This is a genomic window from Caulobacter endophyticus (genome assembly GCF_029543245.1).
GTDB classification, from domain to species: Bacteria; Pseudomonadota; Alphaproteobacteria; order Caulobacterales; family Caulobacteraceae; genus Caulobacter; species Caulobacter endophyticus_A.
Window position 1 is genome coordinate 114,477 of the sequence record NZ_JARQWV010000008.1, and the last position, 57,188, is coordinate 171,664.

A 57,188-nucleotide genomic window follows, 5' to 3' on the forward strand; every position below is an offset into this window, starting at 1 on the left:
AACCGGCCTGGCGCGCGGCGTCAGCGGCGGCGGCGTCACCACGGCGTGGGTGACCATCGGCTCGGGCGCGGGCGGCGGCGCTGGCGCGGCCACCGGCTCGCGCGGCTCGGAGACGGCCACGAAGGTCGAGGTGCGGAACGGAGCGGCGAACAGCGGGTCGGACGAGAAGCGCGGCTGCAGGCGCGGCATCGCGCGGGGCGGTCCGGCCGTGGCGCCGCCGCCGCCGTCGGGGCGGCCGAACTGGCCCGGCGCGCCCTGGCCTGGAAAGCCTTGTGCGGACCGCGTCGGGCGCGCATCGCCGATCACGCCGCCCGGCGGGCGGTAATCGACCCGCGTCGCGCCCTGCGGTCCGCGTCCCGGACGCCACGTCCCGCCCGACATCGGCACGGTGGGGACGGCGTTGGCCGGAAAGCCCACCGAGCCGGGACCGACCGACGGTCGCATGCCGGGCATCGGCGGACGCTGGAAGCCGCCCGGTCCGGCGACGGGCTGGGCCTGGGCATAGGAGGTCAGCAGGAAGGTCAGCGGCGAGGGCGCGGCTTCGGCTCGTTGGCGCATGGCGCCGCCGCCCGCGCCGGCAAACGGTGGCGGGGCGTAGAACAGCAGGCGCACGTCGTCAGGGTCGGCGTTCAGAAGTCGCGCCAGGTCCGCGCTCGATCGCTCCGAGGCGACCCAGCCGGGGCTGTTCAGGCTGGGCGGCTCGTTCTCGACCGTGCGCACCAGCGGTCGACTGGAGCCGGTGTCGATGGCCGCGCCCTTCAGGCCCGCGGCGATGTCGGCCAGGCTGTGCTGCTCGGGCGGCTTGGGCGGCAGCAGCAGGGTCAGGGCCAGGGTGGCCAGCTGGGCGACCACCAGGCTGCCGACCAGCAGGCAGACGATGCGCAGGGCGATCGGCGCGTCGGGGCGGCGCAGCTGGGCGATCAGGCGCTTCACTCGATCACCACCTTGGCGTCCAGCACATAGCCGACGCCGCGATAGGTCTTGATCAGCTCCTGGTCGCTCTGGGCTTCGATCTTGCGGCGCAGGCGGCTGATGTGCAGGTCGACGCCGCGGCCGACGGTCTCGGCGGCCTCGCCGCGGATGACGGTCAGCAGGTCCTCGCGCGACACCACCGAGCGGGCGTTGTCGAGCAGCAGCGACAGGATCGCCAGCTCGCCTCGCGTCAGCAGCAGCAGCATGCCGCCCGGCGCCGTCAGCTGCCGGGCCGACAGGTCCAGGCGAAAGCCGGCGAAGGCGTAGGTGTTGCGCTTGGGGTTGCGGCCCTGCGGCCCCCCGGCGGCCCGGCGGCGCATCAGGGCCTTCACGCGGGCCAGCAGCTCGCGCGGCGGGATCGGCTTGACCACGTAGTCGTCGGCGCCGAGCTCGAGGCCCAGGATCCGGTCCACGGCCTCGCCCATGGCGCTGAGCATCAGGATCGCCGGACCGTCGGGGCGGGCCAGCTGGCGGCACAGCGACAGGCCGTCCTCGCCGGGCAGGTTGACGTCGAGCACCACCACATCGACGGCGTGGGTCTCGAGGATCTCGCGGGCGGCTTCGACGGCGCCGGCCTGGCGCACGGCATAGCCCTGGGCGCCGAGATAGGCGGCCATCTCGCGGCGCAGGACGTCGTCGTCCTCCACGAGCAGGACGGTCGCGGTCTCGGTAATCGAGGCGTCGGGGGTCATCGGCTCCCGGTTATGACATGGCGAGGGCGCCCGCGTCCCGGCCGCGGGAAGGGCGAGAGGGCGGCGGCGCGCGTCATGACGTCGCGGCGGCGCCTGGGGGGCCACTGGCGCGGGAGGCGGGCTCAAGGTTCCGCTCCATGGTTGCGGCGCGGACATGCCTCTTCGATTCGAACATCCGGCGAGGCTCGCCGAAAAGTACGGAATCGTTGCGGATCCAGGCCCATGGAACAGCTTTGCAGTCGTAACACGTCTGCAATTTGTCGCTATGTATCCGCCTTGTATCGTTGGGCGCTGCGGTCGATACGAGAGGCGCGGGCTTGCGGGGAGCTCCGCCCGCCCGCTACCACAGGACGTCGCGCGGACTGCCGGGCGCGAAGGGCCGAGCGGAGCGCATGAGCGACATCACCATCGTCGATATCGCCAAGCAGGCGGGCGTCTCGATCAAGACGGTGTCGCGCGTCATCAACCGCGAGGAGGGCGTCGGCCCGGCCACCCGAGCGCGGGTCGAGGACCTGATCGAAAAGCTCGGCTATCGCCCCAACGTCTCGGCCCGTTCGCTGTCGAGCCGCCGCAGCTATCTTATCGGCGTCGTGTTCATGCGGGTCGGCGCCTATCACTATGTCGGCGAGGTTCAGGTCGGGGCCATGCGGGCCTGCCGCCGGGCCGGCTATCACATGGTCATCGAGCAGGTCGACGATCCGGGGCAGGCGAGGGGGCCGGGCCTGGAGCAGGCCCTGAAGGCAGGCCGCTTCGACGGCCTCGTGCTGACCCCGCCCGTCTGCGACGATCCGGAGATCCTGGCGATCATCGAGGCCCAGGGGCTTTCCTATGTGCGCGTCGCGCCCGACCGCGACTTCGGCCGCTCGCCCTACGTCTTCATGGACGACCAGCAGGCCGCGCACGACATGACGGCCAGGCTCTGGGACCTCGGCCACCGCCGCATCGGCTTCATCGACGGGCCCGCTGACCACGGCTCGGCCCGGCGCCGTCGCGAAGGCTACATGACCGCCATGGCCGAACGCGGCGCGCGCGTACGGCCCGAGTGGATCGCGCCCGGCGACTTCATGCCTCTGTCGGGCCTGGAAGCCGGCGACCAGCTGCTGGGCTTGCCCGAACCGCCGACGGCGATCTTCGCCGCCAACGACTCCATGGCCATGGGCGTGCTGTCGGCGGCCTCCAAGCGCGGCCTGTCGGTGCCCGGCGACCTGTCGGTGGTCGGCTTCGACGACGGCCCGCTGGCGGAGTCGTCCTGGCCGGGCCTGACCACGGTGCACCAGCCGATCGCCGAGATGGCCGAGGCGGCGACCGAAATGCTGATCGAAGGATTCGGCGACCCTCGCTTCCGTAGCCGGACCGCCGCCCGGCAGCTCGACTACCACATCGTCGAGCGCGGATCCTCGACCTCGCGCTAGTGGTAACTCGCGGACGAGTTGAGGTCTTTCGTGCGCCATTACACGCCATTTTAGGCAGTATTGATCCCTAGTTTTCGCCCATACCGGCGGAAAAATCTAGACAGCGGTGTCTTCTGAAAACGGCATAGACAACGTTGTCGTATCGTGGTGTCAATCTACGACAACGTTGTCGTCATCGGGACATTCCGAGACGGAACGGAGCTCAAACCCCGGGACAAGGGGTGGAGGAAACATCGCCCGACGTCGGCTGCGACGGCGGGATCCTGGCTGGAGCGACGCGTCAGCGCCGCCTTCCGGTCCGCGCAGGAAAGGGGAACTACATGCGCACCGTGCTCTTTACGTCGGCCGCCCTGGCGGTCGTGTGCTTCAACGCGCCCGCAGCTTTCGCCCAGGACGCTCCGGTGGCGCTGGACGAGGTGGTCATCACCGCCCAGCGTCGCAGCGAGAACCTGCAGAAGACGCCGCTGACCGTATCGGCGGTGACCGGCGACAAGCTGGAATCCCAGGGGGTCAAGACCGTGGTCGACCTGGCCAGTCAGGTTCCGGCCCTGCAGATCACCTCCAGCGGCTCGGGCGCGGCCCAGGTCTTCCTGCGCGGCATCGGCAGCACCAACACCACCGAGGTCGGCGACCCGGCCGTCGCCTACCACATCGACGGCATCTACCAGGCCCGCTCCACCTCGGTCGGCGCGCTGTTCTACGACATCGACCGGGTGGAAGTGCTGCGCGGCCCGCAGGGCACGCTCTACGGCCGCAACGCCACGGCCGGCGCCATCAACGTCATCACCAAGAAGCCGGTGCTGGGCGAGTACGAGGGCGCGGGTTCGATCGAGGTCGGCAACTACAGCGCCGTCACCACCTCGGGCCTGATCAACGTGCCGATCGGCGACACCTTGGCCGTGCGCGCCTCGTTCCAGCAGAGCCGCCACGACGGCTACGTCAACGCCATCAACCAAGGGCCGGGCACGGGCGGCAACGACCGCTATGACCAGGACGACAAGTCGGCCCGCGTGCGCGTGCTGTGGAAGCCCAGCGACAACTTTTCGCTGATCCTCAACGCCGACTACCTGCACCAGGGCGGCGCCGGCGGCGGCGACGGCACCTACGGGACCACTCGTGTCACCGGCGATCCGTGGACCTGCAACTGCTCGACCAATCTCTATCGTAACAACCGCTTCTTCAGCACCGGCGCCGAGGCCAGCTGGGACCTGGGCTTCGCCAACCTGACCTATCTGGTCGGCTACAACTTCTCCAAGCTCGACCGCACCGGCGAGAACGCCAGCACCGGCGCGCCGAACTACTTCCTGGGCAAGGACTACACCTGGTCGCACGAACTGCGCCTGGGCGGGGATGCCGGCAAGCTGAAGTGGGTGGTCGGCCTCTACCGCTTCACCGAAGACAACAACGTCGACTTCCGCGTCTTCCTGGCCAACAACTCGTACCTGTCGTTCATCCAGCCGGAGATCACGGCCGAGAGCATCGCCGTCTTCGGCCAGACGACCTACGAGGTCACCGACCGGTTCCGCGTCACGGGCGGCCTGCGCTACACCGAGGACAAGAAGGGCCGGGTGGGCGGAACCTACCTGACCAACTCGGCGGGCGCGATCGTCTCGACCGTGGTGGCCAACGTCGCCGACGCCAAGTGGGACGCCACCAACTGGAAGCTGGGCGCCGACTTCGACCTGACCTCGACCTCGATGCTCTATGCCAACGTCGCCACCGGCTACAAGGCGGGCGGCTACTACGACGGCATCGCCGACAACGTCTACGCGCCGGAGAAGATCACCTCCTACGAGGCCGGCGTGAAGAACCGCTTCCTCGACAACCGCCTGCAGGTGAACGCCACGGCGTTCCTCTACGACTACCGCGACTTCCAGGTCAGCGCCCTGGGCACCATCGGCGGGCAGGACGCCACGGTCACCCTCAACGCCGACAAGGCCAAGATCTACGGCCTGGAGTTCGAGACCAACCTGGCGCTGACCGAGCATGACCGGATCGACGCCACCCTGGGCTGGCTGCACGCCGAATACACCGACTTCGTGCTGCCGCGCGGGGACTCGTTCTCGAACAACAACGCCAACGCCACGGTGGCGGCCTGCTACACGGCCAACTACGCGGCCGCGGCTCCGCGCTCGACCGACTTCTCGGGCTGTCGCATGGCCCGCACGCCCGAATGGACCTTCAACCTCGGCTACCAGCACATCTGGGAGCTCAGCTTCGGCGGCGCCCTGACGGGCCGGATCCAGACCCACTACGAGACCAGCAAGAACCTCGAGTACCACGGCTTCGCCGAGAACAAGGAAGGCGCCTTCACCAAGACGGACGTCAGCCTGACCTACGCCAGCCCCGACGATCGCTGGACCCTGCAAGGCTATGTCCGCAACCTCGAGGACGACGACGTGCGCACCGCCTCGGCGCCGAACTCGACCACGGGCCTGGCCACCAACGGCGCCGGCGAATTCTACGCCCCGCCGCGCACCTACGGTCTGCGCCTCGGCGTGACCTTCTAACCACCTCACTCCCCCTCGCGCCCGGCGGATCCTGCCCGTCGGGCGCATCTTTGTTTTTCGTGTAGCCAAGCGAGTTTAGCCGATGATCCTCACACGACGCCTTCTGCTCCTGGCTGCCTCCGCGACCGTGCTCGGCGGCGGCGTCCACGCCGCGCCCAAGCAGCCCGAGCTGGGCGTGCGCGACGGCAAGACGATCACTGTCGACGGGCTGAAGTTCCGCGACCTCGATCGCGACGGAAAGCTGTCGCCCTACGAGGATTGGCGCCTGTCGGCCGAGGTCCGCGCCGCCGACCTGACCGGTCGGATGACGCTGGACGAGAAGGCCGGCCAGATGATGCACGGCACCCTGCCGGCGACCGGCCCAATGGGCGTGGCCGGCATCGGCTCGGGCTACGACATGGCCAAGGCCACGCCCCTGGTCGTGGGCCGCCACGTCACCACCTTCATCACCCGCCTAGCCGGCGCGCCCAGTTTCCTGGCCCAGCAGAACAACGCCATCCAGGCGATCGCCGAGAAGGGCCGCCTGGGCGTGCCGGCGACGATCAGCACCGATCCGCGCCACCATTTCCAGTTCACGGCCGGCGCCAGCGTCGCGCCGGGCGGCTTCTCGCAATGGCCGGAGGCCCCGGGTCTGGCCGCCATCGGCGATACGGCGCTGGTGAAGCGCTTTGGCGACATCGCCCGCCAGGAGTACCGCGCCGTCGGCATCCACCAGGCGCTGTCGCCGATGGCCGACCTGTCGACCGAGCCACGCTGGTCGCGCACCAACGGGACCTTCGGCGAGGACGTCGATCTCGTCGGCAAGATGACCAAGGCCTATGTCCAGGGTTTCCAGGGCGGCGACACGGGCCTTGCGACCGGGGGCGTCTCGGCCGTAGTCAAGCACTGGGTCGGCTATGGCGCCTCGGCCAAGGGCTTCGACGGCCACAACAGCTACGGCCGCTATGCCGTTTTCCCCAAAGGACAATTCGACCTGCACGTGAAGCCGTTCGACGAGGCCTTTGCGGCTGGCGTCGTGGGCGTGATGCCGACCTACGCCATCCTCCAGGACGTGGCTCTGGACGGAAAGCCGCTGGAGCCCGTGGCCGCCGGCTTCTCCAAGCAGTTGCTGACCGACCTTCTGCGGAACAAGCACGGTTTCAAGGGCATCGTGCTGTCGGACTGGGCCATCACCAACGACTGCGGCGAGACCTGCCGCAACGGTTTCCCGGCCGGCGTGACGCCCAGCTTCGAGGGCTTCTCCACCGCCTGGGGCGTCGAGGACATCGCCAAGGTCGACCGCTACGCCAAGGGCGTGAACGCGGGGCTCGATCAGTTCGGCGGCGTCGAGGACACGGCTGAGCTCGTGCAGGCCGTCAAGGCGGGCAAGATCACGGAGGCCCGCATCGACGAGTCGGTGAAGCGCATTCTGCTGGTGAAGTTCGAGCAGGGTCTGTTCGAGAACCCCTATGTCGACCCCAAGGCCGCCGACGCCATCGCCGGCGCCAAGGCCTTCGTCGCCGAGGGCAGGGCGGCCCAGAGCGCGGCCCTGACGCTGCTGGAGAACAAGAACGGCCTGCTGCCGCTGAAGGCCGCCGGCCGCAAGGTCTGGCTCAAGGGCGTTTCGCCCGATGTCGCCAAGGCCTACGGCCTGACGCCGGTGACGGATCTGGCCCAGGCGGACCTTGCAATCATCCGCGTCGAGACCCCGTTCGAGACCCTGCATCCGAACTACACCTTCGGGGTGCGCCAGCACGAGGGCGACCTGTCGTTCAAGGACGGCGCGGCCGACTACGAGGCCATCAAGGCCGCCTCGGCCAAGGTCCCGACCATCGTCAGCGTCTATCTCGACCGGCCGGCGATCCTGACCAATGTCCGCGACAAGGCCGCCGCCCTGGTAGGCGACTTCGGCTCCAGCGACGAAGCCTTGCTTGATGCGTTGACCGGAAAGGCCAAGGCGCGGGGCAAGCTGCCGTTCGAGCTGCCCTCGTCGATGGCCGCGGTCGAAGCCCAGGCCGAAGACGCCCCGCACGACAGCGAAAAGCCGCTCTACCCGATCCACTACGGCCTGACCTACTAGGGGGACCGCCACCATGATCCGCATGACGACCGCCGCCAGCATTGCGGCCCTTTCCCTGGCCGCCGGCGCGGCTCACGCCCAGCAGCCGTGGATGAACACCAAGCTCTCGCCCGACGAGCGCGCGGCCCTGCTCGAGAAGGAGATGACCCTCGACGAGCGCATCGGCCTGGTCCACGGCCCGATGTCGATGCCGATCTTCGGCATCAAGAAGCCCGACGGCGCCATCGGTTCGGCCGGCTACATTCCCGGCATCCCGCGCCTGGGCGTGCCGGCCCTGGAAGAGAGCGACGCCAGCCTCGGCGTCACCAATCCGCTGGGCGTGCGGCCAGGTGACGGCGCCACGGCCCTGGCTTCGGGCCTGTCGCTGGCGGCGACCTTCAACACCAAGCTGGCCTATGAGGGCGGCGCGGTGGTCGGCCGCGAAGCCCGCGCCAAGGGCTTCAACGTCCAGCTGGCCGGCGGCGTGAACCTGGCCCGCGACCCGCGCAACGGCCGCAACTTCGAATATCTGGGCGAAGACCCCTGGCTGGCCGGCAACCTGGTCGCCGCCCAGATCAACGGTATCCAGGCCCAGGGCATCGTCTCGACGATCAAGCACTTCTCGCTGAACGGCCAGGAGACCAGCCGCCACTTCGCCAACTCGGTGATCGACGAGGCGGCTCATCGCGAAAGCGACCTGCTGGCCTTCCAGATCGCCATCGAGAAGAGCCAGCCGGGCTCGGTGATGTGCGCCTACAATCTCGTCAACGGCGACTACAGCTGCGGCAACCCGCACCTGCTGAACGACGTGCTGAAGGGCGACTGGGGCTATAAGGGCTGGGTGATGTCGGACTGGGGCGCGGTCCACGCCACCGACTACATCGTCAAGGGCCTGGACCAGCAGTCGGGCGAGCAACTGGACGCCAAGATCTGGTTCGGCGAGCCGCTGAAGGCCGCCGTCGAGAAGGGCGAGATCCCGGCAGCACGCCTGTCGGACGCCACGCGCCGCATCCTGCGCTCGATGTTCGCCGCCGGCCTGTTCGACAAGCCGGTCACCCCGGGCGGCGCCATTGACTATGACGCCAACGCCGAGATCTCGCGCGCGGCGGCCTCGGAAGGCATCGTGCTGCTGAAGAACCACGAAGGCCTGCTGCCGCTGGCCAAGACCGCCAAGACTATCGCCGTGATCGGCGGTCACGCCGACGCCGGCGTGCTGTCGGGCGGCGGCTCCTCGCAGGTGGTGCCTCCTGGCGGCGCCAAGCGCGTCGTCCCGCTGGGCGGCGAGGGCATGATGGGCGCCTTCCGCAGCCAGTACTTCAACGGCTCCTCGCCGCTGGCCGCCATCCGCAAGGCCGCGCCGGACGCCAAGGTCACCTTCGACGACGGCCGCTACATCGCCTCGGCCGTCGCTGCGGCTAAAGCCGCCGACGTGGTGGTGGTGATGGGCAACCAGTGGATGGGCGAGGGTGAGGACGCCTTCGACCTCTCCCTGCCCAATGGCCAGGACGAACTGATCGCCGCCGTGGTCGCCGCCAACCCCAACGCCATCGTCGTGCTGCAAACCGGCGGCCCGGTCTCGATGCCCTGGCTGAACGAGGCCGGCGCGGTGGTCGAGGCCTGGTACGGCGGCGCCAAGGGTGGCGAGGCCATCGCCGACGTGCTGTTCGGCGCGGTCAACCCGTCGGGCCGCCTGCCGGTGACCTTCCCGGCCTCGCTCAGCCAGTATCCGCGTGAGGCTCTGCCCGGTCGCGGCGTGCCGGAGAAGACCAAGTTCGACGTCAACTACACCGAGGGCGCCGACGTCGGTTACCGCCGCTTCGCCGCCACAGGCGACAAGCCCCTGTTCCCGTTCGGCTACGGCCTGTCCTACACCTCGTTCGCCTATTCGAACCTGAAGGTCGAGGGCGGCCAGAGCGTCACGGTCAGCTTCGACGTCGCCAACACCGGCAAGGTCGAGGGCAAGGACGCCCCGCAGGTCTATCTGACCGGCGCGGCCGGCAAGCCGTTGCAGCGCCTGATCGGCTTCGACAAGGTGTCGCTGAAGCCGGGCGAGACCCGCCGCGTGACCCTGACCGCCGATCCGCGCCTCCTGGCCAGCTTCGACGCCAAGGGCCGTCGCTGGGTCGTCACGGGCGGCGACTATCAGGTGGCGGTCGGCGCCTCGGCTGCGGACCTGACCCTGAAGGGCGGGACCAAGGTCAAGGCCCGGACGCTGAAGCCGTAAGGAGGGGCGTGGCGATGAGATCTCTGGTTTCGGGCCTCGCCCTCTCGCTGGCCATGGGCCTGCCGGCCCTGGCCGCCGGTCCGGTGGTCAAGACCACCGCCGGCCCGGTCGAGGGCGTCGAGAGCGGGACGGTGGCGGCGTTCAAGGGCGTGCCTTTCGCCGCTCCGCCCGTCGGCCCGCTGCGCTGGCGCGCGCCCCAGGCGCCCAAAGCCTGGACCGCCGTCCGCTCGGCCGCCGAATACGGTCCCGACTGCGCGCAGAACCCGTTCCCGGGCGACGCCGCGCCGCTGGGCGTCAAGCCGGCCGAGGACTGCCTCTATGTGAACGTCTGGACGCCCAAGGACGCCATCAAGACCAAGGCCAGAAAGCCGGTCATGGTCTGGATCTACGGCGGCGGTTTCGTCAACGGCGGCTCATCGCCCTCGGTCTATTCGGGCGACCGCTTCGCTCGCGACGGCGTCGTGCTGGTCAGCTTCAACTACCGGGTCGGACGCTTCGGCTTCTTCGCCCACCCGGCGCTGTCGGCCGAAAACGCCGATGGGGGCATGCTGGGCAACTACGCCTTCATGGACCAGATCGCGGCCCTGGAATGGGTGCAGGCCAATATCGAGGCCTTCGGCGGCGACCCGGGCAACGTGACGATCTTTGGGGAGTCGGCCGGCGGCATGTCGGTCAACGCCCTGCTGACCACGCCCCTGGCCAAGGGCCTGTTCCACAAGGCCATCATCCAGTCGGGCGGCGGCCGGCCGCGCCTTCTGCCGTCGCTGCCGATCAAGGCTGGCCCGGGCGAGCGCTCGGCCGAGAGCGTCGGCGTCGCCTTCGCCGCCAAGGCCGGCGTGACCGGGGAGGGTCCTGAGGCTCTGGCCGCCCTGCGCGCCCTGCCGGCCGAGGCGGTGGTCGACGGCCTGAACATGGCCACCTCCGGCGTTCCCACCTGGAACGGCGGGCCGATGTATGATGGCAAGATCGTCACCAAGCCGGTGCTCGACGCTTTCGCCGCCGGCGAGTGGACCAAGATGCCGGTGATGGTCGGGGCCACCGGCGCCGACGGCTTCTTCTTCGGCGGCACGCGCGACCAGGTCTTCGCGCCGTTCGGCGAGCGGCGGGTCGAGGCTGAAAAGCTCTACGACCCGACCGGCGACGGCGACATCAAGGTCTATGGCTGGAAGGCCGCCGGCGACCGGATGTTCATCGAGCCGGCGCGGGAAGTCGCCCGCACCCTGTCGGCGCAGGACGCCCCGGTGTGGTCGTTCCGCTTCTCCTACGTGGCCGAAAGCCAGCGCAAGGAATGGTGGAGCGCCCCGCACGCCACCGAGATCCCGTTCGTGTTCGACACCGTCGACGCTCGCTACGGCGCGGCCCTGACCCCGGCCGATGCGGCCGCCGCCAAGGCCGCCCACGCCTACTGGATCGCGTTTGCGACCAAGGGGGCGCCGGAACCGGCCGGCCTCCCGGCCTGGCCGAAGTACGACGCGGCCGGCGATGCGATCATCGACTTCACCAACGAAGGGGTGAAGGCGGGGCCTGATCCGCTGAAGGCGCGGTTGGATCTGGTGAAGGCCACCACCCCCAAGCCGGCGGGCCAGTGACATGGCTGTCCGCCTCGCCGACGCGGTGATCGACCGCGACACCTTCCAGGCCCTGCGCAGGGCTCTGCCGGCGGCCACCAAGGCCTGCCTGCAGGAGACCTTCGGCATCAGCGAGACCACCTGGGTCAAGCTGCGCGACGGTCGACCGGTGAAGCAGGCGACCCTGGAGCGGCTGCTGGAGCGGTATCGCCGGGTGTGCGGGGAAACGAGCCGGCGGGCGGCGTGAGTGCTTGGCCCTCGTCCTTCGACAAGCTCAGGATGAGGGCCATTGATGCGGCGGTTCAGTAGAAAACCTCACCCTGAGCTTGTCGAAGGGCGAGGTTTTCGCTTCCGCTGTCAGCCGCCGATCTTCGGCAACCCGTCCATGATCGCCGTGAGCGCCAGCACGGTCTGGCCCTCCATGGCGCTGTGGCCGGCGTCGGTCTTGACGTAGCTGGCCGGCGGGGCGCCGATCTCGTCCAGGGCCGCCACCAGGCGCGAGGCCTGAGACAGCGGGCAGACCTGGTCGAAGCGGCCGTGGACGATATGGATGTCCAGGCCCTTCAGCGCGCCGACGTTCTTCACGATGTAGTCCGGCTCGAGGAACAGGCCGTTGGCGAAGAAGTGGGCCTCGATCTGGGCGAAGCACAGGGCGAAGTCGGCCTCGCCGAACTTACCGGCGTCGGCGTTGTCGGGGATCATGTTCGAGATCGTGCCTTCCCAGACCGACCAGGCCACGGCCGCTTCCAGCTGGCGCTGACGTTCGGCCTCACTGGCCGGGACCATGTCGAAGATCGCCTTGTAGGCGCCCATGATGTTGCCGCGGTCTTCAGGCCTGATCACCTCGACGAAGGCCTTCCACTCGTCGGGATAGGCGATGTAGGCGCCGGGCTCGGTCAGGGCGTAGGGGGTGTTGGTGAAGGCCGCCGCGTTGCCCTGGTACATGTAGAGCAGGTCTTCGGTCGCGCCCAGGAAGATGCCGCGGAGGATCAGCGAGGCCACCTTGTCGGCGTGGCGGATGGCGTAGGTCAGGGCCAGGGTGCTGCCCCAGCTGCCGCCGAACACATGCATGCGGCCGGTGATGCCCAGCGCGTCGCGCAGCTTGTTGATGTCGTCGACCAGGTGGTCGGTGGTGTTGTTGGTCAGAGCCACCTGCGGGCCGGCCGAGGCGACCGTCGGCTCGCTCTTTCCGCAGCCGCGCTGGTCGAACAGGATCACGCGATAGCGCTTGGGATCGAAGAACCGGGCCATCGGCGGGGCGCAGGCGCCGCCGGGGCCGCCGTGCAGGAACATCACCGGCTCGCCGTCCGGATTGCCGTATTCTTCCCAATAGAGCTTGTGGTCGGGCGCGGTGTCGACCTGCAGCAGGCCGCTCTTGTTGGCGACCGGTTGATCGTACTTCCATTCACCAGTGACCTTGCTGGTGGTCCGCAACCGCGAGAAATTCATAACTCGACCTTTCGTGAGGCTCATCGCCCGTGCCGTTTAGATGCGCTCGTCACCGGCGACCGCAAGTCAAAATCGGCGGCCCTCGACAGGATCCGAGCGTCCGCGTAACCCCAGCCTCGCCCCAGCCCGAAAGGAGGGACCATGGCCAATCCCTTCTCGCTGCTGGCGCCGGCGCTGGTTCCGTCCTGGAACTTCTTCGACGTCATCGCCGCTTCGCCGCGCGTCGAGTACGCCCTGGCCGACACCCGCGACGCCGTCTTGGACGCTTGGGCCGAGTTCCGGCCCCGCCCGCAACGCCTGTCGCCCGCCGCCATGCTGGCGCGGCTGGTCTGGAATCCGCGCTGGAACGAGAGTCTCTATCTGGTCAGCTGCGCCGAGCGCCTGGTCGAGGAGCCGACCGCACATAGCGAGGACGAGATCTTCCGCCGGATCGCCGCTGATCTCGCCACGCGGTCGGACGCGCCGCCGTGGCTGTCATTCCGACTGCTGTTCGTCGATCCCACGGGCGAGCGCGAGGTGCTTTACCAGGCCGCGCCGCGTCTACGGGTGGACATCGACGTCCGATGAGCTTCGACCACGCCCTTCGCCTGACCGAGGTGCTGCTGGCCCTAGCGCTGATCCAGCAGAGTTTGGAGCACCTGCGGGTCTTCCGCCGCGAGCGGCTGCTGTTCGGCGCGCGTATCCTCCTGTGCGTCCTGCTGGTCGCAGGCGTGGCCTCGCCCTGGTCGCTGGTCGGCCTGGCGGGCCTGTCGCTGCTGATCCTCCAGCGCTTCCAGGGCCCCTACAACGGCGGTAGCGACCGGCTGGGCCTGCTGGCGCTGTGGTGCGTGGCCCTCGCCAGGGTGCTGCCTGTCGATCAGGGCCGTGAGCTGGCCTTCGGCTATCTCGGCGTGCAGCTGATGCTGTCCTATTTCATCTCGGGCTGGGTGAAGATCGTGAACCCCGACTGGCGCAGGGGCGCGGCGCTGCGCCAGGTGTTCGCCTTCTCGGCTTATCCCGTCGCCGAGAGCCTGCGCGGCTGGGCTGACCGGCCGCGCCTGCTGCTCGTGATGTCGTGGGCGGTGATGCTGTTCGAACTGGCCTTTCCGCTGACCCTGCTCTCGCAGCCGTCGCTGATGGTCGGCCTGGTGGTCGCGGCGACCTTCCATCTGGCCAATGCCTGCCTGTTCGGCCTCAACCGCTTCTTCTGGACCTGGCTGGCGGCCTATCCCGCCATCCTCTGGCTACAGCAGCGCCTGTTCTAGCCCCAGGCGGGGAAGACGACGCAGGTCGGCCGATCGACCGCGATCGTCTGGCCGGTGGCGGTCAGGCGACCCGAAGCGTCGTTGCGTCCAAGGACCGTCACCGCGCCGGAGCCCTGGTTGGCCGCCAGCAGCCAGTGGCCGGTCGGATCGAGGGCGAAGCTCCACGGCGTCTTGCCGCCCGTGGCGATGCGCTGGATTTCCCGCAGTTCGCCCATGACCTCATCGACCTCGTAGACGACAATGACGTGCTCGACGCGGATCGAGGCGTAGACGAAGCGGCCGTCGTGACTGACCGCCACTTCGGCGCCGTTGATCGGAGGCTCGCCACCCGCCGGCAGGGTCTGCAACAGCTCCGGCCGGCCATCTCGCAAGCGATAGGCGCGCATCTCGGGCGTGATCTCGCTCAGCAGATAGAGGTAGCGGCCGGTCGGGTGCAGCGCCATGTGGCGAGGGCCCGTGCCCGGCGGCAGCACGACGGAGGCCTCGCCCGCCGGACCCAGTGTCCGCGTCGCCGCATCATAGGGATGGACGAAGATCCGGTCGGCCCCGAGGTCGGCGACCAGGGCGTGGCGACCCGTCGGATCGACGATCACCGCATGGGCGTGCGGTCCCTGCTGCTGCGGCGAGGGCCCCGAGCCGGTATTGGCCTGAACCGAGGCTGGCGGTTCCAGCCCGCCGTCGGCGCGGACGGGCAGGGCGGCGACGTGGCCCGTGCCATAGTGGGCGACCAGAAGGCCGCCGGCCTTGTCGTCCAGCGACATGTGCGCCGGGCCGCCGCCGCCCGAGGCGACCGTCGAGAGCACGGTCAGGGCGCCGGTCGCGGGATCGGCCTTCAGGGCGTGGACCTGGCCCTGTTCGCCGGGGCCGTAACCGGTTTCGCTCAGCGCATAGACAAGCGGGCGGTCGGAGTGGGCGACGAGCCAGGTCGGTCGTTGCAGGGGCGCGACGACGCCGATCGCCTTGAGGCCGCCGGTCCTGGTGTTCAGCCGGGCGGCGAAGACGCCCTGGCCGTTCTTGTCGGCCTGGGTTCCGATGTAGACCAGTCGTTCTTCCCGCGGGGCTGCCTGCGCGGTCTGGGCCGCCATCAGTCCGAGGGCCCCGGCGGCGATCGCGCGGCGAGTGGGCGAACCGTGTCTGGAATCGGTCATCGGCGTCTCCTCCACCTACGATTGTCAGGCTTTGGAAGGGGCGTCGATAAGACCACTCGGGTTTCTGCGTCGCAGAAAATCGCGCCGGGTTTGACGGAAGTTTCGCGCCCGTGCATCGCTCCCTCCAGAACAACTCGACCAGAGTGGGTGGGACGGAAACGGTGTCGGAGGGGCGTGCGCGCGTCGTGGCTTGGATCGGGCGGGAAATCCTGCCCCACGAAGCCGACCTGCGCGCCTGGCTGCGGCGGGCCTTCGCCACGGCCGGCGACGTAGACGACATCGTGCAGGAGACCTACTGCCGCCTGGCGGGCCTTTCCCATGTCGACCACATCGGCGAGCCGCGCGCCTACCTGTTCCAGGCCGCCCGCAGCGTCGCGCTGGAGCAGCTGCGGCGGGCGCGGGTGGTGCGGATCGACACGGTGACGGAAATCGACGCGCTGAACGTCGAACTGGATGAGCCTTCGCCCGAGCGCATCGCCGGCGGGCGGCGCGAGCTGGAGCGGGTTGCGCGCCTGATCGCCGCATTGCCCGACCGCTGCCGCCGGATCTTCGAGATGCGCAAGATCGAGGGGCTGCCGCAACGCGAGATCGCCCGCCGCATGGGCGTGACCGAGAACGTGGTCGAGAACGAATCCGTGAGGGGGCTGCGCGCCATCCTCGCCGCCCTCGCCGAGGGTGAAACCGAAGAAGTCACGGCCGTGAGGAGGCCGAGTACGCATGACCGAACGCGAAAGCGCCGCTGACATCGAGGCGGCCGCCGCCCGATGGGTGGTGCGCGCCGATCGCGGGGATCTGGACCCGGCCGAGCTGGAGGCCTGGCTGGCCGCCGACACGCGCCGCCAGGGCGCCTTCGTGCGCGCCCAGGCCGCCTGGGGTCTGCTGGATCGTGGTCGTGCGCTCGAGGTTGAGGAGGCGCCGCGACGTCTCCACGTCGGCCGCCGAGGGCTGCTGGCCGGCTTCGGCGCGGCGGCTGCCGCCTGCGTTGCGGTGGTCGTGACGCCGCGACTGCTTGCCGCCCGCTACGGCACCGCCGTGGGCGAGATCCGTCGCGTGCCTCTGGCCGACGGTTCGCTGGCCGCGATCAACACCGACACCGCGCTGGAAGTGGCCATGAAGCCGCGTAAGCGCGAGGTGCGGCTCGACCGGGGCGAGGCATGGTTCCAGGTCGCCAAGGACGCCGAGCGGCCGTTCGTAGTGGAGAGCGGTCCGGTACGGGTGAGGGCGGTCGGCACGGCCTTCTCGGTGCGTCGCCGTGACGGCGGCTGCGAGGTGCTGGTCACCGAGGGCGTGGTCGAGGTCTGGTCCGAAGGCGCGGGCGAGGGGCCTCGCCGGGTAACGGCTGGCGAGCGGGTCTTCGCTTCGGACAGCGCCGGGGCGGCGCGGCCGATCCCGGCTTCTCTGGAGATCACCCGCGAACTGGCCTGGCGCGAGGGCCAGATCGTGCTCGACGGCGAGGCCTTCGGCGCGGCGGCCGAGGAGTTCAACCGCTACAACGCCCGCAAGATCGTCATCGCCGACCCGGCCCTGGCCGAGCAGAAGCTGGTCGGCTGGTTCCGCACCAACGAGCCCGAAAGCTTCGCTCGCGCCGCCGCAGCCAGCTTCGGTGCGCGCGTGACGGTGCGCGGCGACGCCATCCTCGTGCAGTCGGTCGCGCCCTTGGCGGAATAGGGATTTTGACCGTTCACGGAGGACGGTCTTCGAAAAATATCGCCGAGCTCTGACGGAAACCGGTTTCCCGCCCATCGCTCAAGACAGGCGCTCCCAGAAGCGCCGTGCGAAACAAACAATAGGGAGGGCGCGGAATGGGTTATCCGCGAGACGTCTACGGGAAATCGGCCCTGATGCTGGCGGCGGGCGCCGCCGCGGTGCTGGCCAGCAGCCAGGCCCAGGCCCAGACGCGCAAGTTCGACGTGCCGGCCCAGGCCGCGGCCACCGGCATCCCCCAGTTCGGCAAGCAGGCCGACCTCCAGATCTTGGCTCCGCAGGCGGCCGTCCAGGGCAAGCGAGTCAACGCCGTGCGCGGGACCTTCACCGTGGCCGAGGGCCTTTCGCGCCTGCTCGACGGCGCCAACCTGACCATCGTCTCCAACGACGGCCGCACCGCGGTGCTCGGCCAGAAGGGCTCGGTGCAGCTGGCCTCGACCGCGCCGGTGGCCATCCCGCAGCAGTCCGAACCGATCGGCGACACCATCGAGGAGCCGGCGGCCGTCGAGGAGGTGGTCGTCACCGGCTTCCGCGCCAGCCTGGGCAGCGCCCTGAACATCAAGAAGCGCACCAGCGGCGTCGTCGACGTCATCAAGGCCGAGGACATCGCCGATTTCCCGGACGCCAACCTCGCCGAGTCCATCCAGCGCGTGCCGGGCGTGTCGATCGCCCGCGACGCCGGCGAAGGCCGCCAGATCACCGTCCGGGGCCTGGGGCCGCAATTCACCCGCGTGCGCATCAACGGCGTCGAGGGCCAGAGCACGGCCAGCGGCACCGACAGCTCGGGCGGCGCCAACCGCAACCGCTCGTTCGACTTCAACGTCTTCGCCTCGGAACTCTTCAACAGCATCACCGTGCGCAAGACCGCCTCGGCCTCGACCGAGGAAGGCTCGCTGGGCGCCACCGTCGATCTGCAGACGGGCCGGCCGTTCGACTACAAGGGCGCGACCCTCGTGGTCTCGGCCCAGCAGGGCTACAACGACCTGTCGGAAAGCTGGGATCCGCGCTTTGCCTTGCTGGCCTCCAACACCTGGGCCGACGGCAAGCTCGGAGCCCTCGTGTCGGTGGCCTACACCGAACGCAACCTGCTGGAAGAGGGGCACGGCTCCGGCGGCTGGTTGAACGGCACGGAGGTCGGCGGCTTCAGCCCGGCCTCGACCTTCACCCAGGCCAGTTCGGCCAGCGTCTTCACCCCGCGCTTCCCGCGGTACGGCCGCCTGACCCACGACCAGAAGCGCCTAGGGGTCACCACCTCGCTGCAGTTCCGGCCCGACGAGAAGACCCTGGTCACGGCCGATTTCCTCTATTCGGACTTCAAGGCCACCCGCACCGAGAACTGGCTGGAAGCCCTGTCCTTCGCCCGCAACGCCGCCCAGGGCGGCCGCCCGGAGATCATCGTCCGCGACGGCGTGGTCAATTCCAAGGGCGACATGGTCTATGGCCTGTTCGACGACGTCGACGTCGAGAGCGAGACCCGCTTCGACAAGCTCGACACCAAGTACACCCAAGGCACCTTCACGGTCGAACATCGCTTCTCTGACCGCTTCAAGGTGACGGGCCTAGTCGGGTTCTCGAAGTCGGACTTCGACAATCCGATCCAGACGACGGTGATCCTCAACCGCGAGAACGCCGACGGTTTCTCGTACGACTATCGGAACAACGCCAAGCTGCCGGCGATGAACTTCGGCTTCGATGTCACCGACCCGCTGGCCTACAACTTCGGCGCGGCGCGCTCGGAGATCCGCCTGCGGCCGCAGGGTGTGACCAACACCATCCAGACCGCCCAGCTCGACGGCGACTACGAGCTGAACGACACCTTCCGCCTGAAGGCCGGGGTGAACCTCAAGAAGTACGAGTTCGACTCCTGGGCCCTGGCGCGGGTCAACGAGTCCGTCGTGCCGACCCTGCCGGCCGGCGTCACCCTGGCCAGCCTGACCAACCTGGTCAGCGGTTTTGGCAAGAACCTCGGCGGCTCGGGCTATCCCACCAACTGGGCCGCGCCGGATCTGAACGCCTTCGCCAAGCTGTTCGACATCTACAGCGGCACGGGCCTGTTCGAACTGTCGGGCGCCAGCAACGCCAACGCCCGCGGCAACATCCGCAGCGTCGAGGAGAAGGACACCGCCGCCTATGTGCAGCTGGACTTCAACTCCGACCGCTTCGCCTGGCCGATCCGCGGCGATGTCGGCGTGCGCTACGTCAAGACCGAGCAGAGCTCGACCGGCTACCAGTTGGTCGCCGGCGCGGCCCAGCAGGCCACCGTCGATCGCGACTACGAGGACGTGCTGCCGGCCCTGAACCTGACGGCCGAGGTGACGCCCGACTTTCTGCTGCGCTTCGGCGCGGCCAAGGTCATGACCCGACCCAACCTGGGCAGCCTGACGCCCGGCGGCAGCCTCAGCGTCGTGGGCGTGTTCAGCGTCAGTTCGGGCAACCCGTATCTCGACCCGATCCGGGCCACGACCTACGACCTGTCGGCCGAATGGTACTTCGCCAAGGACGCCCTGCTGTCGGTCGGCCTGTTCTACAAGGACATCGACAGCTACATCCAGACGCAGCGGATCTCGCAGACCTTCGCCGCCTCGGGCCTGCCGACCAGCCTGCTCGACGGTCTGGCCGGCGTGTCGGCCAACGACACCTTCCTGTTCAGCAAGCCGGTCAATACCGAGGGCGGCCCGCTGAAGGGGATCGAGATCAGCTACCAGCAGCCGTTCAGCTTCCTGCCGGGCCCGCTGCGCCATACGGGCGCGATCTTCAACGTCACGATCGTCGACTCCAAGATCGACTACATCTCGTCGCGCTCGGCCACCGGCTTCGTGCAGAACGATCTGGTGGGCCTGTCGAAGAACGCCTTCAACGCCACCCTCTATTACGAGGACAGCAAGTTCAGCGCCCGCGTCTCCGGCGCCTATCGCGACAAGTACCTGACCGCCGTGCCCAGCGGCACCTCGACCAACGACATCGACGGGGTGCGCGACACCTTCACCGTCGACGCCTCGGCCTCGTACCAGATCAACAAGCGCCTGAAGGTCACCTTCGAGGGGTTGAACCTGACCGACGCCTTCAACGAGCAGTACACCGACAGCGTGCGCGACAGCATCTACGTCTATTCGCACACCGGCCGGCAGTACAATTTCGGCCTGAGGTACTCCTTCTAGGCCGGACCGGACCTTCCTCCTCCCAGGGGAATGTTGGGCGTCGGCCGTCCCTCCCGGCCGGCGCCCGCTCTTTTTCTTTCGAGGCTTCGATGACGATGGTTTCGCGACGGGCCGTGGCGGCCGGGCTCCTGCTGCTTCCTGGCGTCGCCTCGGCCGCGCCGCGCTACGACGCCGTGCTCAAGCGACCCGACGACCCGCGCCGGTTCTCTGCCCCGACCTACGACAAGCTTTCAGCAGCCGTGGCCGCTGCGCCGACCAACGGGACGCGGCCCTTCCGCATCCTGGTGACAAAGGGGGCGTTCGACGAGCAGGTCGTGATCGACAAGCCGTTCATCCACCTGGTGGGCGAGAGCCGCACTGGCTCGATCATCACCCACCTGGCCGCCTCGGGCCTGACTGCGCCGGACGGCAAGCGCTGGGGCACGTTCCGCACGCCGACCCTGTTCGTCCGCGCGCCGGATTTCGCCGCTCGCAACCTGACCATCCGCAACGCCTTCGACGGCCTGGCTGAGATGACCAAGCCCGGCGGCCTGCACTCGCACGACGGCGGCGGCCCGCAGGCCGTAGCCCTGATGCTCGACAAGGGCAGCGACCGGGCGCGGCTGACGCAAGTCGACATCCTCAGCTACCAGGACACCCTGTTCCCCGACGCCGGCCGCAGCCTGTTTGAGCGCTGCCTGATCGCCGGCAGCTACGACTTCATCTTCGGGGCGGGCAGGGCGTTCTTCAGGGACTGCGAGATCCGCTCGCTGCCACGGCCGGTCGATCCGGTCGACGGCTATGTCGTCGCGCCCAGCACGCCGATCGACCAGCCTTTCGGCTTCGTCTTCAAGGACTGCCGCTTGACCAAGGCCGCCGGCACGGCGAGGCATTCGGTCTATCTGGGACGACCCTGGCGGCCCTCCAGCCAGTTCCCGGACGGGCGCTACGGCGATCCGAAATTCGTCGGGGCGACCGCCTTCATCGACTGCTGGATGGACGACCACGTGGCTCCGGAAGGCTGGACGCAGATGTGGTACACCGGCAAGGACGGCAATCCGCGCACCATGCTCCAGCCCGAGGACGCCCGCTTCTCGCAGTACGGTTCCAAGGGCCCCGGCGCGGCCGCCTTCCGTCGTGGACGGGCGTTGAGCGCCGCCGAGGCCGGGGCGATGAGCGTCGACGCCGTCCTGGCCGGCTGGCGCGTCTGAGGCTTCAGCGCGCGAATGGGAAGGGGGTCACCGACTTGCTGGCCTCTTCCACCAGCAGGGTGCGGTTGATCGGGGCGGCGGCGCGCTGTGGGCAGGCCGGCCGCTCGCAGATCCGGCACGAGGGCCCGATCTCCACCGCCAGCGGCGAGGCGATGTCCAGCCCTCGCGAGGCGGCCAGCTTGCTGGCGAACTTCAGTTCGCAGCCCAGGCCGATGACCAGTTCGTCCTCCAGGCCCGCCTGCAGGCCCGAGGTCCGACGCACGGTGCGCGACAGAGTGAAGTAGCGCTCGCCGTCGGGGGTCTCGATCACCTGGGTGACGATACGGCCGGGGGTCTTGAAGCTGTCGTGGACGTTCCAGCGCGGGCACGCCCCGCCGAAGCGCGAGAACGGGAAGGGGCCGGCGGCGAAGCGCTTGGAGATGTTCCCCGCCGCGTCCAGCCGCATCATGAAGAACGGGATCCCCCGCGCGCCGGGACGGCTCAGCGTCGTCAGGCGCTGGGCGGCCTGCTCGTAGCTGACGCCGAAGCGCGGCCGCACCCGCTCGATGTCGTAGCCGCTGGCTTCCATGGCCGCGTGGAACGGCTCGTAGGGCATCATGATCGCCGCGGCGAGGTAGTTGTCGAGGAACACCTTCAGCAGTTGCCGAGTGGCCCGATCGGGTGCTGCGAAACGATCGGCCAGGCGGGTCAGCGCCTCGGGCGCCTCCATCAGGCCCAACTGGTAGCACATCGCGAAGATGCGGCTGGCCGGGGCCAGGGTCTCCGACACCATCAGCCGCTTGCGGTGGTGGTCGTAGCGTCGCAGCGAGCCGGCCATGACCTCGGCCGGCATCACCCGCATCTGGATGCCGTGCCGGGCGACCAGGCGTTCGCGCACGGCTGGACCCAGGTCCTGCAGGTCGGCGTCGAGTTGCGCGACGATGGCCTCGGCCGCCGTCTCCAGTTCGGCGAAGTGATTGCGCTGCGAGCCCACCAGGTCGCGCACCCAGTCGGTTGGCGACTGCGACGACGAGGAGGGCAGGCCGTCCGGGCGCTCGAAGGCGCCCATGTCGATCATCCGGCCGCGATCCAGATAGGCGCGGTAGAGGCGGGCCATGGCCTCGGCCAGGCCAGGCGACAACTCGGCCACTTCCGCCACCTCGTGCCGGCCGATGCCAAGATCGGTGAACATCTTGTCGGCCAGCACCTCCTCCAGCCCCGCGCCGCCGCCGGGATCGTCGGCCGACAGGGTGCGCAGATCCAGGTCATAGGCCTCGGCCAGCCGCAGCAGCATCTGGGCGGTCACCGGCCGCTGGTTGCGCTCTAGCAGGTTCAGGTAGCTGGGCGACACGCCCAGCTCGTCGGCCATGCGGCTCTGGGTGACGCCCAGGTCGCGGCGTAGGCGCTTCAGGCGCCCGCCCAGGAACAGCTTTTTGTCGGTCGTGACCATGTCTGTCACGTTGTCACGACTTTACAAAATACACAAAGTCGATTTGTGACAAATCGTCTTCAATAGGTTCGACCGCCTTGCCGCATCGGCGTTAGCTCCCTGTCACAGCTTACAGCCCGCCTCCCAACAAGCGGGCCCCGATGGGGAAGAATGACGACCATGCGCAAGACCTACGCCGAGCACCGCCAGGACCTTACCGCCCGCTATCCGCAAGGCGTGACGCCCGGCGGCGTCGCCATCGACGACATCATCCAGCTGAAGCTGCAGAACACCTTCAACACCCACCTGGACATCGCTCGCGAGATGGCCGTGGTCATGCGCGCCGACATGGCCGCCTATGACGCCGACAGCAGCAAGTTCACCCAGTCGTTGGGCTGCTGGTCGGGCTTCCACGCCCAGCAGATGATCAAGTCGGTCAAGCGCCTGCGCGGCACCACCAAGGGCGCCTACGTCTACCTGTCGGGCTGGATGGTCGCGGGTCTTCGCAACCGCTTCGGCCACCTGCCGGATCAGTCGATGCACGAGAAGACCTCGGTCGTCGACCTGATCGAAGAGATCTACGTCTCGCTGCGCCAGGCCGATGAAGTGGCGATCAACGATCTGTTCAAGGCCTTGAAGACCGCCCGCGACGCCGGCGACCAGGTCGCCGAGCAGGCCGCGATCAAGGCCATCGACACCTTCGAGACCCACGTCGTTCCGATCATCGCCGACATCGACGCGGGCTTCGGCAACGAGCACGCCACCTACCTGCTGGCCAAGGAGATGATCAAGGCCGGCGCCTGCTGCCTGCAGATCGAGAACCAGGTCAGCGACGCCAAGCAGTGCGGCCACCAGGACGGCAAGGTCACCGTGCCGCGCGAGGACTTCATCGAGAAGCTGCGCGCCTGTCGCCTGGCCTTCGAGGAACTGGGTGTCGACGAGGGCGTCATCGTCGCCCGCACCGACAGCCTGGGCGCGGGCCTGACCCAGAAGGTTCCGGTCAGCCAGGGCGCGGGCGATCTGGCCGCCGAATACATCAAGTGGCTGAAGACCGAGGCCATCACGCCCGAGAACCCGCTGCGCGACGGCGAGATGGCGATCATGAAGGACGGCGCCTTCGTCAAGCCGGTGCGCATGGCCAACGGCCTGTTCGCCTTCCAGGACGGCACGGGCCGCGCCCGGGTCATCGAGGACTGCATCGCCAACCTGACGCAAGGCGGCGCCGATCTGCTCTGGATCGAGACCGACACGCCGAACGTCGACGAGATCGCCTCGATGGTGGCCGAGGTCCGCAAGGCCGTGCCGAACGCCAAGCTGACCTACAACAACTCGCCGTCGTTCAACTGGACCCTGAACCTGCGCAAGCAGGTCCGCGCCCAGTGGATCGCCGAGGGCAAGATCCACGAGGACTCCTATCCCGACGGCAACGTCCTGATGTCGGCCGAGTACGACGCCACTGATCTGGGCCGTGAAGCCGATGATCGCCTGGCCCGCTTCCAGGTCGATATCTCGGCCCGCGCCGGGGTGTTCCACAACCTGATCACCCTGCCGACCTTCCACCTGACCGCCAAGAGCGTCGACGAGCTGTCGCGCGGCTACTTCGGCGACCAGCGGATGCAGGCCTACGTCAACTCGGTGCAGCGCGAGGAGATCCGTCGCGGGGTCTCGGCCGTCAAGCACCAGCACGAGGTCGGCTCCGACCTCGGCGACACCTTCAAGGAAATGGTGGGCGGCGAGCGGGCCCTGAAGGCCGGCGGCCACGCCAACACGATGAACCAGTTCGCCGCCGAATAGCCCGGCGTCCGAAAACCCACCCATCACCCCTTGGCGAAAACCTACAGGAGAGAACGCCATGACCAACGTCACGCAATTCGCTCCGGCCGCGATGCCGGACTCGTCGGCCCAGGATCGCGCCGTGGACCGTCTGGCCGAGGCCTCGCACCGCCTCAACGAAGCCGTCCGCCGCGCCATCGAGGCCGGCTACTCGGTGGAGCTGGTGCGCACCTCGCGCCACCATGACGGCTCGGGCAACTGGGGCGACCAGATCGTTCCGACCATTCGCGCCAACGACGCCCCCAAGAGCGCTTAAAGACGCTCGGGCGCCCGCGGGCGAGGGGAGGCGCCTGCTTCCTCCTCTCGCCCGCCACACTGCAATCGTCATCCCGGAGAGCGCTCGCCGCTCATCCGGGACCCAGGGCCGCCGCGCGGCGTCGAGGCCTCTTCGCGGTGGCCGGCGCTACGCGGCGGTCCCTGGGCTCCGGCTTCGACTTGGGTGCGCTGAGCGCATCCGATAAACCCTCTCCCAAGTCCGCGTCCCAACACCACGGAACACGCCATGCCTCTCGACATCGCCGCCAACGCCCAGATCCTCGGCCCGATCGAGGGTCGTGCGGTAGAGATCCTCACGCCTGAGGCCGTGGCCTTCGTGGCCGACCTGCACCGCCGCTTCGACGGCCGTCGCCGCGAGCTGCTGGCCGCCCGCCAGGCGCGCCAGGCCCGCTTCGACGCCGGCGAGCTGCCCGATTTCCTGGCCGAGACCTCGCATGTCCGCGCCGCCGACTGGCGCGTCGCCCCGATCCCCGCCGACCTGACCGATCGTCGCGTCGAGATCACCGGGCCGGTCGATCGCAAGATGATCATCAACGCTCTGAACTGCGGGGCGAAGGTGTTCATGGCCGACTTCGAGGACGCCACGGCCCCCACCTGGGCCAATGTCGTCGAAGGCCAGGTCAACCTGAAGGACCGCTGGAACGGCGTCTTGGACCACGTCGATCCGAAGTCCGGAAAGAGCTATGCGCTGGGAGCCAACCCGGCCGTCCTGAAGGTCCGCCCGCGCGGCTGGCATCTTCCCGAACGCCACCTCGAAGTCGACGGCGCGCCTGTCGCCGGCGCTCTGTTCGACTTCGGCCTCTATGTCTTCCACAACGCCAAGGCGGCGATCGAGAAGGGCTCGGGCCCTTATTTCTACCTGCCCAAGCTTGAGAGCCACCTTGAGGCGCGCCTCTGGAACGAGGTCTTCGTCCGCGCCCAGGAGGCCCTGGGCCTGCCCGTGGGCACATTCAAGGCTACGGTGCTGATCGAGACCATCCCGGCCGCCTTCGAGATGGACGAGATCCTGTTCGAGCTGAAGGACCACATCGTGGGTCTCAACTGCGGCCGCTGGGACTACATCTTCTCGTTCATCAAGCGCCTGGGCCGCCGCCCCGAATTCCTGACTCCGGACCGTTCGGCCATGGTGATGGGCAAGGCCTTCCTCGGCGCCTATTCGCTGAAGCTGGTCCAGACCTGCCACCGCCGCGGCGCCTTCGCCATGGGCGGCATGGCCGCCCAGATCCCGGTCAAGGGCGACGAGGCCGCCAACCAGGCCGCCTTCGCCAAGGTCCGCGCCGACAAGGAGCGCGAGGCCGGCGCCGGTCACGACGGCACCTGGGTGGCCCACCCCGATCTCGTGCCGGTAGCCATGGAGGTCTTCGATCGCCTGATGCCCACGCCCAACCAGCTCGACAAGACGCTGGAGGGGCTGGAGATCACGCAGAGCCAGATGCTGGAGCTGCACGACGGCGCCCGCACCGAGGCCGGGGCCCGCGAGGCCGTCCGCGTCGGCGTGCGCTACACCCAGGCCTGGCTGGAAGGCCGGGGCGCGGTCCCGCTCTACAACCTGATGGAAGACGCCGCGACCGCCGAGATCTGCCGCACCCAGCTGTGGCAGTGGGTGCGCCTGGGCGCCGAGCTCGACGACGGCCGGGTGCTGACCTCGGAGCTGTTCGTCAGCCTGTTCACCCAGGAAATGGCGGACCTGCGCCGCGAGTTCGGCTCGCCGCGCCTGGAGGAGGCCGCGCATCTCTTCACCCGCATGGTGCTGTCCGACACGCTGGAGGAGTTCCTGACCCTTCCGGCCTATGAATTGATCGGCTGATCGGTTGATCGACCGGTCTCGGCGAGGCGGCGCTTCATCCCCCCGAAGCGCCGCCTCGTTGCGTCGGATCGCTGACACTTAAGGACCGGAAAGGCCGGAGCCATGCGGGCGCCGGCGCGTTTGACGCTCGACCAGTAACGAAGGCGGGCGTCGTCATGACCAGCTTCTCCCTGCGTCGGGATATCCTCACCCGACCCATCTTCCATTGGGCCCAAGGCGTGCTGCCGGCCCTGTCCCAGACCGAGCGGGACGCAATCGACGCCGGCGACGTCTGGTGGGACGCGGCGCTGTTCACCGGCGACCCCGACTGGAACGAACTCCTGTCGTTCCCCAAGCCCCAGCTGCGCCCTGACGAGCAGGCCTTCATGGACGGCCCGGTCGAAAAGCTCTGCGCCATGGTCGACGAATGGACCATGACCTGGGAGACCCGCGACCTGTCGCCCGAGGTCTGGACCTTCCTGAAGGAAAACAAGTTCTTCGGGATGATCATTCCCAAGCAGTACGGAGGCCTGGGCTTCTCGGCTTTCGGCCACGCCGAGGTCGTGCGCCGCATCGCCACCCGTTCGGTGACCACGGCGGTGACCACCATGGTGCCCAACTCGCTGGGCCCGGGCGAGCTGATCATGCGGTTCGGCACCAAGGCCCAGCAGGACCACTGGCTGCCGCGCCTGGCCGACGGGCGAGAAATCCCCGCCTTCGGCCTGACCAGCCCCGAAGCGGGCTCCGACGCCTCGGCCATGGTCGACGAGGGCGTGGTCTGCCGCGGAACCTGGGAGGGCAAGGAGGTTCTGGGCATCCGCCTGAACTGGCACAAGCGCTACATCACCCTGGGACCCGTCTGCACGGTGCTGGGCCTGGCCTTCAAGCTGCGCGACCCCGACCACCTGCTGGGCGAACGCGAGGACATCGGCATCACCTGCGCCCTGGTTCCGACCACGACGCCGGGCGTCGAGATCGGCCGCCGCCACCTGCCGGCCTTCCAGACCTTCCAGAACGGCCCCAACTGGGGCAAGGACGTCTTCATTCCCATGGACCTCGTGATCGGCGGCGTCGATCGGGTGGGGCAGGGGTGGAAGATGCTGATGACGGCCCTGGCGGCCGGGCGCGGGATCTCGCTGCCGGCCCTGTCGGGCGCCGCGGCCGCCTTCAGCGCCCTGACCACCGGCGCCTATTCGCGAGTGCGCCAGCAATTCGGCGTCTCGATCGGCAAGTTCGAGGGCGTGCAGGAACGCCTGGCCCGCATCGCCGGTAACGCCTACCTCGTCGACGGCGCCCGCCGCCTGACCTGCGCCGGCCTCGACATGGGCAAGCATCCGTCGGTGATCTCGGCCCTGCTGAAGTCCGGCGCCACCGAGCGCATGCGCGTCGTCGTCAACGACGCCATGGACGTCCATGGCGGCAAGGCGATCATCGAAGGGCCGCGCAACTACATGGGCGCGCAGTACCGGGCCATCCCGGTCGGCATCACAGTCGAGGGCGCCAACATCCTGACCCGCAGCCTGATGGTCTTCGGCCAGGGCGCGATCCGCGCGCATCCGTTCATGCTCAAGGAGATCCTGGCGCTCGGCGACGCCAACGCCCAACGCGGGCTCGAACAGTTCGACGAGGCGTTCTGGAGCCACGTCGCCCACGCCCTGCGCAACGGGATCCGCACCTTCGCCCGCAGCTGGACGAACGGCGCCCTGTCGCCGGCGCCGGACGCCGGCCGCGCCACGCGCTTCTATCGCCAGGCCGGCCGCTACAGCGCCGGCTTCGCCCTGGCCTCGGACCTGGCCCTGCTTACCCTCGGCGGCGACCTCAAGCGCAAGGAGATGCTGTCGGCGCGCCTGGGCGACATTCTCTCGGAGCTCTACTTCCTGTCCGGCGCGCTGAAGCGCTGGGAGGACGAGGGCCGCCAGGACGCCGACTTCCCGCTGCTGCAATGGTGCGCCGACACCGCCTTCGCCACGATCGAGCAGCGCTTCGACGAGGTGTTCGCCAACCTGCCCAACCGCCTGGCCGGCTGGCTGCTGCGGGCGGCGATCCTGCCGTTCGGCGTCCACCGGCGCGGGCCCTCGGACCGCACGACCCAGGCCTGCGCCGAACTGCTGCTGCATCCGTCCGAGACCCGTGACCGCCTGGTCGAGAACGTCTATGTTGGCGGCCAGGATCAGGCCGTCGGCCAACTGATCGACGCCTTCGAGCGCGTGGTCGCCACCCAGCCGATCCATGATCGCCTCAAGGCCCAGAAGATCCGCGACTGGAAGGTCGCCGCCGAACGGGGGCTCGTCACCGACGCGGAGATCGCCGAGCTGGAAGCGGCCGACAAGGCTGTGGCCGAGGTCATCGCCGTCGACGACTTCGCCCATGACGGCCTGGCCACCGAGGTCAAGGCGCAGGCCAGGCCCGACGCCGTCAGCGACAAGCGCGCCAGGGCCCAGGGCGACGGCGAGATCCCGCAGCGTCCCGGCCAGGGCGAGGCCCGCAGCTTCGAGGTTCGTGCGTGAGCCGGCCGGTCTATGTGGTCGACGGCGCCCGCACGCCGTTCCTCAAGGCGCGGAAAGGACCGGGGCCGTTCACCCCGGTCGACCTGGCCGTCCAATGCGGTCGTCCGCTGCTGCTGCGCCAACCGTTCGCGCCTGACGCCTTCGACCAGGTGATCCTCGGCTGCGTCAACGTGATCGCCGACGAGCAGAACCCGGCCCGCGTCGCCGCCCTGCGCCTGGGTTGCGGACCGGAGATGACGGCCTTCACCGTAGCCATCAACTGCGGCTCGGGCATGCAGTCGATCGACACCGCCTTCCGCTACATCCGTGAAGGCTCTTCCGACCTGATCCTGGCCGGCGGGGCGGAGGCCCTGAGCCACGCGCCGCTGGTGCTCAAGCAGTCGGCCGTCGAGTGGCTGTCGGCCTTCCAGGGCGCGAAGTCGCCGCTGGACAAGGCCAAGGCCGCCGCCGCCTTCCGGCCCGACATGCTGCAACCGGTCATCGGCCTGGAGCGCGGCTTGACCGACCCCATCACCGACCTGGGCATGGGCCAGACCGCCGAGGTGCTGGCCCACTATTTCGGGATCAGCCGCGAGCAGGCCGACGCCTATGCGGTCGAGAGCCACAAGCGTCTGGCCAAGGCCCAGGCCGAGGGCTGGCTGGCCGGCGAGGTCGAGCCCGCCTTCGCCCCTGACGGCGCGGTGTTCGACCACGACGACGGCGTGCGCCCCGACAGTTCCGTCGAGAAGCTGGCCACGCTGAAGCCCGCCTTCGAGCGGCCGTTCGGCAAGGTCACCCCCGGCAACAGTTCGCAGATCACCGATGGCGCCTCATGGGTGATCCTGGCCTCGGAAGAGGCCGTGAAGAAGCATGGGCTGACGCCGCGCGCTGTCATTCTCGACAGCGAATGGGCCGCTCTGGACCCGTCTATCATGGGCCTTGGGCCGGTGCTGTCGTCCTCGGCCCTGCTCAGGCGTGCGGGCCTGTCGCTGGCCGACGTGGACCTGTGGGAACTGAACGAGGCCTTCGCCGCCCAGGTTCTGGCCTGCCTGGCGGCCTGGGAGGACGAAGCGTTCGGCCGCGAGATCCTGGGGCTGCCCGGCGCGGCCGGGACCATCGACCGCGAGCGCCTGAACGTCGACGGCGGCGCGGTCAGCCTGGGGCATCCGGTCGGGGCCAGCGGCAACCGCATCGTGCTGCACCTGATCACCGCTCTGGAGCGCCTGGACCTCAAGCGCGGGATCGCCACCGAGTGCATCGGCGGCGGCCAGGGCGGCGCCATGCTCATCGAACGGGTCTGAGGAGGGAAACGACCATGCAAGACCGTGTCCTGACCCTGCTCGAACCGCGCGACTTCGACCTTGGCCCCAGGCCGGTGGGCGAGGCTCCGTACCGGCACTGGACGCTGACTCGCGACATCGACAATGTCGCCTGGGCGGTGCTCGACAAGGCCGGCGCCGGGGCCAACACCCTCGACGACGCCGTGCTGGTCGAGCTGGACCAGATCCTCGACCGGCTGGAGGCCGATCGTCCGGCCGGGCTCGTCATTCGCTCGGCCAAGGCATCGGGTTTCATCGCCGGGGCCGATGTCGGCCAGTTCCGCGGTGCGTCCGACGTCTCGGAGGTCGAGCAGCGCATGGCCCGGGCCCACGCCATTACCGACCGGCTCGAGGCCGTGACCTTCCCGACCGTGGCGGTGGCCCATGGCTACGCCCTGGGCGGCGGGCTGGAGGTGGCCCTGGCCTGCCACAACCGCATCGCGGTCGAGGGCGCCAAGTTCGGCTTCCCCGAAGTCCAGCTGGGCCTGCATCCCGGCCTTGGCGGCACGGCGCGGTTCACGCGGCTGATCGATCCGCTGCAGGCGATGCAGTTCATGCTGACCGGCAAGACGATCCCCGCCCGAAAGGCCAGGAGCCTGGGCCTGGTCGACGCCGTCGTGCCCGAGCGCCATGTCCGCGCGGCCGTGCGCGCCGCCGTGAAGGGCGAACTGAAGCATGAACAGCCCGGCATCCTTGATCGCCTGAAGGACAGCGGCCCGGCCCGCCGCATCGCCGCCAGGCGCATGCGCGAGGAGGCCGCCAGGCAGGCGCCGGGCGAGCACTATCCGGCGCCGGGCGCGCTGATCGACCTGTGGGAGCGCCACGGCGGCGACTTCGAGGCGATGAAAGCGGCCGAGATCGGTTCTTTCGCCCGGCTGATGGTGTCCGAAACGGCCCAGAACCTGATCCGGGTCTTCTTCCTGCGCGAGAAGCTCAAGGGCCTGGCCGGCGGCAAGTCGGCGATCAGGCGCGTTCATGTGATCGGCGCGGGGGCCATGGGCGGCGACATCGCCGCCTGGTGCGCCTGGAGCGGCCTCACCGTCACCCTGACCGACGTCAAGGCCGAGCCAATCGGCGGGGCGATCAAGCGGGCGGCTGCGCTCTACGGCAAGATCGGGCGCGACGACCGCCTGAAGGTGCGCGACGCGCTCGATCGCCTGATCCCCGACCTCAAGGGGCAGGGGGCGCGGCTGGCCGACCTGGTGATCGAGGCCGCGCCCGAGAAGGTCGATCTGAAGAAGGGGCTCTACGCCAAGCTCGAACCGGCGATGAAGACGGCCGCGATCCTGGCCACCAACACCTCGTCGATCCCGCTGGAGACCCTGCGCGAGGGGCTACAGCGTCCCGAACGCCTGGTGGGTCTGCACTTCTTCAACCCGGTCTCGCGGATGCAGCTTGTCGAGGTGGTGCGCCACGACGGCCTGGACCCCGAGGTCGAGACCGCCGCTCGGGCTTTCGCCGGCGCCATCGATCGCCTGCCGGCCCCCGCCAGGAGCGCCCCGGGCTTCATCGTCAACCGCGCCCTGACGCCCTATCTGGCCGAGGCCCTGGTCATGCTCGACGAGGGTGTCGTCAAGGAAACGATCGACAAGGCGGCCGAGGATTTCGGCATGCCGATGGGGCCGATCGAACTGGCCGATCAGGTCGGGCTCGACATCTGCCTGGCCGTGGCCGACATGCTGAAGCGCGAGCTGGGCTGGGCCGTTCCCGACGCGCCGCAATGGCTGCGCGACAAGGTCGAACAGAAGAAGCTCGGCAAGAAGACCGGTGAGGGCCTCTACGTCTGGAAGGAGGACGGGCCGGTCAAGGCGCACGACGCGCCCAAGCCCGAACCCGACATGGCCGATCGCCTGATCCTGCCCCTGGTCAATACCGCCGCCGCCCTGCTGGGCGAAGGCGTGTCGGACGATCCCGACGTCATCGATGCGGCGATGATCTTCGGCGCGGGCTTCGCGCCGTTCCGGGGCGGGCCGCTGCACTATGCCCGTCGGCGCGGCGTGGGCGAGGTCAAGGCGCGCCTGGAGGAACTGGCCGGCAAGTACGGCGAGCGCTTCAAGCCGGCGGCGGGTTGGTCCAAGCTGGAGGGATGACGCCGCACTTCACCGATCCGGATGCGCTGGCCGATGCGATCATCGAACGCGTCGGCCGCCGCATCGTGCTGGGCCTGCCGCTGGGCCTGGGCAAGGCCAACCACGTCGCCAACGCTCTGGTAGCGAGGGCGCTGAAGGATCCGTCGGTCCATCTGCACGTCTTCACGGCGCTGACCCTGGAGCCGCCGCGCCCCAAGTCCGACCTGGAGAAGCGGTTCCTCGGCCCGATCATCGAGCGCACGCTGGGCGGCTATCCGCTACTGGCCTATGCCGAGCTGCAACGGCGCGACGCCCTGCCTTCCAATATCGAGGTCGACGAGTTCTTCTTCCAGGCCGGTACGCGGCTCAACACGCCGAGCGCCCAGCGCAGCTACATCTCGGCCAACTACACCCATGCCGCCGGCTATCTGCGTGAGCGTGGCGTCAACGTGGTGGCCCAGCTCGTAGCGGGGCGCGGCGATCGCTTCAGCCTGTCGTGCAACACCGACATCACGCTGGACCTGCTGGCGGCGCGAAAGGCCGGAGACGCCGCGTTCCTGCTGGTGGGCCAGGTCAACGACGAGCTGCCGTTCATGCCCGGTGACGGCGACCTGCCGGCCGAGGCCTTCAGTCACCTGCTCCACGGCCCGGAGGTGCAGTTTCCGCTGTTCGCGCCGCCAAAGGAGCCGATCCCCGACGCCTCCTACGCCATCGGCTTCCACGCCGCCTCCCTGGTGAGGGACGGGGGCACGATCCAGATGGGCATCGGGGCGATCAGCGATGCGGTGGCGCAGGGGCTGATCGTGCGTCACCGGCGAGCGGATGTCTTCGTCGACACGGTCCGGCGCCTGTCGCCCGACGGGACGGCGCCGGTCGCCTGCGGGCCGTTCGACACCGGTCTCTATGCGGCCACCGAGATGTTCGTCGACTGCCTGCTCGACCTCTGGAGGGCCGGCGTGCTCAAGCGCGAGGTCGATGGGGCCGTTCTGCACGGCGGTTTCTTCCTGGGACCTCGCGCCTTCTACCGGGCCCTGCGGGAGATGCCGGACGACGAACGCGCCAAGTTCCAGATGCAGGCCATCTCCGGCATCAACGAGATCTACGGCGACGAGGCGGCCCGCCGCGCGGCCCGGGTCGACGCCCGCTTCGTCAACACCGCCATGATGGCGACGTTGCTGGGGGCGGCGATCTCCGACGGTCTCGACGACGGCCGTGTGGTCAGTGGCGTGGGCGGCCAGTACAACTTCGTCGCCCAGGCCTTCGCGCTCGAGGGCGCGCGCTCGATCATCACCCTGCCGGCGTCCCGGGGGAGCGGCCGCAAGGCGGCGTCCAACATCCTGTGGTCCTACGCCCACGGCACGATCCCGCGACACCTGAAGGACGTCGTCGTCACCGAGTACGGCGTCGCCGACCTGCGCGGCCGGACCGATCGCGACACCATCGTTCGTATGCTGAACCTCGCGGATTCCCGCTTCCAGCCTGAATTGCTCGACGCGGCCAAGCGGTCCGGCAAGATCGAGGCAGGCTACGTCATCCCCGAGCCGTTCCGCCGCAACACGCCCGAGCGGATCGCCGAGGCGCTGAAGCCGGCCAAGGACGCGGGACTGGCGCCGCTGCTGCCGTTCGGCTCGGACTTCGACGCCGCCGAGCAGGATCTGCTGCCGGTGCTCGGCCGCCTGAAGGCCGCCCAGGCCGACCCCCGCGCGCTGCTGGACTATGTCTTGAAAGGGCTGTCCGCGCCGGCGCCGGAGGCGGCCCTTCGCCGCCTCGGACTGGAAAGCCCCGGGACTTTCGGCGAGCGGGTGCTGGCCTGGGCGGTGCGGGGCGCGGCGAGCGCCTAGTCGAAGCCGGCCAGCGCGGGCGCCGACTGCCAGACGATCGCCACCGCCGCGACCGCCGACCCCAGAGCCGCCAGCCGGGCCCGAAACCGGTCGACCGGCTCTCCGTCTCGCGTTCCTCGCCAGGCGCGGATTGCCAGGACGACGGCGACGGCGACACAGGCCAGGGTGAGAACGACCAGCACCGGCCCGTATGGTCCGCGCGCCTGAGGCGGGGCGATGTCGGCGAGGCTGGCGATCAGGTAGACCCCGGCGAAGTGGACCGCCCAGACGATAAGTCCGCCCAGCAGCTGCAGCCAGGCTTTCATGACAGTCCCGCCGGGAACAGGCGCATCAGGCCTAGCCCCACCAGCCCTTGCCCGGCGGTGTAGCCCAGGAACAGCCCAACCAGTTGGACCGTCGCCGGCCGGTCGGCGGCGACATAGCCGAACAGGCCGCGCAGCAGGACGTACAGCGCCATGATCGCCGACACGGCCACGAAGAAGCCCTGCCAGGACAGGATGGAATAGACGATCGCCCCCTGGGCGCTGAGCTTGGCGGCCAGGCCGCCGCCGCGCCAGGCGGTCAGGTCGACCGCGAAGGCCGCCGCCAGCAGGGCGCCCGACAGCAGGATCATGGCGACCGCCTGCCAGGGGCCGTGCCTGGCGTCTCGGACCAGGCGATGGTTGGCGAGCCAGGCCAGCACCCCCGCCGCCAGCGTCATCGCGCCCGCCGCGGCCAGCGACCCGGTCCCGGGCGGCGGCCGCCAGGCCTCCATATTGCGGCTCCACAGGAAGACGTAGGAGAACACCGACATCGCCAGCACCATGCCGCCGACCACCAGGGTGGTGACCATCGCCCACCAGCCGGTGCTGGATGGGCCCGTGGCGTAGGTCGACAGCTCGATCCCGGCGCCGACGTCCACGGTTCTCTGCTTCTGCGGATGGTCGAGAAACCAGCACCAGCGCAGCACGCAGGCGATCGCCAGCATGCCGCTGGCCACCGAGGCGACATAGGCCTGCACGGTCAGCAGCAGGAAGAACCCCGCTGTGAACACCGCCGCCCACACGTGCCAGCCCGAAGGAACCGGCATGGGCAGCAGGTGCTGCGGTTCGGCGTTGATCGGGCTGGTCACCAGGGTCTCGCGCCCCCCCGTCGGCGTTCCGGGAAGGAAGTAGCGCCCGGCGGCGACGTCGCGACCCAGGTTCTTCTGGTCCCACAACGGGTAGAGCGAGCGCACGATCGGGATGCTGCGCGTCGAATAGAGCCCGGTGGGGAGCCATTCCAGCCCGCCGCCCTCGTAGACGTTGCCGGCGTCCTTCGGCCCGAACGGCCGGAAATTGCGGATCATGTCGATGATCCAGATCAGCACTCCGGCGGCGAACACGAAGGCGCCCAGGGTCGAGATCAGGTTCGGCCATTCCCAGTCGCGGCCGCCGGCATAGGTGTAGATCCGCCGCGGCATGCCCATCAGGCCCACCAGGTGCATCGGCAGGAAGGCCAGGTGCATGCCGGCGAACATCAGCCAGAACACCCAGCGTCCCAGGCGCTCGCTCAGCGGCCGGGCCGAGCTCATCGGCGTCCAGTAGTAGATGGCCGCGAACAGCGGAAAGACCATGCCGCCGATCAGCACGTAGTGCAGGTGGGCGACGATGAAATAGGTGTCGTGGGCCTGCCAGTCGAAGGGAACCATGGCAGCCATCACGCCGGTCAATCCGCCCATCACGAAAACGAGCAGCGAGCCCAGCACGAAGAGGCCAGGCGTGTTGAACCGCATCCGGCCGCTGGCGACGGTGGCGATCCAGGCGAACACTTGCACGCCGGCCGGCAGGCTGACCGCCATCGAGGCGGCCGAGAACAGCCCGATCGACACGCCCGGCATGCCGGTGGTGAACATGTGGTGGGCCCAGACCCCGAAGCTGATGAAGCCCGTCGCCAGGAAGGCCAGGACCACCAGCCAGTGTCCGACCAGCGGCGTGCGGGCCACGGCCGGCACGATGGTGGACATCGCTCCCGCCGCCGGCAGGAAGATGATGTAGACTTCCGGGTGACCGAAGAACCAGAAGAGGTGCTGCCACAGCATCGGGTCGCCGCCACGCGCCGCGTCGAAGAAGGGCCAGCCGAGCGCGCGTTCCAGCTCCAGAAGGGTGGTGGCCAGGATCACCGACGGGAAGGCGATGATGATCATCCCGGCGAACACCAGCATGGCCCAGGCGAAGATCGGCAGCTTGTCCAGGCTCATGCCCGGCGCGCGGGTCTTCAGGACGCCGACGATGATTTCGATGGCGCCGGCGATGGCCGAGATTTCGATGAAGCCGATGCCCAGTAGCCAGAAATCGGCGTTGATGCCTGGCGAGTAGGTCGTCGAGGTCAGCGGCGGATACATGAACCAGCCGCCGTTCGGCGCCAGGCCGAAGAACAGCGAGCAGAAGAACGCCAGCCCGCCGATCAGATAGGCCCAGAAGGCGTAGGCCGACAGCCGCGGGAAGGGCAGGTCGCGCGCCCCCAGCATCTGCGGCAGCAGCAGCACGCCCAGCGCCTCGACCGCCGGCACGGCGAACAGGAACATCATCACCGTGCCGTGCATGGTGAAGACCTGGTTGTAGGTCTCTTGCGGCAGCACGCCGTTGTAGGGCAGGGCCAACTGGGCGCGCATCAGAAGCGCCAGCACGCCGGCCAGCACGAAGAACAGCATGGCCGCGCCCACGTAGTAGACGCCCACATAGTTGTTGTTGATGACCGTGATCCATTCCCACCGCCTGGGTGCGCACCAGATGCGCTCCAGTTCGGCGAGCTCGCCGGCCGGGCGGCGGCCCTTGGTGGGGAAGCGGTCGTAGAGGGCGGTGTCGAAGCCGGTTTCCGACGCTTCCGGCGGACCGCTCACTTCAGGCCCTCCAGATAGGTGGCGACCTCGCGCAGTTCCCGGCCCTTCAGCACGGGGTAGGCGGGCATGCGGTTGCCGGGCTTGATCGCCTGGCTGTCGCCGATCCAGCCCGCCATCGTTCCGGCGTTGTTGGGCAGGACCCCCGCGCCCAGGGTGCGGCGGGCGCCGACATGGGTCAGGTCGGGGCCGGCCAGGCCATTGGCGTCCGTGCCGCGGATGGCGTGGCAGGCGCCGCATCCGGCCCTGTCGAACACCGCCTTGCCCGCCGCCTGGTTCGGGGAGGGCGCAGCCGGCGCGGCCTGCCGCGCCTTCCAGGCCTCGTAGTCGGCCGGAGCGTGGGCGACCACCACCAGCGCCATCAGGGCGTGGGGTCCGCCGCAGAACTCCGCGCATTGCGCGCCGTATTCGCCCGGCTTGTCGGCCTGGACGCGCAGGATGTTGCGCCGGCCCGGGATCATGTCGAGCTTGCCGTTCAGGCGCGGAATCCAGAGGGAGTGGATGACGTCGGTAGACTCCAGCTCCAGCGCCACCGGGCGGCCCGTGGGAATGTGGATTTCGTTGGCGTCCTGGAAGGCCTCGGCGCCGCCGGCGTCCAGATAGGCCACGCGCCACCACCACATTTCGCCCGTCACCCGGATGCGTTCCTCGCCCGGCCGGGGCGGCTCGCTCATTCTGTGGGTCAGTGACAGGCCCCAGGCCAGCAGGGCGCTCAGCACCACGACGGGAAAGGCGACGCCCGCGACCCAGACCAGCCGCTCGCCGCCCAGCCTCCGTCGCCAGGCGCGCGGGGCGAACAGGGCGATGGCGAGCGCGACCACGACCACCGCCAGCACCGTGGCCACCACCGCCAGCAGGCCCCAGGTCAGGCTATTGAGCGGGGCGGCGAACGGGCCGGCCGGGTCCATGGCCGGCGGCGGCCAGCCCTTGAAGCTGTCGTGGGCGGGTGGGGCGTCAGTCTGCATCGAGCGTGTAGAGATAGGCCGCGACGTCGCGGGCTTGGCTTTCGGTCAGGCCGGAAGCGGGCATGGCGGTGTCCTGGGCCATGGCCGGCGCATCGCGCAGCCAGGCCGCCAGCGTGTCTGGGCGGTTGGGAAAGCGGCCGCCGAGCGTCGACTGGCCGGCGAAGCCCGCCAGCGAGCCGCCCACCGCGCCGCGAGGCCATTTCACGCCTGGGATCGCGTGGCAGGCGGCGCAACCTTCGGCTTCGATCAGGGCGAGCCCTCGGGCGGGATCGGCGCCGGCCAGCTGGCGCGGTGGGATCGACTTGTCGGCGCAGGCCACCAGGGTCGCCCCGGCCAGCCCGATCATCGCCGCACTCGCTGTCCTGGCTCCACCGATCACCAAGGCCCCTTCGAAAACCCGAAGGCTCAACCCGTCGGAACGGTCGCGGTTCCGCAGGGTTTAGGCCGAGTGGGTCGTTTTGCTTTCTCCCTCCTGGCGCTCGCCGCGCTCGCCGCCTGCGATCGCGCGCAAACGCGCACCGATGCGCTGCTCAGCGCAGACGGGCGAACCATCGCCATGAGCGGCGGTGCGGGCGGCGCTGCGCATGCCTGCTTTTCCTGTCATGGGCTGGACGGCGAGGGCGACGGCGTCTCAGTTCCGCGCCTGGCTGGTCTCGACGCCGGCTATCTGCAGAAGCAGATGGAGGACTACGCCTCGGGCATCCGGCCCGACAAGGTGATGGGGCCGGTCGCAAAGCCGCTGGACGACGACGCCCGCCGCGCCGTCGCCGCCTACTACGCGGCCTTGCCGGTCAAGGCGACCGGCGGTGCGGCTGCGCCGCCGCCTGCGCTCTGGACGGCCGGCGATCCCGCCCGCGACGTCGCCCCCTGCGCCGCCTGCCATGGCCGCGAGGGGCAGGGCGTGGGTTCGGGGCAGCCCGCCCTGGCCGGCCAGCCCGCCGCCTATACGATCGACCAGTTCGACCGCTGGAAGCGCGCGGTGCGCCGCAACGATGCGCGCGGCGTGATGACCGCGATCGCCGGCAAGCTCACCGAAAGCGAAGTCGCCGCCTTAGCGGCCTGGTTAGAGACGCGACCCGCTTCTCCAAGGCCCGCCAGCGGCGCTGCCAGCGCGTCCGCCGTCGAGGCCGCTGCGGCAGGATCGGCAGCATCCCGTGAAGGACGTCGTCGCGATCGATGAGGTGGTGCTTCAGCGCGGCTCCCACATGGATGGGGATCATGGCCAGCAGGCTGAAAGCCAGGCCCCAGTGCAGCCACTCGGCGATCGTCTCGATGGTCCAGCGCGTCGCGTTCGACAGCTCGCCAAACGGCAGCAGCGGCCAGGGGGCGAGGGTCAGCAGGGTGAGCTCGGTTTCCCGCGCGGTGGCCGAGACCATGGCCCAGCCGCTGAGCGGCAGTCCGAACAGGCAGGTGTAGAAGACGTAGTGGGTGACGTGCGCGGCCGTGCTTTCCCAGCCGGGCTTGTCGGCGTCGTTGATGACCGCCGGCGCGAACAGCCGCCAGCCGACCCGGCCCAGCACCAGGACCAGCATCAGCACGCCGACCAGGTAGTGGACCTCATAGGCGCCCGCCATCTGCGCGCCGGGGGCGGCGCGGCCCATCCATAAGCCCCAGCCCAGTTGGAACATCACCAGTGCGGCCATGGTCCAGTGGAACAGGATCGCCACCGGCGAATAGCGGCCCTGGTCGGCATGACCGGCCGCCCATTCGAAGGCGTTCTCTATCAGCCGGTCGATCATGCGGCGGCTGGCCTCGTCGCCTTGCGCAGCCGCCCGCCCAGCAAGGCCAGGGCGGCCAGGAGGTAGATGGCGGACGCCGGGATCCACATGACAAGTCCCGCCAATTGCTGGTCGTCCAGCGGCGACAGGCCCCAGGCGGCGGTGGTCAGGGCGTGCGGCGCGTAGATCGCGCGCGGCAGGAACGTCAGCAATGCGCCCAAAAGGCCCATCTGCACCGTGGTCGCCAGCAATGCGGCCACAGCGGCGGGAGCCGGAGCCGCGCGCACCGCTCGCCAGAAGCAAAGGGCGACGGCCGCGAGGCTGGCCTGCATCAGCCAATAGACGCCGTCGTTCGACAGCGCGGCCTCATAGGCGACGGGTGCGTGCCATGCCCAGAACACAGCCGCGAATGCGAGCGTGAAAAGCGCGAGACCGTTGCGGCGGGGGGCGGGCAGGGCCCAGGCCAGCAAGGGGGCGAGCGCCCCGCTCAGCAGGACGTGATGCACCGTGCGGGCTGTGAACAGCGCCGAACTGAGGGCGCACAGGGGAGAGACGAAGACGAGCGCCAGGACCACGATCGCCGCCGTCGCCGGCGTCCGGCGGGCGGGGAGGGCGATCCACAGCGTTCCAGCCAGTACGGCCAGCGCCGCCAGCAGGACGGGGTCGAGGTTCCACCGCATCCAGAGATCATCCGGCGCGGGGCCCTTTCCGCAGTATGGAATCCAGACGTCTCGCCCGGCCATGCGCCCTCCAGAAACTCCAGGGGGACAACACGGCAGGGACGCCGGACGTTCCGGCGGGGGTCAGGCGATGATCTTGACCATGGTGGCCAGGATCTCCTCCTTCGAGCGCACGCCCATCTTGCCGTGGATGTGCTTGATATGGGTGCGGACCGTCAGGATCGACACGCCCTTCAGCTCGGCGATCCGGTCGGCGCTGTGGCCCGCGATGATCTCGGCCAGGATCCGGGCTTCCATGATGCTCAGGCCGAACAGGGCCTCGAGGCGGGGCAGGTGGGCGGGGGCGTCGAAGTCCTTCAGCACGATGACGATGGCGCGATCGTCAGCGTCCTCCACGACCCGCATGCGCAGCAGGAAGCGACGGTCCTGGTCCTCATTCTCGATGAACTGGCAGACCTCGTGGCCGGCCAGGGCCTCGGCCATCCGTTCCATCAGGAACTGATGCGTGCGGCGGTCGGCGCCGCCGATCTTGCCGCCGCGGTCGACCAGCGGGCTGGGGCCCGACAGCATGGCGGCCGCGGCGCGCGAGCGCCAGAGCACCGTGGCGGTCTGGTCGATGACGATGCGAGCGACTTGGTCTTCGTCGAGGCAGAAGCGCACGGCGCTCGCGTCGATGATGGTGGCGGCTTGGGTACCGTCCATTCCTTTCCCTCCCTGGCCGGCCTTTGACCGGCTGGACCCCGCTTCTTTGGCCGGGTCGACTTGTTCCTTACTTAAAGCCAACTAGGGATGGGTTATCCACAACCTGGGATTAAATCGGATGTCGTAGCGTCAGTTTGACGCAATCCATGTTGAGAATGCCTATCACCAAGAACTAAGTCACCCATTTGTATTACTAGGTGTGGGTTAGATGTCCGTATTTTATTCAAATTCTCCTGGTGGGTGAAACTGTACTAGCTACCCAAGGTGGGGGATTTCAGGTCCTCGGTTCTCTGCAATCGTTCATTAAGAACTTGTTAAGAGAAACGGGGTCTGGGACATGGCTGGCAAGCAACTGACGCTTCCTCGCGCCGTGCGCACCCAGCGCAAGCCGTCCTATAGGGACTGGATACTTGGCGGGAGCTTGCTGGCGGGAGTTATCCTCGCGGCCAGCGTGACGGAGAGCCGGGCGCAGGTCACCGCCTACGCCGGCGGTTCGCCTCCGAACATCGTTCTGTCCATTCCGGTGACGGCTTCCGTGGGCGGACGCTGCGGCTTCTCCCCCGGCGCCGCGCCGAGCGGCAGCAAGGACGTGGGCGAGGTCAACAACGCCTTCACGGCGGACTTCCCCTTCACCTTGCAATGCACGGTGCCTTTCCGGGCGGCGGTGATTTCGGCCAACGGCGGGCTGCTGGCGTCCGGGGTTACTCCGGCCGTCGGCTACACCAACCTGGCGCCCTATCTGGTCGATCTGAACCTGGTCGGAGACAGCGGCGTCGGCACGGCCAGCGCCACCTGCGACACCAGCGACCTCAAGACCACCTCGGGCGCGACCTGCGGCTTCAAGGGGCCGGCCTCGGCCTCGCAGGGCCTGCGCCTTAACGGCTCGTCCTACGACGTGGGCGGCTCGTACGTGCGGGTTCATCGCGCCGCCTACGCCGGCGCCCAGATCCTGGCCGCGGCCAACACCTATTCGGACTCGCTCACGGTGACGCTCAGCGTCTCGCCGTGACCCGCCTTCCGGGCCCGCTCCCCCGGCGGATCCGGCGTCTTTCAGGGGGAGGGGGTGCAAGCCCCGGAACAAGCAGAAGTCGGCCGGGCCGACGCAAGACTTTGGGAGTGAAGAGATGAAGAAGACGATCCTTCTCGGCGCCGCCGCCCTGCTGGGCCTGGCGATCGCCCCGGCCGCCATGGCCCAGACGGTCACCGGCACGGTCAACGTCACCGGCAGCGTCGCCGCCAAGTGCGTCGTCATCACCGGCGGCAGCGGCGGCACGTTCTCGGGCTCGATCCCGCTGGGCGAACTGGCCCAGGCCGACGGCACCCTGTCGACCACCCTGTCGGGCTCGACCAACGCCAGCCCCGGCGGCTCCACCCAGTTCCGCGTGAACTGCAACACCGCCGCCCCCAAGGTGACGCTGAGCTCGACCCGCCTGTCGCTGACCCCCAGCGCCGCCGCCCCGACCGGCTATACCGGCGACATCGACTACACCGCCGCCCTGGATGCGGCCCTGTCGAACAGCACGACCCAGACGGTCAGCTACGTGACCGCCGCGGCCCTGCCGGCCGCCACCGTCCAGAGCCTGTCGAGCAGCCTGGCCAACAGCGCCGGCAACCTGACGGTCAAGGCCTACGCCCTGAACACCGCTTCGGGCGCGCTGCTGATGGCCGGCAACTACCAAAGCACGATCTCGATCACGATCGAGCCCTCGTGACCGGACGAGAAAGGGAGGAAGCGCCATGCGTAGCACCTTTCTCCTGACCGTCGCCGCGGCGAGCCTCGCGCTCGCCGCCGCCTCGGGGCAGGCCCAGGCACAAAGCGTGACCGGCACGGTGCAGGTCAACGGCACGGTGGCCAATCGCTGCCTGTTCGTGACCAACAACGTGGTCCTGGATCTGGGCGAGCTGTCGCTGCAGACCGGCGACGTCTCGGCCATCGGGCGGCTCGACGCTCCCAAGCTGACCAGCCGCACGGCCACGCTGAACGGTTGGTGCAACGGGGTGTCGGCGACCATGGCCGTCGAGGCCCAGCCGATCTTCAACACCAGCTTCACCAGCGCGGCCCCGACCGGGTTCGAGCGTCGGGTCGACTACACCGCCACCGCCACGGCTTCGCCCGCCGGCGGCTCGGTGTCGGCCTCCGACAGCACGCTGGCGTCCGGCGCGGGCCCGGCCAGCACCACGGGCCTCTTCGCCAGCGACATCGTCGTCAGCTTCGCCAACGCGGCCACGCCGGCCGGCGGGCGCCTCGTCTCCGGGTCCTATTCGGGTTCGGTGGCGGTGACTTTGGCTCCGGCCACCTGAGGGGAGAAAGGTCGTCATGATCCTGCACCGAACCTGCCTTGTCGGACTCGCGGCGACCGCTCTTCTCGCCCCGCTGGCCGGCGCGACTGGCGCCTGGGCCCAGGACCCCGTCCAGGGAGCCGTCGGTCTCGACGCCCAGGTCGCCCAGGTCTGCGTGCTGGGCGCGCCCAGCCCCGGATCCTTGGCGCTGGGCCAGATTTCCGAAGGATCCGGCGCGCGGGTCGGGCGGCTGGCGACCATCGCCAACCAGTCCATCCAGCTGCCCGGCACCTTCTGCAACTACGCCGGCGCGGCCCTGGCCATCTCGGCCTCGCCGCTGGCGGTGACCGGAACCACGACCCAGCCGGGCTTCGTCGGATCGGTGGACTACACCTGCACGATCAGCGCCTGGGGCGCGACGTCGGCCACGGTCCGCACCGCCGCAGGCAGCACCTCGGGCGTGGGCTCGTCCTCGACCAGCAGCGCACCGAAGGAAACGGACCTGACCCTGGTGGTCTCCGACTTCGCCACGGCGACCGACGCCCAGCTGCAGCCGGGCGCGTACCTCGCGCTCGTCACCATCACCCTCGGGCCCGACGCGGGCCTGGCCGCCTCGGGGAGCTGAACCATGCGGCGCGCTCTTCTTCTCATCGCCCTGGCCCCGCTGGCGCTGGCCGGCGCCGCCTCGGCCCAGACCTACGGACCGTCCGACAGCGTCGGGCCGATCCAGATCACGGCCACCGTGCCCAACAACATCTGCACGATCGGCGACCTCAGCGACGGCGACAACCTGTTCGACGTCGGAGTGATGATCGACACCACCACGGGCCTGCTGCTGCCGAACCTGGCCGCGCCGCCGAAGGTGCTGACCGGCACGCAGTGCGGCGCGCCCAGCCAGCTGACCATCGCCGCCACCCAGATGACGGCCCAGGCCTTCCTGACCGCGCCGCCCTCGGGCTTCTCGCGCGCGGTCGACTACACGGCCACGGCCTCGGGGTGGACCCCGGTCGACGCCAGCTTCTCGACGGGGGCGGCCGCCAACGCCGGCGCTTCCCAGACCCGCGACAGCGGCGGCTCGGGCCAGATCACCATCAGCCTGTCGAACTTCGCCACGTCCGGCGGACCCAGCCTGCGGCCGGTCGCCGACGACACCTACCAGGGGGCGATCGTCGTCACCCTGGCGGCGGCGAGCTGAGGGGGAGGGCGCCATGACCAGAACCAACCGCTTCAAGGCCGCCGTCCTCGCCGGGGCCTCGGCCGTCACCCTGCTGCTGCTGGGCCAGATGGCTCGCGCGCAGGATACCGACAACACCCGTGACTTCGTCGTGCGGGGACAGGTGCCGAAGGTCTGCACCATCGCCTCGCCGACCATCGGCGCGGGCCAGGTCGTCAACTTCCTCAGCCTGACCGGCGGCACGCTGCAGGTCGATCAGCTGACCGATCCCGTCACCCTGTCGACCCGCGCGGCCTCGGCCCAGGTGAACTTCGCGGCGGTGTGCAACTACGCCCACCAGATCGTGCTCGAGAGCCAGAACAACGGCCTGTGGCGCTCGGAGCTGGGCCTGACCCCGGCGCCGACCGGCTTCAGCGACGCGGTGCCCTACACCGCGACCCTGGCCTGGGGCCCGGTCAACAACCGCTTCGAGGCCGACGCCAGCGCCCGTCGCATCCGCGACAGCGCCCAGCTGGTCGACCAGCCGGTCGTCGGCGACGTGACCCTGCGGCTGGATATCCAGCCCGGCGCCACGAACCTCCAGACCAACGCCCCGCTGGTGTCCGGCGTCTACCGCGACACCCTGCGCCTGACGGTGGAACCCCAATGAAGACCGTCCTTCTCCTTGCCGCCGCCGCGACGCTGGGCGTCGCCGCCGCCGCTTCGGCCCAGACGCTTCCGACGGGCGACGAGGCCTCCAGCGAACTGCAGCTGATCGGCCAGGCGCCCAGCGCCTGCGTGCTGTCGCCGCCGGCCGCCGCCGCGGGCGCCAACACCAGCTTCGCCGCCCAGGGCGGCCAGGCCGGGGTGGTGCGCTTCACCCAGTTCGTCGACCCGCAGACCGCCCAGCCGCGCGACGCCTCGATCAGCCTGGCCTTCCCGGTGGTCTGCAACTCGGCCCACCGCCTGGTGGTGCGCACCGACGGCGCGGGCCTGAGCCGCGTCGGCGGCGCGGCGACCGCCCCGGGCTTCCGCGATCGTCTCGACTTCCAGCTGACGGCCGACTGGGCCGGAGCCAGCGCGTCGGGGACGAGCGCCACGACCACCCCGATCAACCTGGTCACCGCCAACGGCGCGGCCGGGCAGATGAACCTCGTCGTCGCCGTCACCGGCGGCGGCGCCCCGATGGTCGCCGGCGACTACGCCGGAACCCTGGTCGTCGAGCTCGAGGCCCAGAACTGAAACACGAAACGAACTGAATCCATGAGGAGCGGACACCGAATGACTCGTTCGAAAACCATCCGAGGGCGCTTGCTGGGGGCGGCGTGCGCCGGTCTCCTGGCGCTCGCGGGGCTGGCGGCGCAGGGGGCGCCGGGCCTGGGCGGGGGCGCCCTGGCCATGACCGTCCAGCCGGTCGTCATCGATCTCAAGCCGACCGGTCGGGGCATGTCCCAGATCGTCACGGTCCAGAACACCTTCGCCACCCCCTTGCCGGTCGAGCTGCGGGCCGAGGAGCTGTCCTTCGACGAGAAAGGCGCCCGTCCCAGCGACACGCCGAGCAACGACCTGCTGATCTTTCCGCCCCAGGCGGTGATCCAGCCGGGCGAGACGCAGTCGTTTCGCATCCAGTGGGTGGGCGATCCGGCCCTGACGCAGAGCAAGCACTACTACGTCACCGTCGCCCAGATGCCGGTGAAGCTGCCGGAGGGCCAGTCGGCCATCCAGATCCTCTACAACTTCCAGGTCCTGGCCAGCGTCGCGCCCTCGGGCGGCAAGCCGGCCCTGGCCCTGTCGAAGAGCGAGATCGGCGCGGACGCCGACGGCAAGCCCGTCCCGGTCGTCTACGTCGCCAACACGTCCAACACGCACGGATACCTGTCCCGCGGAAAGCTGAAGATCATCGAGAAGGACGCCTCGGGCAAGGCGGTCTTCCAACGGACCATTCCCGGTCCGGAGATCCAACAGACGATCGGCTTCGGCCTGATCGCCCCCGGCCAGACGCGGCGCATCGCCGTTCCCATCGAACTGCCCTTGACGGCGGCAGCAGGAGGCTCCCTTGAGGCCCAATTCTCGTCCGACGAAGGGCGCTAGGTCGCGCGCCTACCGCCGCTGGCTGATGGCGGGATGCCTGGCCGGCGCGGTTCCCTTCGCCGCCCCCTTGGCCGCCCTGGCCGAGCCCATTCCCTACGCCATGCTGGCCTCCACCCAGGAGCCGACCAGCGCGCCCTCGGCCGGCGCGGCCACCGCGGCCGACGCCCGCCGCCAGCTGAACCCCACGGGTCGCGACGTGACCCTGACGGTTCCGCTGAAGGACGGCGAGTTCTATGTCGGCGACATGCCGCTGGCGATCTCGGCCGACGGCCAGCTGTCGATGCCGTCCGACCGCCTGCTCAGCCTGGTCGCGCCGCTGCTCGACGCGCCCGCGGTCGGCGCGCTGCGCACGGCCCTGGCCGGACGCAGCGTGGTGTCGCCCGAGGTGGTCGCCTCGGCCGGCATGACCATGACCTACGACCCCCGGGCGCTCGAGCTGCGGATGAACATTCCGCCCGAGCTGAAGGTGGTGCGCAGCCTCCAGGTCACGCCGATGGACCGCATGGGCCTTGGCTCATACGTCGCCCCGGCCGGCTTCAGCGGCTATCTCAACATCCGCGGCTCGGTCGACTATGTGGAGCAGGGCTTCGACGAGGGTCTCGGTGATCCGACCTTCCTGCTCGACAGCGCCGTGCGCCTGAACGGCGTGGTGTTCGAGAACGAGGCCGTCTGGCAACCGGGCGGAATCGAGGACTTCCAGCGGCTGGGCACGCGCTTCGTCTATGACGACGTCAAGAACGTGCTGCGCTGGACCGCCGGCGACCTGCAGGCCGTCGGCCGCGGGTTCCAGTCCGCGCCCGACATGGCGGGGATCTCGATCTTCCGCTCCTACAGCGTGCTGCAGCCGCAGACGATCGCCCGCCCGCGTGGTCGCGAGAGCTTCACCCTGGCCCGGACCTCCGACGTCAGCGTGATCCTCAACAACCAGCTGACCCGGCGCATCCGCCTGGATCCCGGCCGCTACAACGTGCGCGACTTCCCGTTCGCCCAGGGCGCCAACGACGTGCGCCTGGTCATCGAGGACGACACCGGCCGCCGCGAGACGTTGCAGTTCAACGTCTTCTTCGACCGCTCGCAGCTGGATCCCGGGCTGTCGGAATTCGGCCTGTTCGCCGGCGTGAAAGCGCCGCTGCTGCTCGACGGCCCAGACTATACCGAGGAGTGGACGGTCAGCGGCTTCTACCGCCGCGGCATCACCGACCGCGTGACCCTGGGCGTCAACGGCCAGGCCGACGACACCACCGTGATGATGGGCGCCGAGGGCCTGTTCGGCACCAAGGTCGGTACGCTGGGAGTCGATTTTGCGCTGTCGCACATCGACACCTACGGCTCGGGCTATGCGGCCATCGTCAGCTTCCAGCGGCTGTTCCAGTTCGCCGGCGGCCGCGCCGACGCCCTGAACCTGTCGTTCGAGACCCGCAGCCGCGAGTTCGGGCCCGTGGGGACCTTCTTCCCCGACAATCGTTACAACTACGAGATCGGGGTCGGCTATTCGCACGCCTTCAGCGATGCGATCTACGCCAGCTTTGACGGTCGCTACTCCAGCGGCCGGGACGAGTATCCCGACGCCAGCGCCTATCGCCTGGGCATGGGCTACCGCCTGACCTCGAACCTCGCGGTCACCGCCAACGTCATGTACGACGACGTGCCCGGCCGCCGCGAGACCTCTGCTCTGATCTCGCTGTCCTGGCAGTTCTCGAACAATTCGAGCCTGCGGGCCGAGTACGACGGCCGCGAGGACCGGGCGCGGATCGCCTATCAGACGATCCACGGCCAGGGCGTGGGCTCCTACAACGCCTTCGCCGAGGTCTCGCGCTCGCCCGACGACTCCGCCTTCAACGGCAGCATCAACTACATCGCCAACCGGGCGGAGCTGGGCGTGTCGCACTTCCAGGCCTTCGATGGTCCCGACAACGGCCGCACCTCGCTGCGGGCCGGAACCTCGATCGGCTTCGCCGACGGCGCGGTTTCGGTGGGGCGGCCGGTCTACGACAGCTTCGCCATCGTCAAGGGCCACAAGAGCCTGAAGGGCGCCGACGTCGTCGTGAACCCGACCCCGTTCGGCTACACCTCGAACACGGGCGAGCTGGGCACGGCGCTGGAAACCAACCTGGCGGCCTATGCCGAGCGGACCATCACGGTCGACGCGCCCAACGCGCCGGCCGGTTACGATCTCGGTTCGGGCTCCTTCCGTCTCTTCCCGCCGTATCGCTCGGGTTATCGCCTGGAGGTCGGCTCGGACTACTCGATCACCGCCATCGGCCGGATGGTCGACGCGGAAGGCCAGCCCCTGTCGCTGGTCTCGGGCCGCGCGGTCGAGATGACGCCCGGATCCAAGAGCGAGCCGATCACCATTTTCACCAACCGCGTTGGCCGGTTCGGCGCCTCGGGCCTGCGGCCCGGTCGCTGGCGGCTCGAAATGGGGACGACGCCCCCGACGGTCTACTATCTCGACGTCCCGGCCAGCGCCGAGGGCTTCGTCAAGACCGACGACCTCAAGCCCAGCGCGTCGGGAGGCTGACATGAAACGCCGATCGCATTCCCTGTTTATCGGACTGGCCGCCGGCGTCGGCGGGGTCCTGCTGGTCTCGGGCGCGGCCCAGGCCCAGTGCGTGACCTTCGATCCCGTCGTGCTGTCGGGCACCTTCGATCCGTTCAACCCGACCGGCACGACGGTGCAGACCCTGGCCATCACCGCGCGACGCCCGCCGGCGGTGGGCGGCAAGAAGACGCAGGAGGTGAACTTCATCTACCTGCGCCGGCCCGACACGCCCTCGAGCCTGACCATCGTCCAGACCTCGACCGGCGGCCAGATCCTCGAGAACCCGCCGGGGCACGTGCTCGACCCCAACAACGTCAATCCCAACGAGGTCGAGCTGAACTTCGGCGGCGTCGGCCAGCCCGACGTGCAGACGTTCATGGTGACGATCACCGTGCCCAGCGGCGCCGACCTGCCGGCCGGCACGACCGACCTGTTCCTGGACCAGAAGTACTACTGCAAGCGCACCGGCGGCGCGGCCGACGAGCAGGGCGTCATTCCCAACTCGCTCGACATCCGCATCAACGTGCTCAGCGCCCTGCAGGCCAGCTTCGTCGGCCCGGCGCTGGACTTCGGCGAGATCGGTTCGCTGGCCACGGCCTCGCTGCCGTCGACGCCCAACTCGGTCAAGCAGCGCACCGGCAACGTGCGGGTGGCCAGCTCGGGGCCGTATTCGGTGGCCCTGACCTCGGCCAACCAGTTCCGGATGACCTATGCGGGCGGCAACCTGGCCACGACGAACCAGCGGATTCCATACCAGCTGGACTTCCTGGGCCAGTCCAAGACTACGGCCTCGCCGACCTTCAACACCGTCACCTGCGCCCGGGCCGGCCTGTCGGGCCAGTACCTGGCGGTGACGCCGACCCTGTTGGAAGGCGGGGCGGGCAAGGTCCCGTCGCCCAACTACCAGGACATCCTGACGGTCACCGTCACCCCCCTGGCCGTGCCGACGGCCACGACGCCCGTCGCCTGCATGTAACCTTCGGCCCAGCCTGAAAAAGCCCCGCCGGCGCGAGCCGACGGGGCTTTCTTTTTGCCGACCGCCCGGGGGGAAGGGCGGAGCAAAAACGGGGTCAGAGCGCGGTGATGTTCACCGACAGGTCGCCGACTTGGCCGGCGTCGGCGCCGGGATCCAGGCGCAGGCTGTGGCTCTGTGAGGCCGCGGTGCTCGAACGGCTGATCAGGGTGACGCCGGTCGGCGACAGCTGGATCTTCTGGCCGTCGACATAGACGGCCGCGTCGCTCAGGCCCTGGGCGTGCGTCAGGCGCACTTCGTAGCCCGAGGCGCTGTTGCAGAACTCGGTCATGCGGCCCAGGTCCGTAGGACCGGTGCTGGAGGCGGTGGCGGCGTCCAGGCTGACGCGGCAGATGACCGGCACGTGCCCTTCGAGACGAAGCTCGTAGCTGGCCGGCGCGGCGGAAGCGGTAGTGGCGGCCAGAGCGGTGAAGGCGGCGGCCAGGATCATCGGAAAGCGCATTGCAAACCCCAAGAGTGAGGATGATGGGAGGATCATCGTGAGGGAGGGTTAAGCAGAGCGCCCTAAAGCATGGTAAACGATTTGCATAGTAAGAATGACAGCATGTCGCACTTAAATATAGTCTATATCAAATGTCTAATTTGATTTGAATAGTGCATTCTTACTATGCGTGTTCGCGGCGCCCGTGAGGCGGGTCCGCGAAGCGAATTTCTGGGTTGTGTTAGCGAGGTTTGGCGCGCGCGTGCGCGATCGACCGGCGCCGGGTCAGGACGAGGGGGTGCTGATGTCCTGACCCGGCGCTCGGCGGGCGGGGCGCGCCGCCGAGGATCGTCGATGGCGTTGCGGACAGCCTCGGCGAGCCGGTCATTCGTCGCGGCGGTGACAAAACGGGGGGATTTGCCCTCGCGACCTGTAAATATTAACATATACAGATTGCGCTACAATAATTCAGCCTTACTAATCGTAAGAATAGATGCCTGATCTCTTCTATTCGAGGATGTCGGCTGAAGAGATGACCGAGACCAGTTCGGCCTGGCGGTGAACTCCGACCTTGACCATGGCTGACGCCATCTGCACGCGCAGGGTGTTGATGCTGACCTTGCGTTCGGCGGCGATCTCGGCCGGCTCGCGGCCCTGGGCCACGCGCGCGACGATCTCGGCTTCGGCCGGCGAGAAGTTGAACATCATCCGCGCACGCTCGGCGATGTGCGGAGAGGCGCGGCCGACTTCGCGGACGGTGACCAGGGCGCAGCGGAAGCCGCTGTCGTCGGTGCTGAAGGGCTCGATCAGGACCACCAGCGGCTTCTGGCTGCGCGAGCGGTGGATCAGCATGGCGCCGGAGCGGCCCTGGCGCACGGCCGCGGCGATGCGGTTGTGCAGCGCCTCGGACTCGAAGCCGTTCTCGGCCGTCAGCAGGCCGCCTTTCTCCGAGAGGCCGTCGCCGTGGGCGACATAGCTCCAGGCCAGGTCGTTGGCCGCGTAGACGCAGCCTTCGCTGTCGGCGACGATCACGCCGAAGTTCACCAGGTTGAGGATGGCGTTGGCGACATGCGACTCGAAGACGCCACGCTCGACTTCCGAATCCACCACCTCGATCATCTTGATCAGTCCCATGTGCGACGCCCCGTATGGATCGCCGCTGACGGTGGAAAAGGCCGGGTTTCAGTGCGATGAAACTCTTGATTGTACTGTTATCGCAATTGAAAACCGTGTTGCTTTATTCGTCTCGCCCGCGGCTGGTTTGATGATTTGATATTATTTCCAGCGGGCTCGCATACCCCCCATTGGGTAGTCGAAAAGACTAAAAGATCGAAGACAACGTTATCAAATTTGCACTAAAGGCGTGATTTTCTCCTGCTGCGCGACAAGCGCGTAAATACAGGAAAACGTCTCTTCTTGCTTTCAGAGCTGTAAGTGGGTCAGGCGCTGGCTGATCGCCAGCATTCCGGTCACCGCGCCCACGTGCAGGGCGCCGACCGCGATCGCCACGCCGTAGGGGATGCCCGCGCGGGTGCGGATCCAGCCGCCGAAGGCGCCGGCGTAGGGACGGGCGGCCATGGCCGCCAGGGCCAGGGCGCCACCGGCGATGGCCGTGGCGACCAGCAGCAGCAGCAGGTTCTCCATACCCGCGAACAGCGCCGCCACCGCCAGCAGCTTGACGTCGCCAGCGCCGATCAGCCGCCGCGCGAACATCGGCACGCCGGCCAGCAGAACCAGGCCGAAGGCGCTGAAGCTCGACAGCCAGTTGGGCGTCGACCAGGTCAGAAGCTGGGCGAAGACGAACAGCACGGCCAGCGCCGCGACGGTCCAGTTGGGGATCTTGCGGGTCCAGGCGTCCCAGCCGGCCGCGACGATGAACAGCGCCGCGTAGGCGACCGAGCCGGCCAGGCGAACGAAGTCTATTTCCATCGGAGGATCTCCACGCGGCCCTTAGGAGCCGCCGCCGGGCATGGGAACGACCTCGGCGGGCGGTCCGCCGGCCAGGGTCGTTTGCGGCTGCGCCAGGGCCTGAAGCACGCCGGCGGCCGGTTCGCGGCCCTGCAGGCGGGCCGAGTAGGCCATGTTGCCGAGCACGATCCGCGAGTGAGGGTCGACCGCCAGCGCGCGGGCGTAGTAGCGCTCGCTCAGATCGAAGCGGCCCAGCTTGTCGTAGACCACGCCCTGGCCGTTGAGCACCCGCACGTCGGTCGGGGCGCGTGTCGCGGCCAGTTGGAGCAGTTCCAGCGCCAGGGCGTAGTCGCGGTCCTTGATGGCCTGCGCGGCGCGGCCGTAGAGCCGGTCGACCGCCGCGGCGGGATCCGGCGGGGGCAGGGCGGCCAGGGCGCGGATCTCGGTCTGGGCGGGCTTGGGGCCCATGAAGGCGCCGGCCAGCTGCTTGAGCGTGGCGCAGCCCGACAGCGGGACGAGCAGGGCGCAGACGGCGGAAGCGACGAGGAGCTTGCGCATCTCTAGTGCCTCTTCATGGCGGGCATGAGGTTGTGGACGACGTCGAGGCCGGCCGGCAGCAGCAGGGCGGTGATGATCACCGGCAGGATGCAGGCCACCAGCGGGATGGTCAGCAGCACCGGGATCCGCATGGCCTTCTCCTCGCCCTTCAGGAACCGCCGCTCGCGCAGCTCTCCGGAATAGGAGCGCAGGGTCTGGGTGATGCTGGCGCCCAGGCTGTCGGTCTGGATCATCAGGGCGGCGAAGGCGCGCAGGGCGTCGACATTGACCCGGTCGGCCATGCGCCGCAGGGCGTCGGCTCGGCTGCGCCCGGCACGCAGTTCCTGGGAGACCTGGCTGAACTCGCGCGAGATCTCCGGATGCGAGGGCTTGATCTCCTGGCTGACGCGGATGAAGGCCGCGTCGACGCCCAGGCCCGCCTCGACGCAGACCACCATCAGGTCCAGCGCGTCGGGGAACTGGTGCTCGAGGCGTTCGCGTCGGCCCGAGGCCTTCAGGTCGACGAAGATCGCCGGGATCACCAAACCCAGGCCGCACAGCAGCAGGGCCCCGGCGATCAGCGGCAGGCCGACCACCGGCTTGGCCGACAGCTTCTGGGCCAGCAGCAGGATCGCCGGCAGGCCCACGGCGCTGATCACCCGCACCAGGAAGTAGCCTGGCACGGCGGCCGGGCCCTCGAAACCGGCCTCGGCCAGGGTACGGGCCAGGCCCGTGCGCTTCTCGGGGGTGTCGGCGCGAGGCGTGCGGGCCTGCAGCCAGCTCAGAAGCGGCGTCTTGGGCTTGGAGTCCTTGAGCAGCCCCCCGGCGGGGCCCGTGGCCAGGGCCGCACCGCCCGCCGCCCGCTCGCGCATCCGGCGCTTGAGGGCGGCGCCCGCGTCGACCTGGCGGAACACCAGCAGGGCCATGGCGCCCACCGCCAGGAAGACGGCGACCTGCAGCCCGACGGAAACGAGAAGGTCCATGGCGAGGCCTCAATACTTGAAGGTGACGATCCGGCGGATCATCAGCTGGCCGATGAGGTAGAGGACCACGACGCCGCCCACGACGGGCCAGAACGCCGGATCCGAGAACTTGGCAGTGTAGAATTCGGGGCGGAACACGCTGACCACGCCCACGCAGAACAGCGGCAGCAGGCTAAGGATCAGGGCCGACATCCGGCCTTCGCTCGACAGGGCGCGGATGCGCTTGGCCAGCGAGGCGCGGCCACGGATGACGCTGGCCAGGCCGTGCAGGATCTCGGCCAGGTTGCCGCCGGTCTCGCTCTGGATGGCGATGCTGACGGCGAAGAAGGCCACGTCCGGCGAGCCGGTGCGGCGGGCCAGGTTCGACAGGGCGTCGCGGAACTCGACGCCATAGGTGGTCTCGTCCAGAACCAAGCCGAACTCGGTGCCGATCGGGTCGGGCATCTCCTGGGTGACCAGGCCCACGGCCGAGATCACCGGATGGCCCGCGCGCAGGGCCCGGATCATCACGTCCAGGGCCAGGGGCAACTGTTCCTCCAGCTTGGCCAGGCGCGCGGCGTGGCGCTGGACGATCCACATCGCCGCCACGGCGCCGCTGACGGCGGTCGCGCCCACGGCGGTGACCAGCACCTGCGAGAACGGTGTCTCGACCGGCTGGCCGCGCAGGAACACCAGGGCCAACAGCCACAGGCCCGCCGCCACGGCCGCCACCACGCCCAGCACCTGCAGCGGACCGGCGGTCAGTCCGGCCTGGCGCAGGTAGAGCGTGGCCCGACCGTGCAGGGCGCCATAGGGCGTGCGGTCGATCCAGCTGCCGCGCGGATCGCGCACCAGCGACTCGTAGACCTTCTCCTGGCTCATGCCGCCGGCCATCAGGGTCAGGCGGCGATTGACCCGCTGGGTCTGCTCGCGAGCCGAGAGCAGCAGGCCGAAGATGGTCTGACCCGCCAGCACCGCGGCCACGAAGGCCAGCACCAGGGCCATGGGAAAGAGCAGTCCCTGCATGGCGTCACCCCGAGATCCGGCCAGGCGAGAAGAGATTGGAGGGCAGGTCCACGCCGCGGGCGTGCAGCACCTCCATGAACCGCGGGCGAACCCCCGTGGCCTCGTAGGTCCCGGCCACCTTGCCGTCGGTCGAGCGACCCGCGCGGCGGAAGCGGAAGATCTCCTGCATGCAGATGACGTCCTCCTCCATGCCGGTGATCTCCGACACCGACACGATGCGGCGGTGGCCGTCCTCCATCCGCTCGGCCTGCACCACCACGTGGATGGCCGAAGCGATCTGGCCGCGCACGGAGCGGGCGGGAATGTCCAGGCCCGCCATGCCGACCATCTGCTCCACCCGCGAGAGGGCGTCGCGCGGGGTGTTGGCGTGCACGGTGGTCATCGAGCCGTCGTGGCCGGTGTTCATGGCCTGCAGCATGTCGAAGGCCTCGCCTGAGCGGACTTCGCCGACGATGATGCGGTCGGGCCGCATGCGCAGGGCGTTGCGGACCAGTTCCCGTTGCTGCACCTCGCCCTGGCCCTCGATGTTGGCGGGGCGGGTCTCCAGGCGGCCGACGTGCGGCTGCTGGAGTTGCAGCTCAGCGGAGTCCTCGATGGTGATGATCCGCTCGCGCTCGTCGATATAGGCCGACATGGCGTTGAGCAGGGTGGTCTTGCCCGAGCCCGTGCCGCCCGAGATCAGCACGTTGCGCCGGGCCTGGACGACGGCCTCCAGCACCATGGCCATTTCCTGGGTGATGCTGCCCAGCTCGACCAGCCGGCTCATGGCCAGCGGCACGCGCGAGAACTTGCGGATCGAGACCAAGGGGCCGTCCACGGCCAGTGGCGGGATGATGGCGTTGACGCGGCTGCCGTCGGCCAGGCGCGCGTCGACCATCGGCTGGCTCTCGTCGATGCGGCGGCCGACAGCGGCGACGATCTTGTTGATGATCCGCACCAGGTGGCGGGTGTCCTGGAACCGCACGTTGGTGCGATGCAGGCGGCCCTGCCGCTCGACATAGACCATCTCGTGGGTGTTGATCAGGATGTCGGTGACGGTGTCGTCCTTCAGCAGCGGCTCGAGCGGGCCAAGGCCAAGGAGCTCGTCGAGGATCTCGTCGACCAACTGGTCGGTCTGGGCCGGGGTCAGCAGGCGCTTCTCGTCGGCCAGCAGACCGCTGACCGCGCCGCGGATCTCCTGGCGCAGGGTCTCGCGCGGGGTGCGGTCCAGCAGGCTGAGGTTCAGAAGGTCGATCAGCCGCTGATGCAGCCGCACCTTCAGTCCCAGGGCGTCGTCGATCGGCGCGGGCTGGGCGAAATCGGCGGCGGCGGCAAGGCTTTCGACCCGGCGGGTTTCTTCGCTCCAGAGCATGGCTTACCTCCCGACCTGGGCGAGGGCGACGGGCTGGGCGGGGACCAGGGTGTCGGCCAGGCGGCTGATCGCGGCCTCGAGCTTGCTGCCCCGGCGCACGGCGCTCAGCGCCAGGCCCTGGTTGATCGCTTGATGCATCAGCTTGCGGTCCTCAGGGACAACGAGGTCGAACGGCCGGCCGATGGCCTGCTCGGCGGCCTTCAGCGACAGGCCGCTGGCGCTGTCGGGCTCGACCTGGTTGCAGACCAGGGTCACCGGCACGTCGTCCAGCCGCTGGGCAGTCAGCATGTGCAGCTGGCGGCGGGCCAGATGCACGTGCGGCACCGACAGGTGGGTCACCAGCACGATCCGCTGCGACTGCCGCAACAGGCGGTTGGTCCAGGCGGTCCAGACCGTGGGCAGGTCCACCAGGGTGGTCTCGAAGTCGCGGCGCAGGGCGGCCATCAGGCCGTCGACCACGGCGGGGCTGAGGGCCTCGACCGGCATCATCTCCTGCGGTGCGCCCAGCACGGCGACGCCGCTGCGGTGGGTGGGCAGGGACGTGGCGAAGGGCATTTCCTCTACCGCGCCGCCGGCGGCCAGCACCTGGCCGATCGTCACCGCGTCGCCGACGTCGAGATAGAGCGCCGCGGCGC

Annotated in this window: 49 protein-coding genes and 1 pseudogene (2 of these 50 cut by a window edge); 30 read left to right on the plus strand and 20 right to left on the minus strand. The window is 69.2% G+C overall.

Translation table 11 applies throughout. The annotated features are described in order from the left end of the window. Together P7A99_RS09720 and P7A99_RS09725 are read right to left on the minus strand one after the other, a co-directional pair. On the minus strand, positions 1 to 933 hold the start of the coding sequence (locus P7A99_RS09720; RefSeq protein WP_277793686.1) for an ATP-binding protein. 1,128 nt of this gene lie to the left of the window's left edge; 933 of the gene's 2,061 nt are visible here — the first part of the coding sequence; its start codon is at positions 931 to 933; the stop codon falls past the left edge of the window. Continuing rightward, the gene (locus P7A99_RS09725; RefSeq protein WP_277793687.1) at positions 930 to 1,664 is read right to left on the minus strand and encodes a response regulator; all 735 of its coding nucleotides are present in this window, start codon (positions 1,662 to 1,664) and stop codon (positions 930 to 932) included. The genes P7A99_RS09720 and P7A99_RS09725 overlap by 4 nt, the downstream gene beginning before the upstream one ends. Before the next feature lie 392 nt (positions 1,665 to 2,056). Between P7A99_RS09725 and P7A99_RS09730 the strand changes: the two genes are divergently transcribed. The 6 genes from P7A99_RS09730 (at position 2,057) to P7A99_RS09755 (ending at position 11,663) form a co-directional block, all read left to right on the plus strand. After that, a complete protein-coding gene (locus P7A99_RS09730; RefSeq protein ID WP_277793688.1) occupies positions 2,057 to 3,076 on the plus strand; it encodes a LacI family DNA-binding transcriptional regulator in 1,020 nt (339 codons plus the stop codon). A gap of 320 nt (positions 3,077 to 3,396) precedes the next feature. After that, complete coding sequence (locus P7A99_RS09735; RefSeq protein ID WP_277793689.1) at positions 3,397 to 5,586, plus strand: TonB-dependent receptor; 2,190 nt, start codon at positions 3,397 to 3,399, stop codon at positions 5,584 to 5,586. Between the two features lie 82 nt (positions 5,587 to 5,668). Continuing rightward, positions 5,669 to 7,645, plus strand: a complete 1,977-nt coding sequence (locus P7A99_RS09740; RefSeq protein WP_277793690.1) for a glycoside hydrolase family 3 protein — start codon at positions 5,669 to 5,671, stop codon at positions 7,643 to 7,645. A gap of 13 nt (positions 7,646 to 7,658) precedes the next feature. Continuing rightward, a complete protein-coding gene (locus P7A99_RS09745) occupies positions 7,659 to 9,848 on the plus strand; it encodes a beta-glucosidase family protein (RefSeq protein ID WP_277793691.1) in 2,190 nt (729 codons plus the stop codon). A 14-nt stretch (positions 9,849 to 9,862) separates the two neighbouring features. Then, positions 9,863 to 11,437 (plus strand): carboxylesterase/lipase family protein, encoded by a 1,575-nt coding sequence (locus P7A99_RS09750; RefSeq protein ID WP_277793692.1) that lies wholly within the window; start codon positions 9,863 to 9,865, stop codon positions 11,435 to 11,437. A gap of 1 nt (position 11,438) precedes the next feature. Then, positions 11,439 to 11,663: a hypothetical protein gene (locus tag P7A99_RS09755; protein WP_277793693.1), complete on the plus strand. Its 225-nt coding sequence runs from the start codon at positions 11,439 to 11,441 to the stop codon at positions 11,661 to 11,663. A 110-nt stretch (positions 11,664 to 11,773) separates the two neighbouring features. On the opposite strand, the gene pip is transcribed toward P7A99_RS09755, so the two are convergent. Next, positions 11,774 to 12,865, minus strand: a complete 1,092-nt coding sequence (gene pip, locus P7A99_RS09760) for a prolyl aminopeptidase (RefSeq protein ID WP_277793694.1) — start codon at positions 12,863 to 12,865, stop codon at positions 11,774 to 11,776. A 141-nt stretch (positions 12,866 to 13,006) separates the two neighbouring features. Between pip and P7A99_RS09765 the strand changes: the two genes are divergently transcribed. Both P7A99_RS09765 and P7A99_RS09770 read left to right on the plus strand, forming a co-directional pair. Then, positions 13,007 to 13,432 carry a hypothetical protein gene (locus P7A99_RS09765; protein WP_277793695.1) on the plus strand — a complete coding sequence of 142 codons (426 nt, stop codon included), beginning with the start codon at positions 13,007 to 13,009 and terminating at the stop codon, positions 13,430 to 13,432. After that, positions 13,429 to 14,109: an HTTM domain-containing protein gene (locus P7A99_RS09770; RefSeq protein WP_277793696.1), complete on the plus strand. Its 681-nt coding sequence runs from the start codon at positions 13,429 to 13,431 to the stop codon at positions 14,107 to 14,109. The genes P7A99_RS09765 and P7A99_RS09770 overlap by 4 nt, the downstream gene beginning before the upstream one ends. On the opposite strand, the gene P7A99_RS09775 is transcribed toward P7A99_RS09770, so the two are convergent. Then, positions 14,106 to 15,257: a lactonase family protein gene (locus P7A99_RS09775; RefSeq protein ID WP_277793697.1), complete on the minus strand. Its 1,152-nt coding sequence runs from the start codon at positions 15,255 to 15,257 to the stop codon at positions 14,106 to 14,108. The genes P7A99_RS09770 and P7A99_RS09775 overlap by 4 nt on opposite strands. A gap of 110 nt (positions 15,258 to 15,367) precedes the next feature. Between P7A99_RS09775 and P7A99_RS09780 the strand changes: the two genes are divergently transcribed. From P7A99_RS09780 to P7A99_RS09795, 4 genes are all read left to right on the plus strand, one after another. Next, complete coding sequence (locus P7A99_RS09780; RefSeq protein ID WP_431307655.1) at positions 15,368 to 16,000, plus strand: RNA polymerase sigma factor; 633 nt, start codon at positions 15,368 to 15,370, stop codon at positions 15,998 to 16,000. Beyond that, the gene (locus P7A99_RS09785; protein WP_277793698.1) at positions 15,975 to 16,925 is read left to right on the plus strand and encodes a FecR family protein; all 951 of its coding nucleotides are present in this window, start codon (positions 15,975 to 15,977) and stop codon (positions 16,923 to 16,925) included. The genes P7A99_RS09780 and P7A99_RS09785 overlap by 26 nt, the downstream gene beginning before the upstream one ends. Positions 16,926 to 17,059: 134 nt before the next feature. Continuing rightward, the gene (locus tag P7A99_RS09790) at positions 17,060 to 20,119 is read left to right on the plus strand and encodes a TonB-dependent receptor (protein WP_277793699.1); all 3,060 of its coding nucleotides are present in this window, start codon (positions 17,060 to 17,062) and stop codon (positions 20,117 to 20,119) included. A gap of 89 nt (positions 20,120 to 20,208) precedes the next feature. After that, positions 20,209 to 21,309 (plus strand): pectinesterase family protein, encoded by a 1,101-nt coding sequence (locus tag P7A99_RS09795; RefSeq protein ID WP_277793700.1) that lies wholly within the window; start codon positions 20,209 to 20,211, stop codon positions 21,307 to 21,309. Between the two features lie 4 nt (positions 21,310 to 21,313). Here the strand turns inward: P7A99_RS09795 and P7A99_RS09800 are convergent, their stop codons facing one another. Further along, entirely contained in the window at positions 21,314 to 22,738 is a 1,425-nt protein-coding gene (locus tag P7A99_RS09800) for a helix-turn-helix domain-containing protein (protein ID WP_277793701.1), read from the minus strand. A 150-nt stretch (positions 22,739 to 22,888) separates the two neighbouring features. Between P7A99_RS09800 and P7A99_RS09805 the strand changes: the two genes are divergently transcribed. From P7A99_RS09805 to P7A99_RS09835, 7 genes are all read left to right on the plus strand, one after another. Further along, a complete protein-coding gene (locus tag P7A99_RS09805) occupies positions 22,889 to 24,511 on the plus strand; it encodes an isocitrate lyase (RefSeq protein WP_277793702.1) in 1,623 nt (540 codons plus the stop codon). Between the two features lie 58 nt (positions 24,512 to 24,569). After that, the gene (locus tag P7A99_RS09810; RefSeq protein ID WP_431307656.1) at positions 24,570 to 24,806 is read left to right on the plus strand and encodes a hypothetical protein; all 237 of its coding nucleotides are present in this window, start codon (positions 24,570 to 24,572) and stop codon (positions 24,804 to 24,806) included. Between the two features lie 246 nt (positions 24,807 to 25,052). Then, entirely contained in the window at positions 25,053 to 26,633 is a 1,581-nt protein-coding gene (gene aceB, locus P7A99_RS09815) for a malate synthase A (protein ID WP_277793703.1), read from the plus strand. A 155-nt stretch (positions 26,634 to 26,788) separates the two neighbouring features. Continuing rightward, entirely contained in the window at positions 26,789 to 29,119 is a 2,331-nt protein-coding gene (locus P7A99_RS09820) for an acyl-CoA dehydrogenase (RefSeq protein WP_277793704.1), read from the plus strand. After that, on the plus strand, positions 29,116 to 30,399 hold the full coding sequence (locus P7A99_RS09825; protein ID WP_277793705.1) for an acetyl-CoA C-acetyltransferase: 1,284 nt from the start codon (positions 29,116 to 29,118) through the stop codon (positions 30,397 to 30,399). The genes P7A99_RS09820 and P7A99_RS09825 overlap by 4 nt, the downstream gene beginning before the upstream one ends. A gap of 14 nt (positions 30,400 to 30,413) precedes the next feature. Continuing rightward, entirely contained in the window at positions 30,414 to 32,507 is a 2,094-nt protein-coding gene (locus P7A99_RS09830; RefSeq protein ID WP_277793706.1) for a 3-hydroxyacyl-CoA dehydrogenase NAD-binding domain-containing protein, read from the plus strand. After that, entirely contained in the window at positions 32,504 to 34,327 is a 1,824-nt protein-coding gene (locus P7A99_RS09835; RefSeq protein ID WP_277793707.1) for an acetyl-CoA hydrolase/transferase C-terminal domain-containing protein, read from the plus strand. Before P7A99_RS09830 ends, P7A99_RS09835 begins: the two co-directional genes overlap by 4 nt. Here P7A99_RS09835 and P7A99_RS09840 read toward each other — a convergent pair. Genes P7A99_RS09840 through P7A99_RS09855 form a run of 4 tightly spaced genes read right to left on the minus strand, consistent with a single transcriptional unit; the run spans position 34,324 to position 38,495 of the window. Further along, positions 34,324 to 34,632 (minus strand): hypothetical protein, encoded by a 309-nt coding sequence (locus tag P7A99_RS09840; RefSeq protein WP_277793708.1) that lies wholly within the window; start codon positions 34,630 to 34,632, stop codon positions 34,324 to 34,326. The genes P7A99_RS09835 and P7A99_RS09840 overlap by 4 nt on opposite strands. Continuing rightward, the gene (locus P7A99_RS09845) at positions 34,629 to 37,187 is read right to left on the minus strand and encodes a cbb3-type cytochrome c oxidase subunit I (protein WP_277793709.1); all 2,559 of its coding nucleotides are present in this window, start codon (positions 37,185 to 37,187) and stop codon (positions 34,629 to 34,631) included. Before P7A99_RS09845 ends, P7A99_RS09840 begins: the two co-directional genes overlap by 4 nt. Beyond that, positions 37,184 to 38,149: a cytochrome c oxidase subunit II gene (gene coxB, locus P7A99_RS09850; protein WP_277793710.1), complete on the minus strand. Its 966-nt coding sequence runs from the start codon at positions 38,147 to 38,149 to the stop codon at positions 37,184 to 37,186. Before coxB ends, P7A99_RS09845 begins: the two co-directional genes overlap by 4 nt. After that, positions 38,139 to 38,495 (minus strand): c-type cytochrome, encoded by a 357-nt coding sequence (locus P7A99_RS09855; RefSeq protein ID WP_277793711.1) that lies wholly within the window; start codon positions 38,493 to 38,495, stop codon positions 38,139 to 38,141. Before P7A99_RS09855 ends, coxB begins: the two co-directional genes overlap by 11 nt. A 210-nt stretch (positions 38,496 to 38,705) precedes the next feature. Between P7A99_RS09855 and P7A99_RS09860 the strand changes: the two are divergent. Beyond that, positions 38,706 to 39,161, plus strand: a pseudogene (locus P7A99_RS09860) (c-type cytochrome); the annotation flags it as partial. A gap of 16 nt (positions 39,162 to 39,177) precedes the next feature. On the opposite strand, the gene P7A99_RS09865 reads toward P7A99_RS09860, so the two are convergent. The 3 genes from P7A99_RS09865 to P7A99_RS09875 are packed head-to-tail and all read right to left on the minus strand — an operon-like array spanning position 39,178 to position 41,249. Further along, entirely contained in the window at positions 39,178 to 39,888 is a 711-nt protein-coding gene (locus P7A99_RS09865; protein WP_277793712.1) for a cytochrome b, read from the minus strand. Next, complete coding sequence (locus P7A99_RS09870) at positions 39,885 to 40,610, minus strand: cytochrome c oxidase assembly protein (RefSeq protein WP_277793713.1); 726 nt, start codon at positions 40,608 to 40,610, stop codon at positions 39,885 to 39,887. The genes P7A99_RS09865 and P7A99_RS09870 overlap by 4 nt, the downstream gene beginning before the upstream one ends. 60 nt (positions 40,611 to 40,670) lie before the next feature. Beyond that, positions 40,671 to 41,249, minus strand: a complete 579-nt coding sequence (locus P7A99_RS09875) for a helix-turn-helix transcriptional regulator (RefSeq protein ID WP_277793714.1) — start codon at positions 41,247 to 41,249, stop codon at positions 40,671 to 40,673. Between the two features lie 337 nt (positions 41,250 to 41,586). Here P7A99_RS09875 and P7A99_RS09880 point away from each other — a divergent pair, with 337 nt between their 5' ends. The 10 genes from P7A99_RS09880 to P7A99_RS09925 all read left to right on the plus strand — a co-directional run bounded on the left by P7A99_RS09880 (position 41,587) and on the right by P7A99_RS09925 (position 50,291). Next, positions 41,587 to 42,258: a hypothetical protein gene (locus tag P7A99_RS09880; protein WP_277793715.1), complete on the plus strand. Its 672-nt coding sequence runs from the start codon at positions 41,587 to 41,589 to the stop codon at positions 42,256 to 42,258. A gap of 115 nt (positions 42,259 to 42,373) precedes the next feature. Beyond that, positions 42,374 to 42,961, plus strand: coding sequence for a hypothetical protein (locus tag P7A99_RS09885; RefSeq protein ID WP_277793716.1), 588 nt, complete (start codon positions 42,374 to 42,376; stop codon positions 42,959 to 42,961). 25 nt (positions 42,962 to 42,986) lie between these two features. After that, a complete protein-coding gene (locus P7A99_RS09890; protein WP_277793717.1) occupies positions 42,987 to 43,550 on the plus strand; it encodes a hypothetical protein in 564 nt (187 codons plus the stop codon). Positions 43,551 to 43,566: 16 nt separating this feature from the next. Further along, a complete protein-coding gene (locus P7A99_RS09895) occupies positions 43,567 to 44,154 on the plus strand; it encodes a hypothetical protein (RefSeq protein WP_277793718.1) in 588 nt (195 codons plus the stop codon). 3 nt (positions 44,155 to 44,157) lie between these two features. After that, positions 44,158 to 44,724, plus strand: a complete 567-nt coding sequence (locus P7A99_RS09900; protein WP_277793719.1) for a hypothetical protein — start codon at positions 44,158 to 44,160, stop codon at positions 44,722 to 44,724. A 13-nt stretch (positions 44,725 to 44,737) separates the two neighbouring features. Then, on the plus strand, positions 44,738 to 45,352 hold the full coding sequence (locus P7A99_RS09905) for a hypothetical protein (RefSeq protein ID WP_277793720.1): 615 nt from the start codon (positions 44,738 to 44,740) through the stop codon (positions 45,350 to 45,352). Continuing rightward, a complete protein-coding gene (locus tag P7A99_RS09910) occupies positions 45,349 to 45,924 on the plus strand; it encodes a hypothetical protein (protein ID WP_277793721.1) in 576 nt (191 codons plus the stop codon). The genes P7A99_RS09905 and P7A99_RS09910 overlap by 4 nt, the downstream gene beginning before the upstream one ends. Before the next feature lie 39 nt (positions 45,925 to 45,963). Then, a complete protein-coding gene (locus P7A99_RS09915; RefSeq protein WP_277793722.1) occupies positions 45,964 to 46,773 on the plus strand; it encodes a fimbrial biogenesis chaperone in 810 nt (269 codons plus the stop codon). Then, complete coding sequence (locus P7A99_RS09920; protein WP_277793723.1) at positions 46,739 to 49,294, plus strand: fimbrial biogenesis outer membrane usher protein; 2,556 nt, start codon at positions 46,739 to 46,741, stop codon at positions 49,292 to 49,294. Before P7A99_RS09915 ends, P7A99_RS09920 begins: the two co-directional genes overlap by 35 nt. A 1-nt stretch (position 49,295) precedes the next feature. Beyond that, positions 49,296 to 50,291, plus strand: a complete 996-nt coding sequence (locus P7A99_RS09925) for a hypothetical protein (RefSeq protein WP_277793724.1) — start codon at positions 49,296 to 49,298, stop codon at positions 50,289 to 50,291. 94 nt (positions 50,292 to 50,385) lie between these two features. On the opposite strand, the gene P7A99_RS09930 is transcribed toward P7A99_RS09925, so the two are convergent. The 8 genes from P7A99_RS09930 to P7A99_RS09965 form a co-directional block, all read right to left on the minus strand. Then, on the minus strand, positions 50,386 to 50,790 hold the full coding sequence (locus P7A99_RS09930; RefSeq protein WP_277793725.1) for a hypothetical protein: 405 nt from the start codon (positions 50,788 to 50,790) through the stop codon (positions 50,386 to 50,388). A 486-nt stretch (positions 50,791 to 51,276) separates the two neighbouring features. After that, on the minus strand, positions 51,277 to 51,903 hold the full coding sequence (locus tag P7A99_RS09935; RefSeq protein WP_101713267.1) for a helix-turn-helix transcriptional regulator: 627 nt from the start codon (positions 51,901 to 51,903) through the stop codon (positions 51,277 to 51,279). Between the two features lie 288 nt (positions 51,904 to 52,191). Then, the gene (locus tag P7A99_RS09940) at positions 52,192 to 52,698 is read right to left on the minus strand and encodes an A24 family peptidase (protein WP_277793726.1); all 507 of its coding nucleotides are present in this window, start codon (positions 52,696 to 52,698) and stop codon (positions 52,192 to 52,194) included. Positions 52,699 to 52,719: 21 nt separating this feature from the next. Then, positions 52,720 to 53,235 carry a tetratricopeptide repeat protein gene (locus P7A99_RS09945; protein ID WP_277793727.1) on the minus strand — a complete coding sequence of 172 codons (516 nt, stop codon included), beginning with the start codon at positions 53,233 to 53,235 and terminating at the stop codon, positions 52,720 to 52,722. 2 nt (positions 53,236 to 53,237) lie between these two features. Next, entirely contained in the window at positions 53,238 to 54,197 is a 960-nt protein-coding gene (locus P7A99_RS09950) for a type II secretion system F family protein (RefSeq protein WP_277793728.1), read from the minus strand. Between the two features lie 9 nt (positions 54,198 to 54,206). Beyond that, a complete protein-coding gene (locus P7A99_RS09955; protein WP_277793729.1) occupies positions 54,207 to 55,202 on the minus strand; it encodes a type II secretion system F family protein in 996 nt (331 codons plus the stop codon). A gap of 4 nt (positions 55,203 to 55,206) precedes the next feature. Next, a complete protein-coding gene (locus tag P7A99_RS09960; protein WP_277793730.1) occupies positions 55,207 to 56,553 on the minus strand; it encodes a CpaF family protein in 1,347 nt (448 codons plus the stop codon). Positions 56,554 to 56,556: 3 nt separating this feature from the next. After that, positions 56,557 to 57,188, minus strand: the 3' portion of a protein-coding gene (locus P7A99_RS09965; RefSeq protein ID WP_277793731.1) for an AAA family ATPase. 586 nt of this gene lie beyond the right edge of the window; only the last 632 of its 1,218 coding nucleotides appear in the window; the start codon falls outside the window, past its right edge — the gene reads right to left on this strand; it ends in the stop codon at positions 56,557 to 56,559.

Coding starts and splice junctions, on each gene's coding strand:
- P7A99_RS09835 (WP_277793707.1), top strand. CDS start 32,504: ATGACGCCGCACTTCACCGATCCGGATGCGCTGGCCGATGCGATCATC.
- P7A99_RS09905 (WP_277793720.1), top strand. CDS start 44,738: ATGACCAGAACCAACCGCTTCAAGGCCGCCGTCCTCGCCGGGGCCTCG.
- P7A99_RS09875 (WP_277793714.1), bottom strand. CDS start 41,249: ATGGACGGTACCCAAGCCGCCACCATCATCGACGCGAGCGCCGTGCGC.
- P7A99_RS09960 (WP_277793730.1), bottom strand. CDS start 56,553: ATGCTCTGGAGCGAAGAAACCCGCCGGGTCGAAAGCCTTGCCGCCGCC.
- P7A99_RS09870 (WP_277793713.1), bottom strand. CDS start 40,610: ATGGCCGGGCGAGACGTCTGGATTCCATACTGCGGAAAGGGCCCCGCG.
- P7A99_RS09945 (WP_277793727.1), bottom strand. CDS start 53,235: ATGCGCAAGCTCCTCGTCGCTTCCGCCGTCTGCGCCCTGCTCGTCCCG.
- P7A99_RS09900 (WP_277793719.1), top strand. CDS start 44,158: ATGCGGCGCGCTCTTCTTCTCATCGCCCTGGCCCCGCTGGCGCTGGCC.
- P7A99_RS09895 (WP_277793718.1), top strand. CDS start 43,567: ATGATCCTGCACCGAACCTGCCTTGTCGGACTCGCGGCGACCGCTCTT.
- coxB (WP_277793710.1), bottom strand. CDS start 38,149: ATGCAGACTGACGCCCCACCCGCCCACGACAGCTTCAAGGGCTGGCCG.
- P7A99_RS09865 (WP_277793712.1), bottom strand. CDS start 39,888: ATGATCGACCGGCTGATAGAGAACGCCTTCGAATGGGCGGCCGGTCAT.
- P7A99_RS09800 (WP_277793701.1), bottom strand. CDS start 22,738: ATGGTCACGACCGACAAAAAGCTGTTCCTGGGCGGGCGCCTGAAGCGC.
- P7A99_RS09730 (WP_277793688.1), top strand. CDS start 2,057: ATGAGCGACATCACCATCGTCGATATCGCCAAGCAGGCGGGCGTCTCG.
- P7A99_RS09750 (WP_277793692.1), top strand. CDS start 9,863: ATGAGATCTCTGGTTTCGGGCCTCGCCCTCTCGCTGGCCATGGGCCTG.
- P7A99_RS09820 (WP_277793704.1), top strand. CDS start 26,789: ATGACCAGCTTCTCCCTGCGTCGGGATATCCTCACCCGACCCATCTTC.
- P7A99_RS09740 (WP_277793690.1), top strand. CDS start 5,669: ATGATCCTCACACGACGCCTTCTGCTCCTGGCTGCCTCCGCGACCGTG.
- P7A99_RS09925 (WP_277793724.1), top strand. CDS start 49,296: ATGAAACGCCGATCGCATTCCCTGTTTATCGGACTGGCCGCCGGCGTC.
- P7A99_RS09930 (WP_277793725.1), bottom strand. CDS start 50,790: ATGCGCTTTCCGATGATCCTGGCCGCCGCCTTCACCGCTCTGGCCGCC.
- P7A99_RS09885 (WP_277793716.1), top strand. CDS start 42,374: ATGAAGAAGACGATCCTTCTCGGCGCCGCCGCCCTGCTGGGCCTGGCG.
- P7A99_RS09785 (WP_277793698.1), top strand. CDS start 15,975: ATGACCGAACGCGAAAGCGCCGCTGACATCGAGGCGGCCGCCGCCCGA.
- P7A99_RS09935 (WP_101713267.1), bottom strand. CDS start 51,903: ATGGGACTGATCAAGATGATCGAGGTGGTGGATTCGGAAGTCGAGCGT.
- P7A99_RS09950 (WP_277793728.1), bottom strand. CDS start 54,197: ATGGACCTTCTCGTTTCCGTCGGGCTGCAGGTCGCCGTCTTCCTGGCG.
- aceB (WP_277793703.1), top strand. CDS start 25,053: ATGCCTCTCGACATCGCCGCCAACGCCCAGATCCTCGGCCCGATCGAG.
- P7A99_RS09770 (WP_277793696.1), top strand. CDS start 13,429: ATGAGCTTCGACCACGCCCTTCGCCTGACCGAGGTGCTGCTGGCCCTA.
- P7A99_RS09765 (WP_277793695.1), top strand. CDS start 13,007: ATGGCCAATCCCTTCTCGCTGCTGGCGCCGGCGCTGGTTCCGTCCTGG.
- P7A99_RS09810 (WP_431307656.1), top strand. CDS start 24,570: ATGACCAACGTCACGCAATTCGCTCCGGCCGCGATGCCGGACTCGTCG.
- P7A99_RS09915 (WP_277793722.1), top strand. CDS start 45,964: ATGACTCGTTCGAAAACCATCCGAGGGCGCTTGCTGGGGGCGGCGTGC.
- P7A99_RS09775 (WP_277793697.1), bottom strand. CDS start 15,257: ATGACCGATTCCAGACACGGTTCGCCCACTCGCCGCGCGATCGCCGCC.
- P7A99_RS09735 (WP_277793689.1), top strand. CDS start 3,397: ATGCGCACCGTGCTCTTTACGTCGGCCGCCCTGGCGGTCGTGTGCTTC.
- P7A99_RS09910 (WP_277793721.1), top strand. CDS start 45,349: ATGAAGACCGTCCTTCTCCTTGCCGCCGCCGCGACGCTGGGCGTCGCC.
- P7A99_RS09840 (WP_277793708.1), bottom strand. CDS start 34,632: ATGAAAGCCTGGCTGCAGCTGCTGGGCGGACTTATCGTCTGGGCGGTC.
- P7A99_RS09755 (WP_277793693.1), top strand. CDS start 11,439: ATGGCTGTCCGCCTCGCCGACGCGGTGATCGACCGCGACACCTTCCAG.
- P7A99_RS09880 (WP_277793715.1), top strand. CDS start 41,587: ATGGCTGGCAAGCAACTGACGCTTCCTCGCGCCGTGCGCACCCAGCGC.
- P7A99_RS09940 (WP_277793726.1), bottom strand. CDS start 52,698: ATGGAAATAGACTTCGTTCGCCTGGCCGGCTCGGTCGCCTACGCGGCG.
- P7A99_RS09790 (WP_277793699.1), top strand. CDS start 17,060: ATGGGTTATCCGCGAGACGTCTACGGGAAATCGGCCCTGATGCTGGCG.
- P7A99_RS09795 (WP_277793700.1), top strand. CDS start 20,209: ATGACGATGGTTTCGCGACGGGCCGTGGCGGCCGGGCTCCTGCTGCTT.
- pip (WP_277793694.1), bottom strand. CDS start 12,865: ATGAATTTCTCGCGGTTGCGGACCACCAGCAAGGTCACTGGTGAATGG.
- P7A99_RS09955 (WP_277793729.1), bottom strand. CDS start 55,202: ATGCAGGGACTGCTCTTTCCCATGGCCCTGGTGCTGGCCTTCGTGGCC.
- P7A99_RS09745 (WP_277793691.1), top strand. CDS start 7,659: ATGATCCGCATGACGACCGCCGCCAGCATTGCGGCCCTTTCCCTGGCC.
- P7A99_RS09805 (WP_277793702.1), top strand. CDS start 22,889: ATGACGACCATGCGCAAGACCTACGCCGAGCACCGCCAGGACCTTACC.
- P7A99_RS09725 (WP_277793687.1), bottom strand. CDS start 1,664: ATGACCCCCGACGCCTCGATTACCGAGACCGCGACCGTCCTGCTCGTG.
- P7A99_RS09890 (WP_277793717.1), top strand. CDS start 42,987: ATGCGTAGCACCTTTCTCCTGACCGTCGCCGCGGCGAGCCTCGCGCTC.
- P7A99_RS09855 (WP_277793711.1), bottom strand. CDS start 38,495: ATGATCGGGCTGGCCGGGGCGACCCTGGTGGCCTGCGCCGACAAGTCG.
- P7A99_RS09830 (WP_277793706.1), top strand. CDS start 30,414: ATGCAAGACCGTGTCCTGACCCTGCTCGAACCGCGCGACTTCGACCTT.